The sequence below is a fragment of the Acinetobacter sp. YH12252 genome, assembly GCF_013417365.1.
GTDB classification, from domain to species: Bacteria; Pseudomonadota; Gammaproteobacteria; order Pseudomonadales; family Moraxellaceae; genus Acinetobacter; species Acinetobacter towneri.
Window position 1 is genome coordinate 57,672 of record NZ_VPEA01000004.1, and the last position, 57,671, is coordinate 115,342.

General features: G+C 42.2%; 52 protein-coding genes, 5 tRNA genes and 1 riboswitch (1 of these 58 only partly in view). Of the genes, 41 read left to right on the forward strand and 16 right to left on the reverse strand.

Annotation, left to right across the window (positions count from 1 at the left end; all coding sequences use genetic code 11):
* Positions 1-81: 81 nt before the first annotated feature.
* A complete protein-coding gene (gene murD, locus FTV28_RS05375) occupies positions 82-1,428 on the forward strand; it encodes a UDP-N-acetylmuramoyl-L-alanine--D-glutamate ligase (RefSeq protein ID WP_179989651.1) in 1,347 nt (448 codons plus the stop codon).
* 19 nt (positions 1,429-1,447) lie between these two features.
* On the forward strand, positions 1,448-2,644 hold the full coding sequence (gene ftsW, locus FTV28_RS05380) for a putative lipid II flippase FtsW (protein WP_179989653.1): 1,197 nt from the start codon (positions 1,448-1,450) through the stop codon (positions 2,642-2,644).
* 11 nt (positions 2,645-2,655) lie between these two features.
* Here ftsW and FTV28_RS05385 read toward each other — a convergent pair whose 3' ends face one another.
* From FTV28_RS05385 to FTV28_RS05415, 7 genes are all read right to left on the reverse strand, one after another.
* Complete coding sequence (locus FTV28_RS05385) at positions 2,656-2,895, reverse strand: zinc-ribbon domain-containing protein (RefSeq protein WP_104852920.1); 240 nt, start codon at positions 2,893-2,895, stop codon at positions 2,656-2,658.
* A 52-nt stretch (positions 2,896-2,947) separates the two neighbouring features.
* Positions 2,948-3,880, reverse strand: a complete 933-nt coding sequence (gluQRS, locus tag FTV28_RS05390; protein ID WP_179989655.1) for a tRNA glutamyl-Q(34) synthetase GluQRS — start codon at positions 3,878-3,880, stop codon at positions 2,948-2,950.
* 2 nt (positions 3,881-3,882) lie between these two features.
* Positions 3,883-4,410 (reverse strand): RNA polymerase-binding protein DksA, encoded by a 528-nt coding sequence (gene dksA / locus FTV28_RS05395; RefSeq protein WP_004975725.1) that lies wholly within the window; start codon positions 4,408-4,410, stop codon positions 3,883-3,885.
* Positions 4,411-4,623: 213 nt separating this feature from the next.
* Positions 4,624-5,430, reverse strand: a complete 807-nt coding sequence (gene cpdA, locus FTV28_RS05400) for a 3',5'-cyclic-AMP phosphodiesterase (RefSeq protein ID WP_004975727.1) — start codon at positions 5,428-5,430, stop codon at positions 4,624-4,626.
* Positions 5,431-5,440: 10 nt separating this feature from the next.
* A complete protein-coding gene (locus tag FTV28_RS05405) occupies positions 5,441-6,061 on the reverse strand; it encodes an NUDIX domain-containing protein (RefSeq protein WP_004975729.1) in 621 nt (206 codons plus the stop codon).
* A 77-nt stretch (positions 6,062-6,138) separates the two neighbouring features.
* Positions 6,139-8,034 carry a phosphomethylpyrimidine synthase ThiC gene (thiC, locus tag FTV28_RS05410; protein ID WP_179989657.1) on the reverse strand — a complete coding sequence of 632 codons (1,896 nt, stop codon included), beginning with the start codon at positions 8,032-8,034 and terminating at the stop codon, positions 6,139-6,141.
* Positions 8,035-8,136: 102 nt separating this feature from the next.
* Positions 8,137-8,284: riboswitch (TPP riboswitch) on the reverse strand.
* A gap of 99 nt (positions 8,285-8,383) precedes the next feature.
* The gene (locus tag FTV28_RS05415; RefSeq protein WP_131260985.1) at positions 8,384-9,448 is read right to left on the reverse strand and encodes a hypothetical protein; all 1,065 of its coding nucleotides are present in this window, start codon (positions 9,446-9,448) and stop codon (positions 8,384-8,386) included.
* A gap of 431 nt (positions 9,449-9,879) precedes the next feature.
* Between FTV28_RS05415 and FTV28_RS05420 the strand changes: the two genes are divergently transcribed.
* Both FTV28_RS05420 and phoU read left to right on the forward strand, forming a co-directional pair.
* A complete protein-coding gene (locus FTV28_RS05420; protein ID WP_179989659.1) occupies positions 9,880-11,217 on the forward strand; it encodes a TolC family outer membrane protein in 1,338 nt (445 codons plus the stop codon).
* A gap of 450 nt (positions 11,218-11,667) precedes the next feature.
* Positions 11,668-12,390 carry a phosphate signaling complex protein PhoU gene (phoU, locus tag FTV28_RS05425; RefSeq protein WP_179989661.1) on the forward strand — a complete coding sequence of 241 codons (723 nt, stop codon included), beginning with the start codon at positions 11,668-11,670 and terminating at the stop codon, positions 12,388-12,390.
* 526 nt (positions 12,391-12,916) lie between these two features.
* Here phoU and FTV28_RS05430 read toward each other — a convergent pair.
* Complete coding sequence (locus tag FTV28_RS05430) at positions 12,917-13,189, reverse strand: oxidative damage protection protein (RefSeq protein ID WP_004975738.1); 273 nt, start codon at positions 13,187-13,189, stop codon at positions 12,917-12,919.
* A gap of 14 nt (positions 13,190-13,203) precedes the next feature.
* Positions 13,204-14,634 (reverse strand): argininosuccinate lyase, encoded by a 1,431-nt coding sequence (gene argH / locus FTV28_RS05435; RefSeq protein WP_171458207.1) that lies wholly within the window; start codon positions 14,632-14,634, stop codon positions 13,204-13,206.
* On the opposite strand from argH, the gene FTV28_RS05440 reads away from it, so the two are divergent.
* From FTV28_RS05440 to FTV28_RS05585, 30 genes are all read left to right on the forward strand, one after another.
* Positions 14,625-15,779, forward strand: a complete 1,155-nt coding sequence (locus FTV28_RS05440) for a sensor histidine kinase (protein WP_179989663.1) — start codon at positions 14,625-14,627, stop codon at positions 15,777-15,779. The genes argH and FTV28_RS05440 overlap by 10 nt on opposite strands.
* A 71-nt stretch (positions 15,780-15,850) precedes the next feature.
* Complete coding sequence (locus FTV28_RS05445; protein ID WP_104852924.1) at positions 15,851-16,591, forward strand: LytTR family DNA-binding domain-containing protein; 741 nt, start codon at positions 15,851-15,853, stop codon at positions 16,589-16,591.
* Between the two features lie 122 nt (positions 16,592-16,713).
* A complete protein-coding gene (gene hemC, locus FTV28_RS05450) occupies positions 16,714-17,634 on the forward strand; it encodes a hydroxymethylbilane synthase (RefSeq protein WP_179989750.1) in 921 nt (306 codons plus the stop codon).
* 21 nt (positions 17,635-17,655) lie between these two features.
* Complete coding sequence (locus tag FTV28_RS05455) at positions 17,656-18,435, forward strand: uroporphyrinogen-III synthase (protein ID WP_179989665.1); 780 nt, start codon at positions 17,656-17,658, stop codon at positions 18,433-18,435.
* Positions 18,432-19,268 carry a hypothetical protein gene (locus FTV28_RS05460; RefSeq protein WP_004975747.1) on the forward strand — a complete coding sequence of 279 codons (837 nt, stop codon included), beginning with the start codon at positions 18,432-18,434 and terminating at the stop codon, positions 19,266-19,268. Before FTV28_RS05455 ends, FTV28_RS05460 begins: the two co-directional genes overlap by 4 nt.
* Positions 19,269-20,462, forward strand: a complete 1,194-nt coding sequence (locus tag FTV28_RS05465; RefSeq protein ID WP_178865958.1) for a heme biosynthesis protein HemY — start codon at positions 19,269-19,271, stop codon at positions 20,460-20,462.
* Positions 20,463-20,471: 9 nt separating this feature from the next.
* Entirely contained in the window at positions 20,472-20,903 is a 432-nt protein-coding gene (locus tag FTV28_RS05470; RefSeq protein ID WP_096901909.1) for a thioesterase family protein, read from the forward strand.
* 145 nt (positions 20,904-21,048) lie between these two features.
* On the forward strand, positions 21,049-21,375 hold the full coding sequence (locus FTV28_RS05475) for an H-NS family nucleoid-associated regulatory protein (protein ID WP_004975751.1): 327 nt from the start codon (positions 21,049-21,051) through the stop codon (positions 21,373-21,375).
* 162 nt (positions 21,376-21,537) lie between these two features.
* On the forward strand, positions 21,538-22,278 hold the full coding sequence (gene gspN, locus FTV28_RS05480; protein WP_096901906.1) for a type II secretion system protein N: 741 nt from the start codon (positions 21,538-21,540) through the stop codon (positions 22,276-22,278).
* Positions 22,278-23,117 (forward strand): type II secretion system protein N, encoded by an 840-nt coding sequence (locus FTV28_RS05485; protein WP_167845711.1) that lies wholly within the window; start codon positions 22,278-22,280, stop codon positions 23,115-23,117. Before gspN ends, FTV28_RS05485 begins: the two co-directional genes overlap by 1 nt.
* A 60-nt stretch (positions 23,118-23,177) precedes the next feature.
* The gene (gene gspD, locus FTV28_RS05490; RefSeq protein WP_104852930.1) at positions 23,178-25,433 is read left to right on the forward strand and encodes a type II secretion system secretin GspD; all 2,256 of its coding nucleotides are present in this window, start codon (positions 23,178-23,180) and stop codon (positions 25,431-25,433) included.
* Between the two features lie 69 nt (positions 25,434-25,502).
* A complete protein-coding gene (locus tag FTV28_RS05495; RefSeq protein ID WP_179989667.1) occupies positions 25,503-26,153 on the forward strand; it encodes an FHA domain-containing protein in 651 nt (216 codons plus the stop codon).
* A 61-nt stretch (positions 26,154-26,214) separates the two neighbouring features.
* Positions 26,215-26,886 (forward strand): phosphoglycolate phosphatase, encoded by a 672-nt coding sequence (locus FTV28_RS05500; protein ID WP_004975764.1) that lies wholly within the window; start codon positions 26,215-26,217, stop codon positions 26,884-26,886.
* Positions 26,887-27,046: 160 nt separating this feature from the next.
* Positions 27,047-28,540, forward strand: coding sequence for an anthranilate synthase component I (gene trpE, locus FTV28_RS05505; protein WP_179989670.1), 1,494 nt, complete (start codon positions 27,047-27,049; stop codon positions 28,538-28,540).
* A gap of 98 nt (positions 28,541-28,638) precedes the next feature.
* Positions 28,639-28,714, forward strand: a tRNA-Thr gene (locus FTV28_RS05510).
* 54 nt (positions 28,715-28,768) lie between these two features.
* Positions 28,769-28,852: transfer RNA gene (locus FTV28_RS05515), tRNA-Tyr, on the forward strand.
* 36 nt (positions 28,853-28,888) lie between these two features.
* A tRNA-Gly gene (locus FTV28_RS05520) sits at positions 28,889-28,964 on the forward strand.
* Between the two features lie 14 nt (positions 28,965-28,978).
* Positions 28,979-29,053 (forward strand) — tRNA-Thr (locus FTV28_RS05525).
* A gap of 147 nt (positions 29,054-29,200) precedes the next feature.
* Positions 29,201-30,391, forward strand: coding sequence for an elongation factor Tu (gene tuf / locus FTV28_RS05530; protein WP_179989672.1), 1,191 nt, complete (start codon positions 29,201-29,203; stop codon positions 30,389-30,391).
* A gap of 51 nt (positions 30,392-30,442) precedes the next feature.
* A tRNA-Trp gene (locus tag FTV28_RS05535) sits at positions 30,443-30,518 on the forward strand.
* A gap of 74 nt (positions 30,519-30,592) precedes the next feature.
* Positions 30,593-31,033 (forward strand): preprotein translocase subunit SecE, encoded by a 441-nt coding sequence (secE, locus tag FTV28_RS05540; RefSeq protein ID WP_168417626.1) that lies wholly within the window; start codon positions 30,593-30,595, stop codon positions 31,031-31,033.
* 7 nt (positions 31,034-31,040) lie between these two features.
* Entirely contained in the window at positions 31,041-31,574 is a 534-nt protein-coding gene (gene nusG, locus FTV28_RS05545) for a transcription termination/antitermination protein NusG (protein WP_004975770.1), read from the forward strand.
* Positions 31,575-31,691: 117 nt separating this feature from the next.
* The gene (rplK, locus tag FTV28_RS05550) at positions 31,692-32,120 is read left to right on the forward strand and encodes a 50S ribosomal protein L11 (protein ID WP_168417625.1); all 429 of its coding nucleotides are present in this window, start codon (positions 31,692-31,694) and stop codon (positions 32,118-32,120) included.
* Positions 32,121-32,123: 3 nt separating this feature from the next.
* On the forward strand, positions 32,124-32,819 hold the full coding sequence (gene rplA, locus FTV28_RS05555) for a 50S ribosomal protein L1 (protein ID WP_168461829.1): 696 nt from the start codon (positions 32,124-32,126) through the stop codon (positions 32,817-32,819).
* A 319-nt stretch (positions 32,820-33,138) separates the two neighbouring features.
* Positions 33,139-33,645, forward strand: a complete 507-nt coding sequence (gene rplJ / locus FTV28_RS05560) for a 50S ribosomal protein L10 (protein WP_019836123.1) — start codon at positions 33,139-33,141, stop codon at positions 33,643-33,645.
* A 48-nt stretch (positions 33,646-33,693) separates the two neighbouring features.
* Entirely contained in the window at positions 33,694-34,065 is a 372-nt protein-coding gene (gene rplL, locus FTV28_RS05565; RefSeq protein ID WP_168417622.1) for a 50S ribosomal protein L7/L12, read from the forward strand.
* Positions 34,066-34,372: 307 nt separating this feature from the next.
* Complete coding sequence (gene rpoB, locus FTV28_RS05570) at positions 34,373-38,461, forward strand: DNA-directed RNA polymerase subunit beta (protein ID WP_168417621.1); 4,089 nt, start codon at positions 34,373-34,375, stop codon at positions 38,459-38,461.
* Positions 38,462-38,618: 157 nt separating this feature from the next.
* The gene (gene rpoC, locus FTV28_RS05575) at positions 38,619-42,818 is read left to right on the forward strand and encodes a DNA-directed RNA polymerase subunit beta' (RefSeq protein ID WP_096902331.1); all 4,200 of its coding nucleotides are present in this window, start codon (positions 38,619-38,621) and stop codon (positions 42,816-42,818) included.
* 151 nt (positions 42,819-42,969) lie between these two features.
* Positions 42,970-43,530: a hypothetical protein gene (locus FTV28_RS05580; RefSeq protein ID WP_179989537.1), complete on the forward strand. Its 561-nt coding sequence runs from the start codon at positions 42,970-42,972 to the stop codon at positions 43,528-43,530.
* 111 nt (positions 43,531-43,641) lie between these two features.
* The gene (locus FTV28_RS05585; protein ID WP_004975789.1) at positions 43,642-43,998 is read left to right on the forward strand and encodes a hypothetical protein; all 357 of its coding nucleotides are present in this window, start codon (positions 43,642-43,644) and stop codon (positions 43,996-43,998) included.
* A 102-nt stretch (positions 43,999-44,100) separates the two neighbouring features.
* On the opposite strand, the gene FTV28_RS05590 is transcribed toward FTV28_RS05585, so the two are convergent.
* Entirely contained in the window at positions 44,101-44,952 is an 852-nt protein-coding gene (locus tag FTV28_RS05590; protein WP_179989674.1) for an alpha/beta hydrolase, read from the reverse strand.
* Positions 44,953-45,160: 208 nt separating this feature from the next.
* Complete coding sequence (locus tag FTV28_RS05595) at positions 45,161-45,646, reverse strand: DUF4442 domain-containing protein (RefSeq protein WP_179989676.1); 486 nt, start codon at positions 45,644-45,646, stop codon at positions 45,161-45,163.
* Between the two features lie 120 nt (positions 45,647-45,766).
* Here FTV28_RS05595 and FTV28_RS05600 point away from each other — a divergent pair, with 120 nt between their 5' ends.
* The 5 genes from FTV28_RS05600 (at position 45,767) to htpG (ending at position 51,836) form a co-directional block, all read left to right on the forward strand.
* A complete protein-coding gene (locus tag FTV28_RS05600) occupies positions 45,767-46,657 on the forward strand; it encodes an alpha/beta fold hydrolase (RefSeq protein WP_179989752.1) in 891 nt (296 codons plus the stop codon).
* Between the two features lie 91 nt (positions 46,658-46,748).
* On the forward strand, positions 46,749-48,125 hold the full coding sequence (locus FTV28_RS05605; RefSeq protein ID WP_179988511.1) for a Na+/H+ antiporter family protein: 1,377 nt from the start codon (positions 46,749-46,751) through the stop codon (positions 48,123-48,125).
* A gap of 572 nt (positions 48,126-48,697) precedes the next feature.
* Positions 48,698-49,309 carry an OmpW family protein gene (locus FTV28_RS05610; protein ID WP_179988510.1) on the forward strand — a complete coding sequence of 204 codons (612 nt, stop codon included), beginning with the start codon at positions 48,698-48,700 and terminating at the stop codon, positions 49,307-49,309.
* A gap of 171 nt (positions 49,310-49,480) precedes the next feature.
* Positions 49,481-49,825: a lysozyme inhibitor LprI family protein gene (locus tag FTV28_RS05615; protein ID WP_136144750.1), complete on the forward strand. Its 345-nt coding sequence runs from the start codon at positions 49,481-49,483 to the stop codon at positions 49,823-49,825.
* Positions 49,826-49,919: 94 nt separating this feature from the next.
* Positions 49,920-51,836 carry a molecular chaperone HtpG gene (gene htpG / locus FTV28_RS05620; protein ID WP_004975801.1) on the forward strand — a complete coding sequence of 639 codons (1,917 nt, stop codon included), beginning with the start codon at positions 49,920-49,922 and terminating at the stop codon, positions 51,834-51,836.
* A gap of 140 nt (positions 51,837-51,976) precedes the next feature.
* Here htpG and FTV28_RS05625 read toward each other — a convergent pair whose 3' ends face one another.
* The 4 genes from FTV28_RS05625 to FTV28_RS05640 all read right to left on the reverse strand — a co-directional run bounded on the left by FTV28_RS05625 (position 51,977) and on the right by FTV28_RS05640 (position 55,394).
* On the reverse strand, positions 51,977-53,122 hold the full coding sequence (locus FTV28_RS05625; protein ID WP_179989677.1) for a hypothetical protein: 1,146 nt from the start codon (positions 53,120-53,122) through the stop codon (positions 51,977-51,979).
* Between the two features lie 94 nt (positions 53,123-53,216).
* A complete protein-coding gene (locus tag FTV28_RS05630) occupies positions 53,217-54,713 on the reverse strand; it encodes a hypothetical protein (protein WP_179989679.1) in 1,497 nt (498 codons plus the stop codon).
* A gap of 10 nt (positions 54,714-54,723) precedes the next feature.
* Positions 54,724-54,903, reverse strand: coding sequence for a hypothetical protein (locus tag FTV28_RS05635; RefSeq protein ID WP_104852940.1), 180 nt, complete (start codon positions 54,901-54,903; stop codon positions 54,724-54,726).
* Positions 54,904-55,229: 326 nt separating this feature from the next.
* Positions 55,230-55,394 carry a hypothetical protein gene (locus FTV28_RS05640; protein ID WP_019836107.1) on the reverse strand — a complete coding sequence of 55 codons (165 nt, stop codon included), beginning with the start codon at positions 55,392-55,394 and terminating at the stop codon, positions 55,230-55,232.
* 374 nt (positions 55,395-55,768) lie between these two features.
* Here FTV28_RS05640 and FTV28_RS05645 point away from each other — a divergent pair, with 374 nt between their 5' ends.
* A complete protein-coding gene (locus tag FTV28_RS05645; protein ID WP_004975809.1) occupies positions 55,769-55,969 on the forward strand; it encodes a dodecin family protein in 201 nt (66 codons plus the stop codon).
* Positions 55,970-56,141: 172 nt separating this feature from the next.
* Here FTV28_RS05645 and FTV28_RS05650 read toward each other — a convergent pair whose 3' ends face one another.
* The gene (locus FTV28_RS05650) at positions 56,142-56,843 is read right to left on the reverse strand and encodes a DsbA family protein (protein WP_004975810.1); all 702 of its coding nucleotides are present in this window, start codon (positions 56,841-56,843) and stop codon (positions 56,142-56,144) included.
* A gap of 253 nt (positions 56,844-57,096) precedes the next feature.
* On the opposite strand from FTV28_RS05650, the gene FTV28_RS05655 reads away from it, so the two are divergent.
* Positions 57,097-57,671 carry the 5' portion of a hypothetical protein gene (locus FTV28_RS05655; RefSeq protein ID WP_104852942.1) on the forward strand. 175 nt of this gene lie beyond the right edge of the window, so 575 of the gene's 750 nt are visible here — the first part of the coding sequence; its start codon is at positions 57,097-57,099; its stop codon lies off the right edge, out of view.

Genomic DNA, 57,671 nt, shown 5'->3' on the forward strand with positions numbered 1-57,671 from the left:
CTGCAAACAGAAAAAGCATTCAAAACAGCAAAGTGCTACTATTTTGTCTGTTTCAAAATTAGCGCACAAAATGGGGCAAAAATGTTAATACAACGTGGTGGATTAAAAGTCGTTGCAGGACTTGGTATTTCTGGTGTTGCAGCCGTTAATTTTTTACATCATCAGGGTTACCGCGTTGCTGTGACAGATTCTCGCCCCACACCCCCAGGGCATGACCAAATTCCTGCCGAAGTGGAAACCCGTTTTGGTCAGTTTGATCAGGATTTATTGTTGTCTGCAGAAGAAATTGTGATTAGCCCAGGGCTAGATCCAAAACTCCCTGAAATTCAGGCTGCGATGGCGCAGGGCATTCCTGTGGTGAGTGAAATTCAGATTTTACGTCGTGCGACCGACAAACCTATTGTGGCAATTACAGGGTCTAATGCGAAAAGTACCGTTACCACACTGATTGGTTTAATGGCAGAGCAGGCAGGCAAAAAAGTCGCGGTAGGTGGCAATTTGGGACGCCCTGCGCTGGATCTGATCAAAGATGATCCTGAACTGTATATTTTAGAACTCTCCAGTTTTCAGCTAGAAACCACCTCGAATTTAAATGCAGAAGTGGCGGTAGTGCTGAACATGAGTGAAGACCATTTAGACCGTCATGGCGATATGTTCGGTTATCACACCGCCAAACATCGTATTTTTCAGGGTGTGAAAAAAGTGGTGTTTAACCGTGATGATGCTTTGAGTCGTCCGTTGGTGCCAGATCAGACTCCTATGCAAAGTTTTGGCTTAAATGCGCCTGACCTAAACCAATACGGCTTATTAAAAGATGATGATGGCAGCATGTGGTTGGCACGTGGGCGTGAGCGTTTATTAAAAAGCACCGAGATGTATATTCAAGGCACACACAATATTGCTAATGCATTAGCGTGTTTGGCATTGGGTGAAGCCATTGGTTTATCTATGCACAGCATGCTGGAAACGCTGAAAACCTTTAAAGGTTTGGAGCATCGTTGTGAATTCGTCAAAGAATTATATGGGGTGCGTTATTATAATGACTCCAAAGGAACCAACATCGGTGCAACTTTGGCAGCTTTAGATGGCTTGGGTGCAGCAATTCAGGCACAAGGCGGTAAGGTTGCGATTATTTTAGGTGGGCAAGGCAAAGGGCAGGACTTCACTGCGCTACGCCAATCATTGCAACAATATGCCAAACTGGCAGTGTTGATTGGTGAGGATGCTACGAAAATTGAAACAGCAGTTGCGGGAACAACCCAACTCTTAACTGCAGATACCTTGCAACAAGCAGTTGAAATCTGCCAACAACATACACAAGCGCATGATGTGGTGTTATTGTCACCTGCATGTGCAAGTTTTGATATGTTCTCGGGCTATCCAGAACGTGGTCACAAGTTCGTTGCTTATGTCAACGCACTGGTATAACAACAATAAGGTGTGAGATATGGCTGGCTTTGCTCAGACAACAATCAATAAACTCAATCAGGTCTATGAGCGCTGGTTACCCAAACTGCCAGCGGAAGTGAATGTACGCAATGTACTGATTTTTAGCGTACTGGCGCTGTTATGTATTGGTTCAATCATGGTGACATCGGCTTCTATGCCTTATGCCGAGCGCATGCATGAAAATGCCTTTCACTATGTATTGCGTCATGGCATTTCTATTGTGGTGGCATTAATCGCTGCCGTGATTGCCTATAGAGTGCCGCTGAATACCTGGTTTAACAACACCTTCTTTCTGTGGATTGTGACCATTGCCTTGTTGGCTGCAGTGTTGCTGGTGGGTACTGAAGTCAATGGTTCTAAACGCTGGATTCGGGTCGCAGGTTTTACCCTGCAAGCTTCCGAAGTCGCTAAAGTGATGATGGCCATTTTTACCGCTGACTATGTGGTGCGCCGTGCCGAAGAAGTGCGTAATAACATTAAAGGTCTGATTCGTCTTGCAGTGATTATGGCAGTCACGGTAGGTTTGGTGATTGCAGAGCCTGACTTGGGGGCGACCGTGGTGATTGCCTTGACCATGTTAGGGGTCTTCTTTTTAGCTGGTGCGCCATTAATTCAGTTTGGTATTGCCTTTGGCGCGATTATTGCCGCCTTTGTGTTTTTGGTAGTATTTGAGCCTTATCGTTTTGAGCGTTTAATGTCGTTCTCAAACCCGTGGAATGACCCTTTGGGTGTCGGTTATCAGTTGTCTAACGCCTTAATGGCATTTGGACGCGGTGAATGGGCAGGCGTAGGCTTGGGGCATAGTATCCAGAAAATGTCCTATTTACCTGAAGCACATACGGACTTTATGTTGGCTGTCTTAGGTGAAGAGTTTGGCTTTTTAGGCATTTTTGTGGTGTTGAGCTTGTCTTTTGCTATGCTGATTGCCTGCATTAAAATTGGTCATCGCGCCCTGAAAAACCAGTACTTACGTGCAGGATATTTGGCTTATGGCATCAGCATTATCTTCTTATTACAGATTATGGTGAATGCAGGCATGAATATGGGTATGTTGCCTACCAAAGGTTTGACTCTACCTTTTATTAGTTATGGTGGTTCATCGTTAATTATGTGTGCAGTGATGGTGAGTTTGATTCTGAAAATTGAAGCCAGCACGCATGAGATTAACCCTAGCCGTGAAGAATCCAGCTTCTAGAATTTATCCTTCTATTTCGCTTCTGGCTGAGCATGGTGCAAGACCATGCTTGGCATGACTGTTCCGCAGTGTAAGCACTTGACTGTAGTATTTTTTTGTTTAGACATAGGAAACAAGGGAATAAAAAATAAGGAAAAATATTGTCGTTGCTGTCTGAGTTCATAGCTACTGCGAGTGCGGCAAACGGGGCAGCTAAATTGACTTTTCTCGACCACTTTGGTTTTCGGTCCAACACCAAAAATAAAAAACATGACACAATCTCAAATGATCCATTTCAATTTGAGCATAACTGAATTTTAAATTTTATAAATAATAGCCGTGTAAAGCTGTGCCTGCAGGAATACGTGAAAGATCCCATTGCTGAATGGCTTGCGTAAGCATGCGTGCAGGGGTGTCTAATTCGACAGTGGCTTGATTTAAGGCAGTTAAAGCGGCTTGTAGCAGCTTCGGTGCTTGGGCTAAATCTAAAGCTTGTGCCAAGTTCTGTTTAGACAGTTTTTGCCCTTGTGCATTCATGGCTAAAGGCAGGTGCGTGTAGCTGAGTTTAGGGTAGCCTAACAGTTGCCCCAAATAGATTTGCCGTGCGGTGTTGTCGAGTAAATCTGCGCCGCGAACCACATGGGTAATGCCTTGCAAATAATCATCCACCACCACTGCCAGTTGATAATTGATAATGCCATCACGCCGTTTTAGGACAAAATCGCCCAAGTCCTGCGCAAGGTTGGAACATTGTTTGTCTTGCAGGCGGTCTTGAAAGCAAATCTCTTGGTCTGTGACTTTGACTCGAATCGCTTGATTGGCAAAATCTAAACCTAAATTGCGGCAAGTCCCTGCATAAATATGATTGGAGCCAAGCATTTTGCGGGTGCATTGACAGGCATAGACCAAGTCGCGTTGCTGCAATTGTTGCAACACGGCTGCATAGAGATCGAGGCGATCTTTCTGGAAAATAATTTCGGCATCTGGCTCAAATTGAAAGGCATCAATACAACGCAAGATATGATTTTCACTGCCAGGGTAAATGCGTGGGATGTCAGTATCTTCAATACGTACCAGCCAAGTGCCGTGCTGGGCTTTGGCATCGCAATAACTGGCCACTGCGGTAATGAGTGAGCCAAAATGCAAAGGGCCGGTTGGCGATGGCGCAAACCGACCTATATAGCGAGTGAGCGAAACATCGTTTCGCTGCTGCTCAAGCTCCGAACTGTGTTCGGCTAGGTAATTCTCAACAGTCACGATTAACCGTTGTTTTGCTTCTCTTTGATCTCTGCCAAAGTTTTGCAATCAATACATAACGTTGCAGTTGGACGCGCTTCTAAGCGACGTAAACCGATTTCGATACCGCAAGTTTCACAGAAACCATAGTCATCGTTTTTAATCGCTTCAATAGATTGTTCAATTTTACGAATCAATTTACGTTCACGGTCACGAGTACGCAATTCAATTGCAAACTCTTCTTCTTGAGTCGCACGGTCGTTGACATCTGGCAAGGCTGTATTTTCGTCTTGCATGGTGTTTAAAGTGCGGTCAACTTCTGACATTAACTCTTCTTTCCACGCCATGAGAATTTGACGGAAATGCTCGAGCTGTCCTTCAGACATGTATTCTTCATTTTTTTTAGGCTGATAAGGTGCAATACCAAATAAGCTAGCTGTAGAACCGCCCTCTAAAGCCTTTGGCTTTGCCTTACGCACGCGTTTTGTAGCTTTTTCTTCTACAAGATCTGTTTGTTCGTCCAAGACTTGATTTTGGTTGTCATTCGCCATGTAGGGCATTCCTCATCATATGCGCACGATTGGTACGCGAAAAATATGGTGATATGCAAGTGTTTTTATCCACTCCCAAAGAACAATATTCGATCTTCGGGGGACGTCATCATATAGACTTTTTTTGATTATGGATAGTCTTTGATGTTTGGATGTGTTATCGCATTTTTTCGTTGAAGGCATAAAGTAAAGCAAAAAAAATAAAATGGAAAGTTAATAACCTGAAATTTCAAAATTTATTTGTTGTGTGACATGCTCAACCCGATGCACTTGGGTGCTAAAACTGCCATCTGCATTCAAATGTAACACACGGTAACCCGGTGCCTCAGGCCCAAGCGCAAAGTGCTGGCTATGTGGTTTAAATTGCACGCAGGTCGAAGGCGTAGAGTAAAATTGAATCCCTTGCCATTCATTTAATGAGTCTTGATGCACATGCCCACACAGCACCAATTTGACATTGTTGTGGCGTGCCAATACATCAATTAAGGCTTCGGTATTTTTAAGTTTGTGCTGATCTATCCAGTGCGATTGCATATCAAAAGGATGGTGATGACAGGCAATAATCACCTGCTGCTGCGCATGTTGCTGTAAAAGCTGATCTAACTGCTGTAATTGTGCTGCGTCCATCCAGCCATCAATCCGACCTTTAACCGCAGTATTCAGTAAAATGACACTCCAATTGCCCAACTCAATTGCATGAACTTGATTGGACTGTAAATGGAATGGAAAAACCGCGGCATCATCATGATTGCCCGGAATCTGGAAATGCGGCGTATTCAAAGTCTGCATAAACTGCAAATAACGCTGATAGGTTTCAGCAACAGGGATTTGTGCTAAATCGCCTGTATGGAAAATAGCATCGAGCTGCGGATATTGCTGTTGAATATCGTGCATTACCGCGTGAAAGCTGCGTTCAGGATTCATGTGCACAAACTCTAAATCTTCCTGATTCATGAGGTGCGTATCTGAAATTTGTACAATTGTCCAGCGTTGCTGGTGATTGTTTGAGAATAAAGTCATGCCTGACCCCTTAGACATCCTTCACGGTTTTAATTTGTTGTTGTAACCATTGCAATGCCATGATGACAGGTGCGTTTTTTAGCCGACCATTGGTCAGCAAGTTTGGAATTTCCTGATAATCAAGAATGTGTAATTGAATATTCTCTCCTTCATCTGGCATACCAAACACGCCACCTTCCTGTGGTAACGTGGTGCTCGCACTATATAAGTGGAACAATTCTGCGCATGCACCCGCAGATGGATAAAAACTGAATAAATGTTGTAATTCTTTTAATTCACAGCCCGATTCTTCCAAAGCTTCACGACGAATGCAACTTTCAGGTGATTCATTGCCATCTAGCACGCCTGCAATCACTTCGAGTTGCCAAGGCGAGTCGCAATCATCAATTGCACCAATACGGAATTGTTCAATCAGGGCAAATTTTTGTTGTGGTGCATCATAAATGAGTACCCCAGCCGCTTCAGGGCGTTGAATGAGTTCACGCTGAAGGACTGGGGTATATGTAGTTTGATTAAACAAGCGATGGCTCAGGCTGACTTTTTCAACCTGAATAAAACCACGATACAGGTATTCACGTTGGTGAATCTGTGCATCGTGTTGTCCATAAGTTGCTTGTTGAATAATCTTCATAAATTCTCATCAGGATGAGCAAAGCATAATTTCATCCTAACTGAGATTTGATTGAATACAAACGCTTTTTAAACAAATTAGAGCTTATGGTATAATTTTTGACCATGTTCCTGATAAGCGGTTTTCATGGCTTTGAGACCTGATTCGACCTCTGCATCTACTTGCTCCGTTTTGTTCGCAGCATTTTGATTTTGTGCATAATCTCTCACGTTTTGCGTGATTTTCATCGAACAGAACTTTGGTCCGCACATTGAACAGAAGTGTGCAGATTTATGCGCTTCTTTTGGCATGGTTTCATCATGCATGCTGCGTGCGGTATCTGGGTCAAGGCTCAGGTTAAACTGATCTTCCCAGCGGAATTCAAAACGTGCTTTAGATAAGGCATTGTCACGTGCTTGCGCGCCCGGATGTCCTTTGGCAAGGTCAGCCGCATGTGCTGCAATTTTATAGGTGATGATGCCGTCTTTGACGTCTTTTTTGTTCGGTAAGCCTAAGTGCTCTTTAGGTGTCACATAGCACAACATTGCAGTACCGTACCAACCAATCATCGCTGCACCAATTGCAGAAGTAATATGGTCATAACCTGGTGCAATATCCGTGGTTAATGGGCCGAGTGTATAGAATGGTGCTTCTTTACAGACTTCAAGTTGCAAGTCCATATTTTCTTTGACCATGTGCATTGGTACGTGCCCCGGGCCTTCAATCATCACTTGCACATCATGTTCCCAAGCGCGGTGAGTCAATTCACCCAAAGTTCGCAGTTCGCTGAATTGTGCTTCATCGTTGGCATCTTGAATACAACCCGGACGTAAACCATCACCTAAGCTGAACGATACATCGTAAGCTTTCATGATTTCGCAGATTTCATCAAAGTGTGTGTAAAGGAAGTTTTCTTCATGATGCGCCAAACACCATTGCGCCATGATTGAACCGCCACGCGATACAATACCTGTTAAGCGATTGGCCGTGAGTGGTACATAACGCAATAACACGCCTGCGTGAATGGTGAAGTAATCCACACCTTGTTCAGCCTGTTCAATCAGCGTGTCTTTAAAGATTTCCCAAGTGAGGTCTTCGGCAATGCCGTTTACTTTTTCTAGTGCCTGATAAATAGGTACAGTACCAATTGGCACAGGCGAGTTGCGGATAATCCATTCACGGGTTTCATGGATGTTTTTACCTGTCGATAAATCCATGATGGTATCTGCGCCCCAACGGGTCGCCCAAGTCATTTTCGCGACTTCTTCATCAATACTTGAACCCAGTGCCGAGTTACCAATATTGGCATTGATTTTGACCAAGAAGTTGCGACCAATAATCATTGGCTCACATTCTGGGTGGTTAATGTTGGCAGGAATAATTGCACGACCTTCAGCCACTTCCTGACGTACAAATTCAGGCGTGATTTCAGTTAGATTTTTAGCTCCAAAGTTTTGCCCCGAATGCTGACGCATATCGACACCTTCGCGTTGGCGTTGGTTTTCACGAATGGCGATATATTCCATTTCAGGGGTGATGATGCCTTGTTTGGCATAGTGCATTTGGGTGACGTTTTTACCCGCTTTGGCACGACGCGGCTTTTGAATATGGGCAAAACGAATCTCTGCAGTACGAATATCGCGTAAACGCTCTTGACCAAAGGCTGAGCTGAGGGTTTCTAGTTTTTCGGTGTCTTGGCGCTCTTCAATCCAGCTGTCGCGGATGTTCGGCAAGCCTTTGTTCAGATTAATTTCAACATTTGGATCGGTATATACACCTGAAGTGTCATACACCATGAGCGGTGGATTGTGCTCACCGCCTAAACCTGTTGGAGTGTCGGTCAGTTCAATTTCACGCATTGGCACCTGAATGTCTGGGCGTGAGCCTTGAATATAGACTTTTTTCGATGCAGGCAAAATGCGGGTTAAATCTTTGGCATCTTGCTCGTGTTGAGCAGAAATGTCAGCAGGGGATAGATTCGTTAATTGGTTCATTGCAATGATCCTGAAGAATGAAATCAACGAATCAAGCACGACCAAAAACATTGCAATTGAGTTGTTGAGACTTTAATAGTTCAACATTAACCGTGTGGCTGGGTTTTTAGGTGGCTTGATTCCTACGCAGGTTTTAACCTGATCAGGTTCAACGGTACTTGGGTTTACAGCTTGGTTTGCAGATTTTAGGCTACAAACTCAGCATGGACACAATCTCAGCGAGGAATTACTCGCGCTCCGTCAAGCTGTATAAATAGTAGCACGTTGTTGGTATAAAAGCAGGCTTCGCGCGGCTTTTATTCTTTGATGCCTAATGACAAGTATTTGAGCTTTAAGCGACTTTGGATAATTAGCGAGTAATACAAACGGCATCACTAAAACAATCGCGTTTTGCATGGATGGAGATGTTCTTTAAATTTAAATATTGATGCAACTGTGCATGTACTAAAGCATCATCGCCATATTCACGCTGTTCACGTGCAGTGGGCTGTGCTGCAATTTCAGTGAGTCGTTGTTCACTGCTCATGTGTAAAAAGGCAAGGAATTTACGCGCTTGCTGTGCTAAGGGAGATTTTTGCAACTTTGCCAGTTTTTTAATTTCAAATAATACGGCAGGTTGGATACTGTATTCATCGACATAATCCTGAGAAACAGGACTGTTGACTGTGCCTTTAAACAGCAGCAAGGCATACACTTCGGCTAGATAACGTGCATCCCGTATAAAGTGACTTTTAGGATAACGCTGCACGTAATCTTCCCAAAATAAGGCGCGTTCTGCCAAATCGGCAGCATCAAGGGTGAGTCCACCATCACGCAAGCTGTGCTGCATATTGTCATTGGCCATTCTTTCAATAAAAATCTGCTCGGCATCGGGCATGTAAGGCGCAAAAATAATGGCTAAGTATTGTGGGCTACGACGATAAACCAACTGTGCTTCACCTGCATCGTATAGCTCTAAATAGGCTTGTCCCTTATGTTTCAATAAATATTGATCACGCAAGGCAAAGTTTTCAAAATGACTTTGCTGAATGGTTGGATGCTGCGCCATATCAAAAGCATGTTGATCAAAAGCGGCTTGTTCTGCAGCGCTGCGTTCTACATGCAAAAAGCGTTGATACATTTGGGTCGAAAGATTGAGTAAATTTAATTGCTCATTTAAAGGTAGCAACGGTAGGCAAACTTTTAAATCCTGATTAATTTGTTCTAGCGCAAACGTGGTGCGGGTATTGTCAATTTGCTGCATATTGTGCTGAATGTTTTCACACATTTGGGTCAAATCTACAGGTTCGCTGGCACTGGCCTGTACCTTTGGTGGTTCAGCTACGGGAGGCGTATCTGAATTTTGGCAGGCGAGCAAACACAGACAACTGCCAAGCAGTAGGGCAAGTTTACTGGTGCGAAGAAATTTAACCATTACAGCAATTCAACATGAGTATTCATTCATCATCTAGTGCCTTCATTTAGGCACTATGGATTCCAAAAATTCAAAATGAGTCATTCATACCAAAATTCTAAATTTAAAATATCCGCTGTGAGACACACGGTTTTAGAAGCTTGGGTCGAAGGACAAAGGGAGAGCTTGCATTGTAAAGTCAAAGCCGCGGAGTAAATTGTAGTATTCTGCTAGAGTTTGGTTACATGCCTGTGAGTAAGTGCCACTTTATGCAGTGATTGTTAGCACGTGTATGGCTTTGCTTAAGTATTGCAATGAATTGAAATAATATGAAAAATTATCAAAATTAATGAAAGTCATACGAAAAAAATGCAAATTCGCTTTAGTATGGGCAGTGTAAAATACATTGCAGTAGGATTGGCGAAATTACAGAGTGGGTTGATCGAAAAATAATGAAAAAAATGATGTTAGTGACATGCTTATGTTGGATGAGTTCAAGTGCTTTTGCTTTGGATTTAATGCAAGCCTATCAGCGTGCTCAAAATAGCGATCCGACTTGGCGCGCACAGCAATTACAATATCAGGCCGATCAATTAAATTTAGGGCTTGCGCAAGGCAATTTACTGCCAACTGTGACTCTGTCGGGCAATATCACCCGTAAAAGTCAGGAAATGAGTCGAGTCAATATTGCCAGTTCCTCGCCAGAGCTTTTAAGCAGTTCATCTTCAACTTCACGTCAAGTCGCGTTAACAGCACGTCAGCCTTTATTTCGTTGGGATGCTTGGCAAGCCCTGAAACAAGTCAAAACCTCGTTAAGCCTGAGTGAAGTCACCTTACGTTTACAACAACAGCAACATATTTTGAATGTATCAGAAGCGTATTTTAATGTGCTGAGACAGCAGTCTTTAACAACAGCATATTTACAAGAAGAAAAAGCTTTGTTGGAACAGCTCAATATGATGAATGCCAAACTGCGTGAAGGTTTGGTGGCTAAAAGTGAAGTCAGTGAAGCCAATGCGCAATATCAAAATGCACGAGCGAACAGGATTGGAACACATGTGCAGTTGGTTTTGGCACAAGAGCAGTTGGCACAATTGATTGGGCCATATCAAGAAAGTTTGGCAGTTTTGCGAGATGACTTTCAATTTCAAAAACCTGTGCCTGAAAGTTTAGAGGCATGGTCGCAATTGGCACAAACTCAAAATTTGGCTATTCAACAGGCACATTTGCAGCGACAATATGCCGAAGATGCACGTCGGGTTGAACAAGCAGCACGTTATCCGCAGGTAGAAGCTGTGGGCAGTTATGGTTATGCCAAACAAAGCCCTGAAAGTATCATGTCGCCCGATGGTCAGTTCGACCAGGTCGGGATTGAAATGAACTGGAATGTGTTTAGCGGTGGGCGGGTCAATAAAAATGTGCAAAAAGCAGTGGTTTTGGTACAAAAATCTGAAGCCGAGCTAGATGCAGCAATCCGTAAAGCCAATACCGATGTGAAACAGGCATATTTACAAGTCGAAACTGATCAAGCCAAATTGCAGGCGCGACAGGCTGCAATGAATTCAGCAGATTTAGTGGCACGAGCATCCAAAGCGCAATATCAGGAAGGTTTAAAAACCATGGTGGATGTACTGTTGGCACAGCGTAACGCCTTTTCTGCCAAGCAGGATTATCTCAATGCACAGTATGACTATTTGAAGCATGTGTTACAGTTGAAAGCAGCCGTTGGGCAATTGACTGAACAAGATGTGCAGGAAATGAATGCTTGGTTGATTCGGAAAGCCATATAGGGTCTGTTGACATTTCATAAATAGCTTGCGCTGTAGGCTAAAACTGAGCAGATCAGGCATGAAACGCAGGGAATAGCGAGACTATTGCCAAGTTTCATAACGCAATCTGAGAAAGTTTTAGCCACATGAGCAAGAACAAAGCGTTGCTTTGTTTGCTGCGCAAGGGGGCGAGCATATTTTTGCTACTATTGCTTTATGAGTCAGTCATTTAGAATGACTAAATTTCCTGTCCCATGCCTTATATCAGCTAAAAAATATGCGTTGCCGCAAACATAGACGAAATGTCAACAGACCCAAGTCATTTTGTCATCTGAATGGCTTATGCTGTTTAAAGACAGAAACGATCAGACTTGAGAGTTTGGTGAGAAAATGTCATAAAAACGTCATCATTGCTGTGCTTTAATATTCAATCATTGCGTCAGTCTATCCTTTTGTTGTGGAGTGTATTCCTTGAGTACGAATAATCCTGTGTTAAGTCACCATATTTCTTCTCAGTTCAATGAAGATTTGCAGGATGTAAATACCAAATTTATGGCCATGGGTGGTTTGGTAGAGCAGCAGGTTGCCAACTCGATTCACGCACTCTTGGATACCGATGCAGCCTTGGCGGTAGAAGTTCAGTTCCAAGACAACGTTGTCAATCGCATGGAAACCGAAATTGATGAAGCCTTAACGTTGATTTTGGCGCGTCGTCATCCAGCCGCAATTGATTTGCGTATGGTGATTGCCATGTCTAAAGCCAATACTGACTTAGAGCGTATTGGTGATGAAGCTGCAAAAATTGCCCGTATTGCCCAAAACTTATGTGAAGAAGGTAGTTCGCCACGCGGCTATATGGAAACACGTCATATTGGTAACCAAGTGCGTGTCATGATTCACGATGCACTGGATGCTTTTGCACGTTTAGATGTCGATCAAGCACTGCGTGTTTTACTTGCCGATGCCGATATTGACCGTGAATATCAATCTGCAACACGTACTCTAATGACGTATATGATTGAAGATCCGCGTCATATTTCACGTGTGATTAATGTGATGTGGGTGTTACGTTCATTAGAGCGTATTGGTGACCACGCACGAAATATTTCAGAACAAGTGATTTATATGGTCAAAGGTTTTGACGTACGTCATACCAGCGTCAAAGAAATTGAAGAAAAAGTACAGGAACGCTAAGTTCAGCTTTTTTGAATATTCAGCCTCATCTAATGATGGGGCTTTTTTTATGGCTTGAAACAGCCGAAATTTTGGATAAAAAAAATCTCAGACTTTGGGGGAAATCTGAGATTGAAATCGGGGATATTTATTATAGTGAGAGATAATTGCTTATCTCCTTGAAAATAAGTATAGGAAAATCACACTCAAGAATCATGTGGTTTATTGTAGTGGAATGTAGCGTTTTATATACAAATGTATTTTTAAATTACATTATTTTTAGTGTGATTATTTTTAAAACTATTGTCTTTAAAATCAATAATTAATATATTTTTGAGTGCTTTACTGTGACTATAAAATATACGCTTCAATCGAGAAATAAAAATAGGAAATTAGCTTAATTTTTTGAATCTATTTTCATTTATTTAAAACATTGTTGCGGCAACTCATAATCACAAATGGCATAAAAAAGAGCCTTCATAAAGACTCTTTTAATTGTAAAATAAACAAGGTTTGAATTTTCCAAAATGAAAAAACAGTACTTGGATTAGTTTTGAGGTTTTAAGCCTTCTGCGACTTCCAAACTGGCATCATTGTTGAGAAACTTCTCACGTTGTTCTTCCAAAAACTTTTTCGCTTCAGGTTCAAACACATTTAAACGCTTTTCATTAATGAGCGTAGTTTGGTGTTTGAGCCATTCCTGCCAAGCCTGTTTAGATACCGTTTCAAGTAATTCTTGACCTTTGGCACCCGGAAAAGGAGCGAAATCCATCGCTTCCATGTCGGTTTGATATTTACGACAAAATACTTGTTTAGACATCTCTCACTTCCTGATTATGCATAAAGTTGAGCAAGACGTGTTTGAGCACGTTCAATTGCCGCTGCAACTTGTGCAGGCGCTGTACCGCCAATATGATCACGTGCATTTACAGAGGCTTCAAGGGTCAGTGCTTTTTCAAATACATCAGCTTGAATTAAATCTGAGAATTGCTGTAATTGTTCTAGGCTAAGTTCAGACAAGTCTTTGCCTTCTTGTACGCCCAATGCTACGGCTTTACCTACAATTTCATGTGCATCGCGGAATGCCACGCCATTTTTTACTAAGTAATCTGCAAGGTCAGTTGCCGTAGAGAAACCACGTAATGCAGCTTCACGCATTTCTGCAATGTTTGGTACTAAAGCAGGAATCATATCGGCAAATGCCATGAGCGAGCCGCGCACGGTATCAATGGCATCAAACAAAGGTTCTTTGTCTTCTTGGTTGTCTTTGTTGTAGGCAAGCGGTTGACCTTTCATCAGGGTCAACAGACTCATTAAATCGCCATAAACACGACCTGTTTTACCGCGCACCAATTCTGGTACGTCTGGGTTTTTCTTCTGCGGCATAATGGATGAGCCAGTGCAGAAACGGTCTGGAATATTCACAAATTTGAACTGTGCCGATGTCCATAAAATCAGTTCTTCAGACATACGCGACAAGTGCATCATAATTAAAGATGCGGCAGCGTTAAACTCAATCCCGAAATCACGGTCTGATACAGCATCTAACGAGTTTTCAGATACAGCTTCAAAGCCCAACAATTCTGCGGTAAAAGCACGGTCAATTGGGTAAGTGGTACCTGCCAAAGCAGCAGAACCCAAAGGCATACGATTAACACGTTTGCGGCAGTCAATTAAACGCTCAGAGTCACGTACCAACATTTCGAACCATGCCATAAGATGATGACCAAAAGTCACAGGCTGTGCGGTTTGCAAATGGGTAAAACCAGGCATAATGGTGTGGGTGTTTTTGGCTGCCAAGCTCAAAATGCCGTGTTGTAATTTTTTTAATAATTCTAAAATAGCATCAATTTCGTCACGGACATATAAACGAATATCGGTTGCCACCTGGTCGTTACGGCTACGACCTGTATGTAATTTTTTACCTGTAATGCCAATACGTTGAGTAAGGCGTGATTCGATGTTCATGTGGACATCTTCAAGGTCAATACGCCATTCAAATTGACCTGCTTCAATTTCAGCCTGAATGGTATTTAAACCTTGAATAATATCGTCACGCTCTTCAGTCGTAAGTACGCCTACTTTGGCAAGCATCGTTGCATGCGCAATTGAGCCAGCAATATCTTGTTTATAAAAGCGTTGGTCAAATTGAACAGATGCTGTAAATTCAGCAACAAAAGCATCAGTCGCTTCAGAGAAACGACCGCCCCACATACCCGAAGTTTGGGCTTGTGACGGATTTGAGGAATTAGAAGATGTGGTCATATCGGCTCAATAAAGTAAAAAGCGGTGATTTGGACAAGAGTATAACAAATTCAGATTCACTTGCCGAAGAACAAGCCAATCAAACTTATGCTGATACGCAGGCAGAACAACATGAGCTGTATTTTTTTACGAAAATAGGACGTTGGCAATATCTAATTGAATTATTTATTGGCAGTAATGCCTTGGCAATGGTTTTGGCACTGGCTGAAGCACAAGGTTGGCACGGCTTAAGTTTTGCTCGGGTGCTGCAATACGTACTCTATATCAATTGGGTGGTGTTGTGTTTTGCGGCCTTGGTGGGGTTTTTTCAGGCGCGTTTTTTACGCATGGGCTTGAGTTTATCTTTTTTGGTCAGTTTTTTGCTGCTGCAAGGCATCGTGTTGCTGACCACACTCAGTTTAAATACCTTGTTGCATTTTGGGCAAAACTTTCATCTACAGCAATTTGGTATAGATGATCTGTTACATGGCGTTGGACTGCATTTGAGTTATGGCGTGTTATTGGGCGCATTTTGCTTTCGTTATATTTATGTACGTGAACAGGCGATTCAGCAACGGCATAGTGAATTACAAGCGCGGGTACATGCCATGCAGGCGCGTATTCACCCACATTTTTTATTCAACAGCCTCAATAATGTGATTAGTCTCATTGCCATAGATCCCGATAAAGCCGAGCAAATGTTGCTCAATTTGTCGCGTTTATTTCGTGCCAGTTTGCAAGAATTAAAACTGGTAAGCCTGAAAGATGAGATTGAACTTTGCCAGCGATATTTAGAGATTGAACAAATTCGTTTGGGTGATCGGTTGGCGGTAGAATGGAAAATTGAACAACCGCAACTGCTCAGTCAGGTACAAATTCCGTTATTAACTTTACAACCCTTGCTAGAAAATAGTATTTTTCATGGAGTTGAAAAAGTTTTAGCAAAGAGTACGATAAGTATATTGATCGAAATATTGCAAAACCAAGTCAATATTGTCATTACAAATCCGTATGTCAGCGATAAAATAAATTTAAGATCTGGACATGGGATTGCACTGCAAAACGTGGAACAGCGCTTAAAAGCGTATTATGGGCGCAGTGTTACTTTCAAAAATTATGCGGGGAATGGTATGTACACCACGGTGCTGCAATACCGTTATAAATAAAATAAGCTGTGATTGCTCTGATTTTTCTAGACTTGATAAAAATAAAGTTATTGACTTAAAAAGGAGGAAAAATGGACATCCTAATTTGTGATGATGAGCCTCTAGCTAGAGAGCGATTATCACGTTTGGTCACTCAACTGGGGCATCATGTGGTGGCAACGGCAGCTCATGGGCAACAGGCGATTGAACTGGCGGATGAACATCAGCCGGATGTCATATTATTAGATATTCAAATGCCGGGAATGGATGGTCTAAGTTGTGCTCAACATTTGCGTGAGCTTGACCCTATGCCAGCCATTGTGTTTTGTACCGCTTATGATGAACACGCACTTGATGCGTTTAAATCCAATGCGGAAGGCTATTTGTTAAAACCGATAATGCAACAGGAATTGCAACAGGTTTTAGATCATTTAACAAAACTCACGCAAGCGCAGATGAGTCATTTAAAACAAAAAGAAAATATGGACGAATTAAAAATAAAACGTCACCAAATCGCGGCGAAAACCTATCGCGGTGTAGAATTGGTGCCAATAGAAAATATCTACTATTTTTTAGCTGATCAGAAATATGTCACTGTGCGTCATAAAAATGGCAGTGTCCTGATTGATGAAACGCTGAAAGATTTAGAAACCGAGTTTGGTGATCAGTTTATTCGGATTCACCGAAATGCCTTGGTCTCGATTCAGTTTTTGGAGGGGCTAGAAGTGGTCAATTCAGGACAGTATCAGGTACGTTGCCGTGAGCTAGATGAGCGTTTGGCTGTTAGCCGACGACATTTGCCTTTATTGCGAGAACGCATCCAAAAACTCTAATTTGTCAGCATCATCGCAGATGAATACGCAACAGATTGATAAATCGGTAAAGAAATAGACTTGCATTTTTAGGGGATCAGGTTAAGTTTAGATGAACTTATTTATCTTGCTTAGCCACTATGATGAAAACCCTGAAAATTGCAACTCGACAAAGCCCGCTTGCGTTATGGCAGGCTGAACACATTCGTGCCCGCTTAGAGGCGATGCATGCCGATTTAACTGTTGAGTTGGTGACCTTTGTCACGCAGGGCGATAAAATTTTAGATACCCCATTGGCAAAAATTGGGGGGAAGGGCTTATTTGTCAAAGAATTAGAAGCCGCCTTAATGGATGGTCGTGCCGATTTAGCCGTACACTCTATGAAAGATGTACCCATGGCATTGCCTGAAGGTTTGAGCTTGGCGGTCATTTGTGAGCGTGAAGACCCGCTTGATGCCTTTGTATCGAATCACTATGCCAGTTTTGCAGATTTACCACAGGGCGCTAAAGTTGGAACTTCAAGCTTGCGCCGTAAATGCCAAATTTTGAAAGCGCGCCCAGATATAGAAATTATAGATTTACGTGGCAATGTGGGTACGCGCTTGTCTAAGCTAGATGATGGTCAGTATGACGCGATTATTTTAGCCAGTGCAGGATTAAAGCGTTTGGGCTTGGCAGAGCGTATTCGTCATACCATTCAGCCTGATGTGAGCTTACCTGCCGTTGGGCAAGGGGCTTTGGGTCTGGAATGTCGTAGCCAAGATCAGGCGGTGTTGGATTTAATTTTGCCGTTAATGCATGCCGAAACCAATGTCTGTGTACGTGCCGAACGTGCTTTTAATGCCTACTTGGAAGGCGGTTGTCAGGTGCCAATTGCAGGCTACGCAACTTTGCAGAATGGTCAGTTGCAGATTGAAGGTCGTGTTGGTAGTGTCGATGGGCAAACCATTCTTAAAGCTGTGCAATATGGCGCACCTGAACAGGCTGAAATGCTAGGTGAAGAATTGGCAAAAGCTTTATTGGCACAGGGTGCGGGCGAATTACTCAAAGCCCTGTATCAATAATTCATATTGCACCAGAAGCCCATGCTCTTCATTAATACCCGACCTCAAGATCGTGCAGAGGCCTTAACTCAGGCTTTGCAACAACAGCATATTGAGGTCATTGATTTGCCCTTGTTGCAGCTTTCTGCACAGCCGTGGTCGGAGCAACTGGCTAATTTATATGCCCAGTTGCCTCACACGCATATTATTGTGGTGGTTAGTCCGACTGCTGTCGATATTGGGATGCAATATTTAGCCCGAAGCCAAATATCATTGCAGGATTTGCAGCATATACGTTGGGTGGCTGTGGGCGAAAAAACTGCAGAAGTTTTAAGTGGATATGGTCTTTACAGTGAAGTCCCACAGGTTGAAACTTCCGAAGGGATGCTGAGTTTGCCGTGTTTGCAAAATTTGAAAGTCGGCACACACATTGCCTTTTGGCGTGGTGTGGGCGGTCGGCAATTTATGATGCAAACACTACTTGATCAGGGGATGCAGATCCATAATTTTGTGTTGTATCGACGGGAGTGTCCTGCCAGTTCTATTGAAAAAATGCAGGCAGTACGCGCGCGTTTAATACAATCTTCAGAATTTATCATGATGATTAGCAGTGAAGCCAGTTGGTTAAACTGGCTGAGCTTGATTCAGCAGGATTTCGATCTACTGAACAAAGGTTATTATTGGGTATTGGGTGATCGTTTAGAGAAAATTTTGCTCGATTATCAAACGCAGCATCATACAAAATATAACGTATTCAAGTTGACCCATTTAAAAACAGAATTAATATTGCAGCAAATGATGCGCATGCAAGGAAAACTATGAAAAAACTGGTTGTGATAGTGGTGTTGATCGCTTTGGTCTGGATCGTCAAATTAAGTTTTGATGTGATGCAAATTTCAGCGCAACAACAGCAACTCAGTCAAAGTTTGCATCTTGCAGAAAAAACCAATGCCAATTTAAATGATCAGTTGGTGGCTTTGCAGCGCCGTAATTATACCCAAGATGCGCCAGAACAGTCCGCAGTATCCAGCGCTGTGCAGCAAGAAGATGCGATTCAACCAGTAGATATGGTGGCGCAGCAATTGGACTTGGTGGAATTTTCCTTACAACAACAACAGTTTCACTATGCGACTGAAAAGCTAGCTCATTTAGACCGTGAGTTAAACGAATATGCTTTAGCTCCTGCTTTGAAACAAAGTTTGCACCAAGTTGTTCAGCAAGATCAGAAACAAATTCAACAATTTATAACAACACGTGATGCGCAATATCAACAAGTAAGTCAGTTATTGCAGCAATTAGATCAACAATTAAAACAGCAAGCTCAACAACCTGAGCTGAACCCTGCCGATGTCGATGATCGTTATTTTTGGCAAAAATGGCTGAGTATTGAATCTGCCAAGCAACCTGCGACACAGTTGATGCAGCGCCAGATTATTTTAAAAGAAGCACAATTGCGTCTATTGCTGGCTCGACAAATCTTTATACAAGGTCAATATGTGCAATATCAACAAGAAGTGAATGACATTATTCAGTTATTACAACAATTGCCTGATCAGAAAGCACAGCAACTGGTTCAGCAATTAGAAAAAATTAAAAATTTAAATATCGTTCCAACGCCAAGTTTAAAAACACGTGCTTTATTGGGGGCGGTATAAATGAAACAGATTTTACTCGCCTATGTGGTGGTCAGTATTGTACTGGTCGCTTTGCTGAGCGTACTGAGTTATGGGCATGGTTCAGGCTATGTTTATGTGTATTGGCGCGAATGGCAATTGCAAACCAATATTTGGTTGTTGTTGTTCTTTTTCTTGTCGATTAGTGTTTCGCTACAAATTTTATGGTTGTTGTTAAAGCGCTATTTTAGCCGTGAACAGCGTAAGGTTGAAACAGTATTTAACTTTAAAAATCTGCATCCATATGAGCAATTGGCGGTCATTTGGTTGCTAGATGCTGCAGAAGATCAACACCAGTTTATTCGACAGGTGTTTGCCCAGTCAGGTTTGCTCAAAGGAGTGATGGAAGCACGTATGCACTCCATCCAACAGCAATATCCGCAAGCGTTGGCTGCCTTAAATCAAAGCAGTGCCATGGCGTTTGAGTTGGCAGAAATACAGCGTATTGAAATTTATTTAGCGCAGCAACAACCTGAACAAGCTTTGACGCATTTAGAGTTTTTGAATCAGCACGAATTATCGCCGTGGTTATTTAAAGTCAAAACGGCTTATCAAAAGCGTCTAATTGCCTTGTGGGGCGAATTTGCCACGCAATATCCTTGGCATTATTTACGTTCGACCAAATACGGGCATTTAGATGCAGACACCAAGCAAAAGTGGCTGACTGAGTTATTAACCCAATTTGAGCAGGCTGATGCAGAAAATTTACAGGCTTTGCAGCAGCGTTATAGTGATTTAAGTGAGCAGATTTTCAGTCAGTCTTATGCCATTCAGGTGTTGTGGTTGAAGTTATTGTCGCGTCTGCCTGATTTGGCCGCACAACATGAACGTCTTGCGGTACAGATGTTGAGTGAACAGTTTAATCAGGAAGTGTTTTATTTATGGTTCCAACAGCAGTTGTTAAAACAACAACCTGATTATGCCAAAATTGAAAAGCAAATAAATCTGTGGGAACAGAAATACCCTGCATTACCTGTATTTAGTTTTGCCAAATGGCATATTTTTACAGCAACAGCGCGTTATTCAGAAGCCGAGCAATTACTGGATTTATATCCTGAACACGTATTAATGAGTTATTTAAGAGTTAAATCTAATTTAAAAGATCAGCCTGAATTATTAAAACAGTTAAATTTAATCTTTGAAAATAATTCTAATTTTGTCGAAATTAAAATTTAAGGGTGAGTTGTGTTAACACTAGCAGATTATCCAATTGTTTTTGAGCAGCGTGTTGCATGGGGAGATATGGATGCTTTTGGGCATGTCAATAATGTGATCTATTACCGTTATATTGAAAGTGCGCGTTTATATTATTTAGACCATTTAAAAATTTTACAGCAAGATGTTTTGACTGTGATTGCCTCAAATCAGTGCAAATATATACGTCCTGTGGTTTATCCTGATATTTTAAAAATTGGCGTTCGGGTAGAAGAATTGCGTAATAGTGCCATGCGTATGCATTATTTAATCCACAGTGAAGCACAGCAAATGGTGGTGGCAGAGGCAGATGCGGTGATTGTATGTGTAGATCGCGTCAATATGCAAAAAACCTTAATCCCTGAAAATGTACGCGCGGGTATTCATAAAATAGAAAAAACCGTACAGCATATTCTTGATTAAATCTTAATAATCAGTTCATAATATGTCCGACTGTTATTTATATGTAGAGTAGTAGATTTTTTATTGACGCTTCAGTTTGATAAAAATAGAATGAATCTGCTTAATTTAATAACTGAATATAAAAAGCATAGTTTTTGGAGTAAGTATGATGCCTGATATTAGCAATTTGTCTGTAGAACAGTTAAAGCGTTTACAAGCTGAAGCGGAAGCATTAATTGCCACGAAAAAAGATCAAGCAATTGAAGATGCCTATAATCAAATTTTAGCGATTGCAGACAATTTGGGTTTAAGCATTGAGCAGATTTTGGAAGTTGGCGAAAGCAAGCGTAAGAAAAGCCCACGTAAAACTGTAGCGCCACGTTATCGTAGCAAAATCAATTCTACAGATACTTGGACTGGTCGTGGTAAAAAACCACGCTGGTTAGTCGCTGAATTAGAAAAAGGCGCAAAACTTGAAGATTTTCTAATCTAAGCTTCATCAATTTGTCATTGATTTGACTTAGAGTTCAAAAACCAAGCAATACGGCTTGGTTTTTTTATCTGTATCAATTGGCGACGCCGAAAAAGTGTGCATAATGTGTGAGTGTTATAAAAAGTCATTCATAGAAAAATTAGTAAGGTTGGTCGTGGTGGCATGATAAAGAAACCCAAATACATCACGTGGTGGATTTTCGCCCTCATTGCATTTTTGTTTTTTGTGTTATTACAAATTCCAGCAGCGTGGTTAATTTCAAAATTTTATAAAAATAATCAGACCTTACATAATGTGAGTGGCAATATCTGGAAGGGGCAAGCCGATTGGCATAAGGGACAGTTACGTGGTTCTTTAAGTTGGAATACACGTCCTTTAGATTTAGTTTTATTGCGTGTCGCTGCCGATGTTGAAGTGCATAGTGGCAATACTAAACTCGAAGGCATTGTTGGCTATCGTTTTGGTAGCGTCTTGGTGCAATCTTTAGATGGGCAAGTTGCGCCAGAAACCTTAAAAAGTATTGTGGATTGGCAGTGGCCAAGTAATGCGATTCAACTCAAAGACATTCATTTGAATTTTAAAAAACAGCAAGGCTTCACCAAAGCCAAAGGACAACTGCAGTGGGCGGGTGGTGAATTGCTGTATCGTTTTGCTCAGCGCCAAGACCGTATGAATATCCCCGCGTTAAAAGGCAGTTTGTCCGATGAAAATGGCAAACTGTTATTTGATATTCGCGATCAACGTGAACAAAAAATGCTGAATATTGCGCTTGATCAAAGCTTGATGCTAGATGTGCAACTCACGCAACGCTTATTGATGAATATCGCCTCTTATGAAGGCAAAGCGGGCTTAGATACCTATGTGATCAGCACTCGCCAACCTCTATTAAAAGGAGGTTTCTAATGCGTACACTCTCTGAACGATTAGGGAATTTGCACTGGAAGCAGTTTGATCGTGCTGCGCCAGTATTTTTAGCTTTTTTGATTTTGTATCTGTGTTGGAAACTGGCGAGTTTATTTTGGTGGGTTGTTGCGCCGCCCCAAGTCATGCAAATTGATCGGGTGGAGTTGGGTTCACAGCAACCACAAATCCCGAATATTACCTCCTTTGCATTGTTTCAAGAACTTGGGCGCAGCAACACTGCCGATGATCAATTAAATATGACTTTGCAAGGTGTAGTGGTTGGGCAGCCGAGTCAGTTTTCTTCTGCGGTCATTAAAGTGAATGAGGTGGCAGAGCGTTACCGTGTGGGTGATGTGATTGATTTGAGTCAGTACCAATTGGCAGAAGTCTACTGGGATCGGGTGATTTTACGTCATAGCAGTGGCGCGACGCGTGAAGTATTGTTTAAAGGTATTGAAAATGGTTTAAATCAACCTATCGCACCTTTAATTCCAAGTGGTAATCAAGCTCCTGTAACTGCACCTACGCAGTCCGCACAACCGAATAATGCCATTGGACAGGCAGTGCAGCGCATACAGGAAGATCGCGAACAATACTTAAAAGAGATGGGTGTTGAAGCAAATACGGGCAATGGTTATGAAGTCACTACACGTACGCCTGCCGCTTTAAGAAATAAACTGGGTTTACAGCCAGGTGACCGTATTTTGTCTTTAAATGGTCAAAACGTTGGGCAAGGGCAAAGCGATGCACAATTGCTTGAACAGGCACGTCGTGAAGGTCAAGTGAGATTAGAAATAAAACGTGGTGATCAAGTGATGACCATACAACAAAATTTTTAAATGGATCGGCATCGTAACCACATGCAGAGACATATTTAGGGTTAGGAAACACAGTAGATTATGGCTTTATTGAATCATGAGCGTCCATTTTGGGCATTACTGGCTGCTGCACCGCTTGTTGCAATGGTGAGTACTGCAAGTCATGCGCAAACCTGGAAAATTAATTTACGTGATGCGGACTTAACTGCATTTATTAATGAAGTGGCCGATATTACGGGCAAGAACTTTGCAGTCGATCCGCGTGTGCGTGGCAATGTCACGGTGATTTCCAACAAAGCCCTGAATAAAAATGAAGTCTATGACCTGTTTTTAGGCGTATTGAATGTGAATGGTGTGGTGGCAATACCATCAGGCAATACCATTCGCCTTGTACCTGACAGCAATGTAAAAAGCTCAGGCATTCCCTATGATGGTCGTCAAAATGCGCGTGGTGACCAAATTGTAACGCGAGTGATTTGGCTAGAAAATACCAATGCCAATGACCTGATTCCTGCTTTACGTCCGCTCATGCCTCAGTTTGCGCATTTGTCTGCGGTCGGGGGCACCAATGCTCTAATCGTGTCTGATCGTGCCAGTAACATTTATCAGTTAGAAAGCATTATTCGTAACCTAGATGGTACGGGGCAAAATGACATTGAAGCGATTAGCCTGCAATCCAGTCAAGCCGAAGAAGTCATTGGCTTGCTTGAGTCGATGAGTTCGACAGGGGCAGCGAAAGATGTTAAAGGTTCGCGTGTGCGTATTGTGGCGGACAACCGTACCAATCGTATTATCATCAAAGGCGATACCGCAACACGTAAACGCATTCGTCAAATGATTGAAATGATGGATGTGCCTGCGGCAGATCGTTTGGGTGGTTTGAAGGTTTTTCGCTTGAAATATGCCAGTGCACAGAATTTAGCAGAAATATTGCAAGGTCTGGTTTCAGGACAGGCGGTGAGCAGCAGCTCTAATGCAAATAGCAACAGTAACAACAACAGTGCTAGTAATTTAAGCAGCACCAATAACAACACAGGTAATTCATCGACTATTTCCACCCCAAGTATTAATTTGGGTGGCAGCTCGAATAGCAACAATCAAAACAACATCACCAGTTTTAATGGTAATGGTGTCAGTATTATTGCCGATGGCTCGCAAAATGCTTTGGTGGTCAAAGCCGATCCGCAGTTGATGCGTGAAATTGAATCGGCCATTCAGCAACTAGATACCCGTCGTCAACAAGTGTTGATTGAAGCTGCGATTATAGAAGTGGAAGGTACCGATGCCGACCAATTGGGTGTGCAGTGGGCATTGGGCGATTTAAGCAGCGGTATCGGTCTAATTAATTTTGACAATATTGGTGCAAGTTTAAAAAATGTTGCTGCAGGCTATTTAACTGGTGGTGCAGCAGGCGCAGGCAGTGCGATTGGTGCAGGTACGTCATTGGTGTTGGGTGATTATCGTGAAGGTCGTGATGGTTCACGCAAGCTATATGGTGCGATGATTCAGGCCTTGAAGGAAAAAACCAAATCCAATTTATTGTCTACGCCATCTATTGTGACCATGGACAATGAAGAAGCCTATATTGTGGTTGGTGAAAACGTTCCTTTTGTAACAGGTTCATTATCTACCAATGGTGGTGTGGCAAATCCGTATACCACTATTGAACGTAAAGATGTCGGGGTTACTTTAAAAGTCGTGCCACATATTGGTGAAGGCGGAACACTACGCTTGGAAGTTGAACAAGAAGTGTCAGATGTCAAAGCCAATAAAGGTCAGGCGCAGGATTTAGTCACCAGCAAACGCGCAATTAAAACTTCTATTTTGGCCGAGCACGGACAAACCATTGTCTTAGGTGGCTTAATTTCTGATAACTCGGTTTATAGTCGTCAGGCTGTGCCAGGTTTGGGTGCTATTCCAGGGTTGGGGCGTTTATTCCGTTCCGATGGTCAATCTAATCAAAAACGTAATTTATTGATTTTTATTCACCCAACCATTGTGGGAGATAGTCAGGATATTCGCCGTATTTCGCAGCAGCGTTATAGCCAATTGTATAGCCTTCAGTTGGCAATGGATGCCGATGGTAGCTTTGCTAAACTGCCTGAGAATGTTAGCGATGTTTATCAGCAGCGTTTGCCTGTATCTCGAGTTGCGCCGCAAACAGGAACTTATCAAACCTTACCATCAGCAGTGTCTGCAAACCGCACAGCAACGGTGGTGAGCACCCCTGTTGCGATTGAGCCTGCGGTACAGCGCCAAAACGTAGTTTTGCCGCAGCAGGAAGTCAGCAAAACTAAAAATACAGTCACTACGACCACAATTCGCGCTACACCTTAATCGTATCCTGCGCAGATTGTGGTTAAGGGCATGTTATGATGTCGCCAAATCACACGAGAGAAGTTATTTATGACTTGGAAAATACAAGCAATTAGCGGTGAATTTACTGGCCAAGAAATTAGTATCGACCGTGATATGTTGGTGGGGCGTCATCAAAGTGCAGATTTGGTGCTGCAATCGGCAGAAATTTCACGTAAACATGCGGCTTTTTTACTTAAAGAACAAGCGCTGTATGTGCAAGATTTAAATTCTTCCAACGGCACTTTTGTAAATGATTTACGCATTGCCGATGAAACCTTACTTAAAGAAGGTGATATCGTCCAATTTGCTAGCTTAAAGTTTTCGGTACTTGCGCCTGCGGTTGAGTTAGAGCATGCGGTTGATGTTGCTGAAACTGCAGAAAAAGTCACAGCGCAAACAGAAAAAACACCTGCACAGCAAATGAATGAGCAGGGAATGCCTGAATTGAATCAACGTGACAGTTCTGTTCAATTAAACCGAGATGGTATGCCGCAAGGCGTGGCAGTGCCGAAACCAGCACCTATTCCAGAAGGTGTGGATATTCATGCAGCTCAAGCAGAGCCAAAACCTGTGCCTGTCGAGCAGCCTGTTTCTCGTGTGGAACAAGAGAAAGAACAGCAAAAAAATGCTTCTGTTGGCTTGATTTCACTGATTGTCTTGGTGATTTTGGCAGTTTTGGCTTGGCTATTGTTTAAATAAGCAGCCTTTGCTTTACAATCAAGGCATGCGATCGCATGCCTTTGTTCATTTAGGGGGAAGAATGTCTATTGCTCAGCTTGATACACGTCAAGTCATTTTATTTGATTTAGATGGCACTTTGGTCGATTCTGCGACAGATTTATACCGCGCCATGAACATGAGTTTAAATGCACTGCAACTGCCTTTGGTAACACTGGAACAAGTGCGAACTTGGGTGGGGAAGGGAACTGCGGTATTTTGCAATAGTGTCTTATCGCACTTAATGGGCGAAGTTCATCCTGAACAGCAACAACAGCTACTGAACACCTTCTTAGAAATTTATAATGCCGATCCGTGTATCGACACACAACCATTCCCGGGCATTATTGAATTTTTGGACTGGGCAAAAGCACAACAAAAAACCTTAGTTTGTGTGACCAATAAACCTGAACTACCTGCTCGTGCCATTGTTGAAGCATTAGAGATGCAACACTATTTTGCTGATGTGATTGGTGGAGATCGCTTTGAGGAGCGTAAACCACACCCGCGTCAATTGCTGCATTGTGTTGAACATTATCAAGTGGAGAAGTCTCAAGTCTTGATGATTGGTGATTCTTCTAATGATGTTGAAGCCGCGCGTCGAGCGGGGATTGATTGTATTGTGGTCAGCTACGGCTATAATCATGGTGAGCCGATTGCCAATTGTCAGCCGCAACAAATTGTGGATAATTTAACTGAATTGTTAAATATTTAAGATTCAAAAATCAAATAATTTTACGCTAATTGCTATAAAGGATATCAATATGAGTCAGGCTGTAATGCCCATATTTCGATGGCGACGCTAGTCAATCTACAACCGTCCTTCACTTCGTCTTATCGAAAACATTGCTACATCGAAATATAGAGAGCTTCACATGACCACTCTGACTCAATTTGAACAACTTAAAGCAGCAGGCTACAACCTCATTCCTGTATATCGCCAGCGTTTGGCCGATACCGAAACTCCATTGTCGGTATTTGCACGTTTGAAGCAGCATCAACAAGCCTATTTGTTTGAGTCTGTAGAAGGTGGTGAAAACTGGGCACGTTATTCAATTATTGGTTTGGGTGAATCTACAGTTTTCTCCTGTAATGCGGGTGAACTCACCATCCAACATGCTGACGGTTCAATCGAAAAACAAACTTGTGCACAGCCGTTTCAGTATATCCGCGATTTTCAAGCGCAATTTAAAGTGCCTACGCAAGCTGACTTGCCTGAATTGCCAAGCTTTACAGGTGGTTTGGTGGGTTATTTTGGTTACGATGCAGTGCGTTATATCGAACCGCGTTTAAAAAACGTGCCTGCAGCAGATCCAGTCGGTTTGCCTGATATTTGGATGATGTTGTCTAAAACAGTCATCGTGTTTGATAACTTAAAAGATACCTTGTTCTTAATTGTGCATGCCGATGCAGCGCAGGCAGATGCTTATGACAATGCACAACAACAACTCGATGCACTAGAAGAAATTTTAGCAACCCCGATTAGTCTAAAAGCAGAAAAACATACGCCACCACATTTTGAATCGCTTACAGGCAAAGAAAAATTCTTGGCGACCATTGATACCGTCAAAGAATACATTCGTGCAGGCGATGTTATGCAAGTGGTGCCTGGACATCGCATGGTGTCAGATTTTGATGGTGAGCCGTTACAGGTTTATCGTGCTTTGCGCCATCTCAACCCATCGCCGTACTTATTCTTGGTACAAGGCAAAACTTTGGGCGATGATCAGCCATTTCATATTGTCGGCTCATCACCTGAAATTTTATCGCGTTTGGAAAATGGTATTGCCACTGTGCGTCCTTTAGCAGGTACACGCCCGCGCGGTAAAACCAAAGAAGAAGATTTGGCACTTGAGCAAGATTTGTTGTCGGATGAAAAAGAAATTGCCGAACACTTAATGCTGATTGACTTGGGGCGTAATGATGTCGGGCGTATCGCCAAAATTGGTAAAGTACAAGTGACTGATCAAATGGTGATCGAGCGTTATTCGCATGTCATGCATATTGTGTCCAATGTGCAAGGTGAAGTGCGTGACGATGTCGATGCTTTGGATGTTTTTCAGGCAACTTTCCCTGCAGGGACACTTTCGGGTGCACCAAAAATTCGTGCCATGGAAATTATTGATGAAGTTGAGCCTGTAAAACGTGGTGTTTTTGGTGGTGCTGTTGGTTATTTAGGCTGGCATGGCGAAATGGATATGTCGATTGCCATTCGTACCTGTGTAATTCGTGAAAATAAGGTCTATGTGCAGGCAGGCGCAGGTCTAGTTGCGGACTCAAATCCTGAATCTGAATGGAATGAAACCCAAATAAAAGCTCGCGCAGTGATCAAAGCGGTTGAATTATCATCAAATGGATTGATTTTATGAGTTTTTAGCGTTTTTTTTGAAAAAAACACTTGCACGGATTTCAAGTTTTGCTAAACTGCAAACCGTTCCGATACGAAACGTACGAAACACTAAGAAACGCCGGCATAGCTCAGTTGGTAGAGCAACTGACTTGTAATCAGTAGGTCCACAGTTCGAATCCGTGTGCCGGCACCATCTTAGAGAGTTTAAATCGTGAAGTAAAGAACGAACACTGAGTAAGTGTGAAATGGTGGGATTCCCGAGCGGTCAAAGGGAGCAGACTGTAACTCTGCCGCGTAAGCTTCGAAGGTTCGAATCCTTCTCCCACCACCATTAACTTCGATAGAAGTGGTAATTACCAACATAGATGCGGGAGTAGCTCAGTTGGTAGAGCGGCAGCCTTCCAAGCTGCATGTCGCGAGTTCGATCCTCGTCTCCCGCTCCATCGAAGGATTTATCGCTCTTATAGCTCAGTGGTAGAGCACTCCCTTGGTAAGGGAGAGGTCTCGAGTTCAAATCTCGATAAGAGCTCCAGATACAGTTTAGCGATTATTCGCAAAATTTTTTAAAAAGCAGGCTTATTAGTCTGCTTTTCAAGTATTAGGTGTCTAGATTTTTAGGCGATATGTCGGGGCAGAGTTTTACTCAGCATTGTGTTCGACGTAAACGAGGAAGATGAACATGGCTAAGGCTAAGTTTGAACGTAATAAGCCACACGTTAACGTGGGCACAATCGGTCACGTTGACCATGGTAAAACAACTTTAACAGCTGCAATTGCAACTGTATGTGCGAAAAAATTCGGTGGTGAAGCGAAAGACTACGCTGCAATCGACTCTGCACCAGAAGAAAAAGCACGTGGTATTACAATTAATACTTCTCACGTAGAATACGACTCTCCAACTCGTCACTACGCGCACGTAGACTGCCCAGGCCACGCCGACTATGTTAAAAACATGATCACTGGTGCTGCTCAGATGGACGGTGCGATCCTTGTTTGTTCAGCGACTGATGGTCCAATGCCACAAACTCGTGAACACATCCTTCTTTCTCGTCAGGTAGGTGTACCTTACATCATCGTATTCTTAAACAAATGCGATATCGTAGACGACGAAGAGTTAATCGAATTAGTTGAAATGGAAGTTCGTGAACTTCTTTCTACTTACGACTTCCCAGGCGACGACACTCCAGTAATCCGTGGTTCTGCTCTTGCAGCACTTAACGGTGAATCAGGTCAATATGGCGAAGACGCTGTTGTAGCTCTTGTTGAAGCGCTTGACACTTACATTCCAGAGCCAGTACGTGCAATCGACCAAGCATTCTTAATGCCAATCGAAGACGTATTCTCAATTTCTGGTCGTGGTACAGTAGTAACTGGCCGTGTTGAAACTGGTATCGTGAAAGTAGGCGAAGAAGTTGAAATCGTTGGTATCAAAGACACAGTTAAAACAACTGTAACTGGCGTAGAAATGTTCCGTAAACTTCTAGACGAAGGTCGTGCGGGCGAGAACTGTGGTGTTCTTTTACGTGGTACTAAGCGTGAAGACGTACAACGTGGTCAAGTACTTGCTAAACCAGGTACAATCAAGCCACACACTAAATTCGATGCGGAAGTATACGTACTTTCTAAAGAAGAAGGTGGTCGTCACACTCCATTCCTTAACGGTTACCGTCCACAATTCTATTTCCGTACAACTGACGTAACTGGTGCAATCCAGTTGAAAGAAGGCGTTGAAATGGTAATGCCAGGTGACAACGTAGAAATGTCAGTAGAATTAATCCACCCAATCGCAATGGACGCTGGTTTACGCTTCGCGATCCGTGAAGGTGGTCGTACTGTAGGTGCGGGTGTTGTTGCTAAAGTAACAGCATAATTATAGAATGTGTAAAACAGGTCGGGAGCTTTGGCTCTCGATCTGTGCTGTAGGTCAGTAGTTCAATTGGTAGAGCGTCGGTCTCCAAAACCGAATGTTGGGGGTTCGAGTCCCTCCTGGCCTGCCACTTTTTTTAAAAGAAGCTTGATGTCGGCTAATCTAGTCATATAATAAGTCGCGAATTCTACGACGAGTACAAAAATGTCGAATGATAAATCGCGTGACGCATTAAGCGACGCGCCAATCCCTCAAAGAAATAATTCTGCTGAAGTTGTTCAATCAGGTTCTCCATTAGACTATGTGCTATGGGGTGTTGCCTTGGTTTTATTCATCGCAGCGATGATGGTAAATCAACATCTTCCGGCATATTGGGCACCAGCAAATGATATTTGGGTGCGTGTTGGGGTAATTTTGACTTGTATCGTTGTGGCATTAGGTTTATTATACGCCACCCATCAAGGCAAAGGCTTTGTTCGTTTGCTTAAAGATTCGCGCATTGAATTGCGTCGAGTCACTTGGCCTACTAAGCAAGAAACAGTAACCACATCGTGGCAAGTGCTCGTGGTTGTTGTGGTCACCTCAATTGTGTTGTGGTGTTTTGACTATCTGTTAGGCTGGGCAATCAAGTTTATTATCGGGTAAAAGAGCTATGAAACGTTGGTACATTATTCATGCCTATTCAGGTTATGAAAAACAAGTGATGCGTTCGCTTAATGATCGAATCCAGCGTAGCGCTGTTGCCGATAGCTTTGGTGAAGTTCTTGTTCCTACCGAAGAAGTGGTAGAAATGAAGGATGGTAAGAAACGTAAGTCAGAGCGTAAGTTCTTTCCAGGCTATGTATTGGTCGAAATGGAAATGAACGATGAAACTTGGCACATTGTTAAAGAATGTCCAAAAGTTTTAGGTTTCATTGGTGGTACAGCGGAAAAACCTGCACCAATTACGCAAAAAGAAGCTGATGCGATTCTTGCACGTGTACGCAATACTGGTGAGGCACCTCGTCCAAAAACGATGTTTGAACCAGGCGAAGAATTACTTGTTATTGACGGTCCATTCACAGACTTTAAAGGTGTGGTGGAAGAAGTTCAATATGAGAAGTCACGTTTAACGTTGACGATTAATGTATTTAACCGACCTACACAGGTTGAGCTGGAATTTCGCCAAGTCGAAAAATCAGTTTAATTTAGGTTGGTTGTAAAACGCCCGATTTATTATGAGTCGGGCATTGTTGTTGTAACGGTATCGTTACTTGAAAATATTGGGGAGCCTAGCGGCGTTTGTACCCAGAGGTAATTTGAAATGGCTAAGAAGATTGACGGCTATATCAAGCTGCAAGTTCCAGCTGGTAAAGCGAATCCATCTCCACCTATTGGTCCTGCACTAGGTCAACGTGGTGTTAACATCATGGCATTCTGTAAAGAATTCAATGCTGCTACACAAAAAGTTGAACCAGGTTTGCCAATTCCTGTAGTGATCACTGTGTACAACGACAAGTCGTTCACATTCATCATGAAAACTCCTCCTGCTGCTATTCTTCTTAAGAAAGCTGCAGGCATTCAAAAGGGTTCAGCTGTACCTAACAAAAACAAAGTTGGTAAGTTGACTCGTGCTCAGTTAGAAGAAATCGCGACTACTAAAGAGCCAGATTTAACTGGTGCTGATTTAGACGCGCGTGTGCGTACCATTGCTGGTTCTGCACGTTCTATGGGCTTGGATGTGGAGCTATAAGACATGGCAAAGTTAACTAAGCGTCAAAAAGCTATTGCAGCTGCAGTAGAAGCGAACAAAGTTTACACTTTGGAAGAAGCGGTTGAAGTATTAAACAGCCTTCCTGCTGCAAAATTCAAAGAATCTTTGGATGTTGCTGTAAACCTAGGTGTTGACCCACGTAAATCTGACCAGGTTGTTCGCGGTGCGACGACTCTTCCTGCAGGTACTGGTAAAACTGTACGTGTAGCTGTTTTCGCTCAAGGTGCTGCAGCAGAAGCGGCTAAAGCTGAAGGCGCAGACGTAGTTGGTTTCGATGATCTAGCTGAAAGCATCCAAGCGGGTAATCTTGACTTTGACGTTGTAATTGCTGCTCCAGATGCAATGCGCGTTGTAGGTAAGTTAGGTACGATTCTTGGTCCACGTGGCTTAATGCCAAACCCTAAAGTGGGTACTGTAACTCCTGACGTTGCAACTGCAGTTAAAAATGCAAAAGCAGGTCAAGCACGTTACCGTGTAGACAAAGCGGGTATCATCCACGCTGCGATTGGCCAAGTAGGTTTTACTGCTGAAGCTGTTCGTTCAAACGTTGAAACTTTAGTTGCTGACTTGAAAAAGTTAAAGCCTGCAACTTCTAAAGGTGTTTACATCAAAAAGATCACTTTAAGCTCAACTATGGGCCCTGGTCTTACTATTGATGTACAAAACGTTTCTAACTAAGTCTGACTTAGCAAGAATTTTAAAGTCCTGAAAAGTCTCCTTCTTCCTCTGGGAGAAGGTTGGGATGAGAGTTAAACATCTCCCTAGCCTCTCCTAGCAGGAGAGGGGATATTCAGGCGGACTTTGAATTGGTAAATGAGAATTTATCAGCGTCAAAGACCTCAGGCGAAAGTGGTTTTATGCTGCTTTCTTAATATCCCAGCCTGGGTAGACGCGGTGGTGTGATTTATTCATCCTCCGCGTGTAAATTCAGTTTTGAATTTACGAATTGGGAGTGTACTTCGTGTAAGTACATAAATCACCGTTAGGAGGTTTTACAATGGCTCTTCTTATCGAAGACAAAAAACAGATCGTAGCAGAAGTAAACGAAGTTGCTTCTAAAGCGTTCTCAGCTGTTGTTGCTGACTATCAGGGTTTAAGCGTTGAGCAATTAACGGCTCTACGTGTTGAAGCGCGTAAATTAGGCGTTACTACACGTGTTGTACGTAATACTTTGGCAAAACGCGCTCTTCAAGATACGCAATTCACGATCTTGAACGACAACCTTGTTGGCCCAACAATTTTAGCTTTCTCGACTTCTGAAGACGACATGGGTGCAGCTGCACGCTTGTTCGAAGAATTCGCTAAAACAAACAAAGCATTTGAACTTAAAGCTGCTGCATTTGACGGCAAACTTTACCAAGGTGCTGAAGTTAGCGTAATTGCGAATCTTCCGAACCAAGAAAAAGCGCTTACTATGCTTGCAAACGTTCTTCAAGCTCCTATTTCGAAATTGGGTCGCCTTATTACTGCGCTCAAAGAGAAAAACGAGTCAGAAGCTGCATAAGCTGAAATTTATTTCCACACCATTCAATTTCCATTTGGAGTTATTCTCATGGCTTTAACTAACGAAGAAATCTTAAACGCAGTTGCTGAAAAAACTGTTCTTGAACTTGTTGAACTTATCTCTGCTTTTGAAGAGAAATTCAATGTATCAGCTGCTGCTGTAGCTGTTGCTGCTGCTCCTGGCGCTGCTGCTGGTGCTGCAGAAGAGCAATCAGAATTCAACGTTGAGTTGACTTCTTTCGGTGCGAACAAAGTTGCTGTAATTAAAGCAGTTCGTGAAGCTACTGGCCTTGGTCTTAAAGAAGCTAAAGACATCGTTGAAGGCGCTCCTTCAGTGATCAAAGAAGCTGTTTCTAAAGAAGAAGGTGAAGAGCTTAAGAAGAAACTTGAAGAAGCTGGTGCTACAGTTACTCTTAAGTAATTTCTTAAGGGAGTCGATTTTTTATAATCGGCTCCAAAAATTGGCTGATGGCTCTTGGGTCATCAGCCTTTTTGCGTTACAATTATCGGCTCGATTTTTGTTTGAATGATGGGAAAACCATCAAAAAGAATATAAATCAATATAATCAAACGCTTACCAATATTTTTCCACATTTGAAAATATTGTTAAGCGTTTTAATACCACTAAAAATTGCAGCATTTGTAAAGAGTGGTGGCCATATCGGCCTGCGTAATTCCTTCTAAACCCGTTCTGCAGGCGGGTTTAGTTTACTTTCCGAGGACTCCAGATGGCATACTCATATACCGAAAAGAAACGGATCCGTAAGAATTTTGGTAAATTGCCCCAAGTGATGGATGCACCGTACTTGCTTTCGATTCAAGTCGACTCGTACCGTACATTTCTACAAGATGGCAAAACTCCAAAAAGCCGCGAAGATATCGGTCTCCAAGCCGCATTTCGTTCAGTTTTTCCTATAGAAAGTTATTCTGGCAATGCTGCTTTAGAATTTGTTGAGTATAGTCTTGGTAAGCCTGAGTTTGACGTGCGTGAGTGTATTCTCCGCGGCTCAACTTATGCGGCACCAATGCGCGTAAAAATTCGTTTGATCATTAAAGATCGCGAAACAAAATCAATCAAAGATGTGCGTGAACAAGAAGTCTATATGGGCGAAATGCCTTTAATGACGGATAACGGTACTTTCGTAATTAACGGTACCGAGCGTGTGATCGTATCTCAATTACACCGTTCACCAGGTGTGTTCTTTGACCACGATAAAGGTAAAACCCACTCGAGCGGTAAAGTGTTGTATTCAGCACGTATCATTCCTTACCGTGGCTCATGGTTAGACTTTGAATTCGATGCCAAAGACTTGGTGTATGTACGTATTGACCGTCGTCGTAAATTATTAGCGACTGTGGTATTGCGTGCATTAGGTTATAGCAACGAACAAATCCTAGACTTGTTCTTTGAGAAAGTACCTGTCTACTTAGACATGGGTAGCTACCAGATTGACCTTGTACCAGAACGCTTACGTGGCGAAATGGCGCAATTCGACATCACTGATGCTGACGGTAAAGTGATTGTTGAACAAGGTAAACGTATTAATGCGCGTCACGTACGTCAAATGGAAGCTGCTGGCCTAGAAAAACTTTCAGTTCCAGATGAATACTTGTACGAACGCATCACGGCAGAAGACATTGCTTTACGTGATGGCGAAGTGATCGCTGCAAACACGCTGTTAAGCCATGAAGTCATGGTTAAAATTGCTGAAGGCGGCGTAAAACAGTTCAATATTCTGTTCACCAATGACATCGACCGTGGTTCTTTCATTGCCGATACTTTACGTGCAGATACTACAACGGGTCGTGAAGATGCGCTTGTAGAAATCTACAAAGTGATGCGTCCAGGTGAGCCACCAACGAAAGAAGCAGCTGAAAATCTGTTCAATAACTTGTTCTTCTCTTCTGAGCGTTATGATTTATCGCCAGTTGGTCGTATGAAGTTTAACCGTCGTTTGGGTCGTCCTTACGAAGTGGGTACAGATCAGAAGTCGCGTGAAGTTGAAGGTATTTTGTCAAATGAAGACATTACCGACGTACTGAAAACCTTAATTGAAATCCGTAACGGTAAAGGTGAAGTCGACGACATCGACCACTTAGGTAACCGTCGCGTGCGTTCAGTAGGTGAGATGACAGAAAACCAATTCCGTGTTGGTTTAGTGCGTGTAGAACGTGCTGTTAAAGAGCGTTTGTCTCAAGCTGAAACAGACAACTTGTCTCCGCAAGATTTAATCAACGCGAAGCCAGTGGCTGCTGCAATCAAAGAATTCTTTGGTTCAAGCCAATTGTCTCAGTTCATGGACCAAAACAACCCATTGTCTGAAATCACCCATAAGCGTCGTGTATCCGCGCTTGGTCCAGGTGGTTTGACACGTGAACGTGCAGGCTTTGAGGTGCGTGACGTACACCAAACTCACTATGGTCGTGTATGTCCAATTGAAACGCCTGAAGGTCCAAATATTGGTTTGATTAACTCACTTTCTGTGTATGCCAAAGCCAACAATTTTGGTTTCTTGGAAACACCATACCGTAAAGTCGTTGAAGGCCGTGTGACTGAAGAAGTTGAATACTTATCTGCAATTGAAGAAGTCGGCACAATTATTGCGCAAGCGGATTCAAGCGTAGACCAAGATGGCAACTTAACAGAAGAATTCGTATCTGTACGTCACCAAGGTGATTTCGTGCGTATGCCACCAGAGCGTGTAACGCACATGGACGTATCTGCACAACAGGTTGTTTCTGTTGCAGCATCACTGATTCCATTCCTTGAGCACGATGACGCCAACCGTGCCTTGATGGGTTCGAACATGCAACGTCAAGCGGTTCCAACTTTAATTGCCGACAAGCCACTTGTTGGTACAGGTATGGAAGCCAACGTAGCGCATGACTCAGGTGTATGTGTGATCGCGAAACGTGGTGGTCGTATTGAATATGTTGATGCGTCACGTGTGGTGATTCGTGTTAACGAAGAAGAAATGATCGCAGGTGAAGCAGGTGTGGATATCTACAACCTGATCAAATACACGCGTTCGAACCAGAACACTTGTATTAACCAAAAAGTTTTGGTGAAGATGGGTGATAAGGTTGGTCGTGGTGATGTATTGGCTGACGGCCCATCGACTGATGGCGGTGAGCTTGCGCTTGGTCAGAACATGCGCGTTGCGTTCATGACTTGGAATGGTTACAACTACGAAGACTCGATCTTGCTTTCTGAGCGTGTACTTCAAGAAGACCGTCTAACGTCGATTCACATTCAAGAATTGTCATGTGTTGCACGTGATACCAAATTAGGTGCTGAAGAAATCACAGCTGATATTCCAAACGTAGGCGAAGCTGCACTGTCTAAATTAGACGAGTCAGGTATTGTTTATATTGGTGCTGAAGTGACTGCGGGCGATATCCTTGTAGGTAAAGTAACACCTAAAGGTGAAACGCAATTAACACCTGAAGAAAAATTGCTTCGTGCAATCTTTGGTGAAAAAGCGGCTGACGTTAAAGATTCATCGCTTCGCGTGCCATCAGGTACTAAAGGTACAGTGATTGACGTTCAAGTGTTTACCCGCGATGGTCTTGAAAAAGACGAACGTGCGCAAGCAATTGAAAAAGCACAGTTAGATGCATATCGCAAAGACTTGAAAGAAGAATACAAAATCTTTGAAGAAGCTGCACGTGAACGTATCATCCGTTTATTGAAAGGCCAAGAGTCTAACGGTGGCGGTACAACCAAACGTGGCGACAAGCTTTCTGAAGATATGTTGTCAGGCTTGGCTTTAGTGGATTTACTTGAAATTCAACCAAGTGATGAAGCGATTGCTGAACGCTTAACGCAAATTCAAACCTTCTTGAAAGAGAAGAGCTTTGAAATTGATGAGAAATTTGCTGAGAAGAAACGTAAACTTTCTACAGGCGATGAGCTCACTACAGGCGTGTTGAAAGTTGTTAAGGTGTACTTGGCTGTTAAACGTCGCATCCAACCGGGTGATAAGATGGCGGGTCGTCACGGTAACAAAGGTGTTGTATCTAACATCTTGCCAGTAGAAGACATGCCGCACGATGCTAACGGTGTACCTGTTGACATCGTATTGAACCCACTAGGTGTACCATCTCGTATGAACGTGGGTCAGATTCTTGAAACACACTTGGGTATGGCAGCCAAAGGTTTGGGTGAGCAAATTGACAAGATGCTCAAACAACAACGTGAGATTGCTGAACTACGTGCGTTCCTAGACAAGATTTATAACAAAGTGGGTGGCGAGCAAGAAGATCTTGACAGCTTAACTGATGATGAAATCTTGGTATTGGCTGGCAACTTACGTGCAGGTGTTCCATTGGCTACTCCTGTATTTGATGGTGCAGAAGAAGGTCAAATTAAAGAATTACTTGAACTGGCTGAATTACCACGTTCAGGTCAAACCGTGTTGTACGATGGTCGTACAGGCGAGAAATTCGACCGTCCAGTGACTGTAGGTTATATGTACATGCTCAAACTCAACCACTTGGTGGATGACAAGATGCACGCGCGTTCTACAGGTTCTTACTCACTTGTAACGCAACAGCCGTTGGGTGGTAAGGCACAATTCGGTGGTCAGCGTTTCGGTGAGATGGAAGTCTGGGCACTTGAAGCATACGGTGCTGCATACACACTTCAAGAAATGCTCACTGTGAAGTCGGATGACGTTGAAGGTCGTACCCGTATCTATAAGAACATTGTAGATGGTAACCATTATATGGACCCAGGTATGCCTGAATCGTTTAACGTATTGACCAAAGAGATCCGTTCTTTAGGTATCAACATTGAACTGAAAAATGGTGACTAAGCATCTCCATTAAATCTCCCTAAATCCCTCTTTATAAAAGAGGGACTTTTCCCCCTTTGAAAAAGGGGGATTAAGGGGGATTAAAACTCAGTTAAAAAACAATATTTGTGACCCAGTTGGGATGTGAAAACAGCCTCCCAGCACACGGAGAAAAAAATTGAAAGACTTGCTCGATATCATGCGCAAAAAGACGGATTCAGACGGTCATGCTCCAGTAGAGTTTGACCGCATCCGTATTGGTCTTGCGTCACCAGAAATGATTAAGTCATGGTCTCACGGTGAAGTTAAAAAGCCAGAAACCATTAACTATCGTACGTTTAAGCCTGAACGTGATGGTTTATTCTGTGCCAAAATTTTTGGTCCAGTAAAAGATTACGAATGCTTGTGTGGTAAATACAAGCGTATGAAATACAAAGGCGTCATTTGTGAAAAATGTGGCGTTGAAGTAACGACTGCAAAAGTTCGTCGTGAGCGTATGGGTCACATCGAACTCGCTTCTCCAGTTGCACACATTTGGTTCTTGAAATCATTACCAAGCCGTATTGGTTTATTACTTGATATGACTTTACGTGATATCGAGCGCGTATTGTATTTCGAATCTTATGTGGTTACTGACCCAGGTATGACGCCATTTGAGAAATATCAACTTCTCAATGACGAAGAATACTTCAATGCTCTAGAAGAGCATGGTGATGAATTCACTGCGAAAATGGGTGCTGAAGCAGTTCAAGACTTGTTGAAAGACATCGATCTTGAAGCTGAAATTGCTCGTTTACGTGAAGAAATTCCACAAACAACTTCAGAAACTAAGCTGAAAAAAGCGTCTAAGCGTTTGAAGTTGATGGAAGCGTTCAAAGAGTCGAACAACAAGCCAGAATGGATGGTGATGAATGTACTGCCTGTACTTCCACCAGATCTTCGTCCGTTGGTTCCACTTGAAGGTGGTCGTTTTGCGACGTCTGACTTGAACGATCTTTATCGTCGTGTGATTAACCGTAACAACCGTTTGAAGCGTCTTCTTGACCTTGCAGCGCCAGACATCATCGTACGTAACGAAAAACGTATGTTACAAGAGTCTGTTGATGCCTTGTTAGATAACGGTCGTCGTGGTCGTGCAATCACAGGTTCAAACAAGCGTCCGCTTAAATCTTTGGCAGATATGATCAAAGGTAAGCAAGGTCGTTTCCGTCAAAACTTACTTGGTAAGCGTGTTGACTATTCAGGTCGTTCGGTGATTACCGTTGGTCCAAACCTACGTTTACACCAGTGCGGTCTTCCGAAGAAAATGGCACTTGAACTGTTCAAGCCATTCATCTTTGCGAAACTACAAGCTTCAGGTCAAGCTACCACCATTAAAGCTGCGAAGAAAATGGTTGAGCGCGAAACCCCAGAAGTTTGGGACGTACTTGCCTCTGTGATTCGTCAACACCCAGTGATGTTGAACCGTGCGCCTACACTTCACCGTTTGGGTCTTCAAGCATTTGAACCGATCCTGATTGAAGGTAAAGCCATCCGTCTACACCCACTCGTTTGTGCTGCGTTTAACGCCGACTTCGACGGTGACCAAATGGCGGTACACGTACCATTAACGCTTGAAGCGCAATTAGAAGCGCGTGCTTTAATGATGTCCACCAACAACATCTTGTCTCCTGCGAACGGTGAACCAATCATCGTACCATCTCAGGACGTGGTGTTGGGCTTGTATTACATCACGCGTGATGCAATCAATGCCAAAGGTGAAGGCATGGTGTTTGCAGATACGCACGAAGTAAACCGTGCACTTGCAACGGGTCAAGTTGACTTACACGCTCGCGTAAAAGCACGTGTACACCAAACCGTAATCAATGAAAATGGTGAGCGTGAGCAACAAACTATTGTTGTAGATACGACACCAGGTCGCTGCTTGCTTTGGGAAGTTGTGCCTGAAGGTTTAAGCTTCGAGCAAATTAACCTAGAGATGAACAAAAAGAACATCTCAAAGTTAATCAACTCTTGCTACCGTAAATTAGGTCTAAAAGACACGGTTATTTTTGCAGACCAATTGATGTACTTGGGCTTCCGTCAAGCGACACGTTCAGGTGTTTCTGTGGGTATGGAAGACATGGTTATTCCACCACAAAAACAAGCAATTATTGAAAAAGCAGAAACTGAAGTTCGTGAAATTGAACAACAGTTCGAGCAAGGCTTCGTAACTGCGGGTGAGCGTTATAACAAAGTGGTCGATATTTGGGCACGTACCAACGACCAAGTTGCTAAAGCGATGATGGACAACTTGTCATTCACAACTGTGAAAAACAAACAGGGTGAAGACGAGAAGCAAAAATCATTCAACTCGATCTACATGATGTCGGATTCAGGTGCGCGTGGTAGTGCGGCACAGATTCGTCAGTTGGCGGGTATGCGTGGTTTGATGGCGAAACCAGATGGTTCGATCATTGAAACGCCAATTAAAGCGAACTTCCGTGAAGGTTTGACGGTACTTCAGTACTTCATTTCAACTCACGGTGCGCGTAAAGGTTTGGCCGATACCGCATTGAAAACAGCGAACTCAGGTTACTTGACACGTCGTTTGGTTGACGTTGCACAAGACTTGGTAATTACTGAGCCAGATTGCGGTACTTATGGCGGTTTAGTGATGACACCATTCATTCAAGGTGGTGATGTCATTGAAAACCTTGGTACGCGTGTATTAGGTCGTGTAACTGCAGAAGATGTGAAGAAAGCGGGTTCAGACGAAGTTATTCTGCCACGTAACACACTCATTGATGAAAAACTTGCTAACTTCTTAGAAGAGCAAGGTGTCGATGAAGTAAAAGTACGTTCAGTGGTATCTTGTGAATCGACCTTTGGTGTATGTGCGAAGTGTTATGGTCGTGACCTAGCACGTGGTCACTTGGTGAATCCAGGTGAATCTGTGGGTGTAATGGCTGCTCAATCGATTGGTGAGCCAGGTACACAGTTAACCATGCGTACATTCCACGTGGGTGGTGCGGCAAGCCGAACTTCTGCAGCCAATAGCGTACAAGTGCGTAACAAAGGTTCAGTACGTTTCCATAACGTGAAAACTGTACAACACGCTAAAGGTCACTTGGTATCTGTTTCACGTTCAGGTGAAATTGGTATTGCCGATGAGTTAGGTCGTGAGCGTGAGCGTTATAAACTGCCATACGGTGCGTCAATCTTGCTCAAAGATGGCGAAGCGGTAGAAGCTGGCGGTATTGTGGCGACTTGGGATCCACACACGCATCCACTTGTGACCGAAGTTGCGGGTAAAATCCGTTTCAGCCAAATTGCTGATGGCGTGACTGCAACCTCGAAAACTGATGATGCAACAGGTATGACCACAGTTGAAATCTTGCCAGTGACTTCACGTCCTGCGTCAGGTAAAGACTTACGTCCTGCTGTGGTATTAGACACTGTGGATGGTGGCGAACAGTTCTACTTCTTGCCACAGAACACGATTCTTTCTGTCCGTGATGGCGAAAATATCGGTGTGGGTGACGTTATTGGTCGTGTACCACAAGAATCTTCACGTACTCGTGATATTACCGGTGGTTTACCACGCGTTGCAGACTTATTTGAAGCACGTAAACCAAAAGAGCATGCGATTCTTGCAGAAGTGTCAGGTATCGTGAGCTTTGGTAAAGAAACCAAAGGTAAGAACCGTTTAGTGATTACACCAGATGATGGCTCTGAGATTTACGAAGAGTTGATTCCAAAATGGCGTAACATCAACGTGTTTGAAGGTGAGCATGTGAACCGTGGTGAAACCATTTCTGATGGTCCACAAAACCCACATGACATCTTACGCTTGAAAGGTGAAGTGGCATTAACCAACTACATCGTGAACGAAGTTCAAGACGTTTACCGCTTACAAGGTGTAAAAATTAACGATAAGCACATTGAAGTCATCGTGCGTCAAATGTTGCGTAAAGTTGAAATCACCGATGGTGGCGATACGAGCTTCATCAAAGGCGAACAAGTGGATTACATTCGCGTGGTACAAGAAAACCAAGCTGTACTTGCACAAAACAAGTTCCCAGCGAAGTTTGAACGTCAATTGATGGGTATCACCAAAGCATCGCTTTCAACAGACTCGTTCATTTCTGCTGCATCGTTCCAGGAAACTACACGTGTGTTAACTGAAGCGGCTGTAACAGGTAAAGAAGATGATTTACGTGGCTTGAAAGAGAACGTTGTTGTGGGTCGTTTGATCCCAGCAGGTACGGGTCTTGCTTACCACTTAGAGCGTCGTCGTCAAGAAGCTGAAGCTGCTGAATTGGCATTAGTGAATGATTTCTCTGATGTAGATCAAGCATTAAGCCAAGCATTTAGCGATGAATTTAACGATCTCTAATTCGTTTTAAAGCATCATTTAAAGACGCCTTTCGAGGCGTCTTTTTTTTGCCAACGTTTTAGTTGCATATTTTGCTTTAATAAAGCCGCAATATTGCATATAGTGAATTAAGAACAATTTAAAAATATCAAGAAAACTAAGGGGATAGCTTATGCAATTTAGAGGACTGACACTGTGTTTATCGGCAATGCTACTGAGTGTGTCTGTTTCGGCTGCACCAATGCCAAACAGCATTGTGGTGAAAGACAAAGCCATTGTGCCTATTCTAAAAACTGAAGTGATTCGTACAGTGACAGGTGAAAAGCCTATACGCCATGTAGAAGCCACGATTTTTGAAGTGAGCAATCAGGGTAAAGATATTGTGGCAAAGGAAGTTGTTTTTGATGATGATCAAGCACAGTTTTCAGAGAAACAATTGGGTATTCCTGTGATTCAAAAAGGTGGGGTGATTGTACCAACCTCAAAAATTGAGTTGAATAAAACCCTAAAGCAGGATGGTAAAGTCATTTCTGAAGTGAAAACGATTGATGCAGAAGGCATGGAATATAAGCAGGGGCAGGCGCCAATTCATCGCACATTAAAACTGGATCGGGTCAAAACGCCTGAAAGCAAAGAAACAGTTTCTCATGCTGTGTTTACTGAAGATGGACAAACCACAAGAGATGTCGTGCTTTTGGAAGAAGATGTTGCTGAATCATCTATTCAGCCTTAAGTCTTTTACAGAAATACCTTCATCTTGCTGTGCTTGGTAACAGTTTTTTCAAAGTTGTTACCGCAATATGCACTAAGCTGAGAGCGAATAGACCGAGGGGGAGTGATCACCATGAAAAAAGTATTGAGTGTATTGGCAATTGCCACAGTATCGACCATGTTAATGGCGGGTTGTGAAAGCATGAGTTCAAATGACCAACGTATTGGTGCAGCAGCATTAGGCGGTGCCGTTGGTGGCGCAGCGGGTAACAGCGTAGGTGGTAGTGTTGGTGCAGCAGCAGGCGCAGGTGCAGGTGCAGCAGTTGGAAGTAAAACCCAAGATGGTTCTAACCGTAACGCAACCTATAGTGGAATTGGCGGTGCGATTGGTTCAATTTTAGGTAAAGAAGTGATAGGTGGTAATGCAGGCGCTGCAATCGGTGGTGCTGTTGGTGGTGGTGCTGGTGCAGCCATCGAGCAAAAGCGTTAATCTGAATACGAACAGCCATGCCATCCTACTGAAGTATTTATATTTCAGTACATCCAACGCAGAGTCTTATGATTCTGCGTTTTTTATGCGCTAGCTGAAAAATTAATGCGTTTGGATAAATTGATTGACTGCTTGAGTATAAGCATTATTTTGTCCCAATGACTTGTTGATTTCAGCATGTGAAAGTCGGACAGGCAATAACTGGGTTTGAGTTCCGAATTTCTGTGCTTGTTGAATAAATTGTCGAGCTTGAGTACAGGGTTGATCTGCACGGATGGTTGAGCACACCGCGAGAAATGCAGGTAAAGCTTGATGTAGCTGAGCTATCGGAGAAAGGGCTTTCCAGTTGGAAGGTTGATCACCAAAGGCTTGATCATAAAAACGTGCATGACGTGTTTGCATTATCTTTTCTATATCATAAGCCGCGCTATCTAAAGCAACTGTAGCACGCCAAGGCTGTGGCTGGGGTGCCAGCCAATGGGGGCGAACGGTTAATAGACTGACCAGGTGTGCGCCCGCAGAATGTCCCATCAGCACCAAGCGTTTTGAGTCAGCATGCCAATGCGGTGCCTGATTTTGGATATAAATAAGCGCTTGGGCGATATCCTGAGTTTGCTGCTGTACGGTCACATCTGGAACTAATCTATAGTTGATAGACACAAAAATCCAGTTTTGCTTGGTCCAGTAACTCAGCTTATTTTTGACCACAGCAGCATGATTTTTATCACCCATTTTCCAAGCACCGCCATGGACCATCATCATGAGCGGGGCTGGTGTTTGATCTGTGAGTACTTTGGCAGGGAAATAGACATCCATCACTTGTTGAGGATGAGATCCATAAGCCACATTTTTCAAAGTCTGGACTTTGGTAAATGTATTCGGCACCAAAGCATGGAGGGATGTCGATGAATAGAAAAAAAGTAGGGAAAAGATTGGCACAAGATTTTTTTTCATTTTAATGATCCTTTAATTTTAAATACTATCAATGTTTATAATTTTTATGATCCACTGATGTATCAACAGTAATACGTTAATTAATTCATACCTGCTCAAAAAGAGTAGAGAAGTTTGTCGGTGACATTGATCTTTTTGTCTTTTGATTAAAATAATATTACCAACAACGCAGAATCATTAGATTCTGCGTTTTTATGTGAGCTAAAAATTACGTTGCTACGGCTTTGGGCTTTTTACGTCGGATATATAACGTTTTATGCACTTCTGCGATTCGTACGCCTGATTCATCGACAATATTGAGCGTATATTGACGTGTAACAGGCGCATAGTCTTCTGCGAGTTGTTTAATTTCTTCGACTTCAGCGGCACTCAGGCGAATATCGGCATAGACTGTACTGCGCCCAGGGGCTAGGAAATGAATCGTCGCAGCTTTATCCCAAACAATATATTTTGAACCCAAGTGATGCATCAGAATTAACATATAAAAGGGATCGACCATGGAATAGAGGCTGCCGCCAAAATGCACCCCGACAATATTTTGATTTTTGCGGGTGAGTGGCATTTTGACACGGACATGGTGGTTGGCTAAATCGATTTGATCAATTTCAATACCTGCACCGCGATAGGGTGGATAGCGATTTAAAAAGTATTTGGAAACGATAGGAAGTTGCTGCAATTTTTTGATGAGGTTCATGGGAAATTTTATAGAGCCTTAAGTAGATTTTTCTTATATTAGTATGAAATTTGAGCAAGCCAATGGCATATTTTGTTATTCTCAAGAGCAATCATGTCAACAATAAACAACAGGATGTTTATGCAAGCACAAACGCAATGGGTTGAAACCTCAGATTGTCAACAGCTTTATGTCAAAACTTGGGGTGAAAAAACGGCACCTGCATTGATTTTGCTGCATGGCTATCCAGATAACCAAGAAGTCTGGGAACGAGTGATTGCCGTGTTGGTGCAAGATTTTTATGTGGTGAGTTACGATGTGCGCGGTGCGGGACAATCCTCCATTCCCAAATCCATTCGTGCCTATAGCTTGGCTCAATTGACAGCAGATTTAATGGCTGTTGCTAATGCCGTGTTGGGGCAGCGTGCATTTCACTTGGCAGCTCATGACTGGGGTTCAATTCAGTCTTGGGAATCAGTGACGGATCCAGATTTAAAGGGACGAATTTTATCGTATAGTAGTATTTCAGGCCCATGTTTGGATCATGCAGCGTTCTGGATGCGTAAGCAGTTTTCTGAAAATAAAATTAAATTTTTCAAACAAATGCGTAAATCTTGGTATATTGCCGCCTTTCAACTTCCTGCACTTACACCTACAGTTTGGCAGTTTTTTCAACCTGAACAATGGCGTCAGGTGGTGATACGTTTAGAACGTGATCAAGATATTGCGATCAATCCTAATATCCGCAAAGATGGGCGCTATGGCGTCAATTTATATCGTGCCAATTTTATCCCACGTTTATTAAAGCCGCGTCAACGTTATGCAATTTGTCCTGTGCAAGCTATTGTCTTGAAATATGATCAATTTGTGGGTGCTGAATTGATTGATGAAATGTCGCATTGGGTAGATGATTTTCAACGTGTGGAGTTGGCAGCTAATCACTGGGCGATTCTTAGTCAGCCGCAAGCGGTTGCTACTGCCATCCGTGATTTTGCCTTAGGTCATTCAAATTCACATGCTGCAGTAATTTAAATCAGAAACGCTTGTCGGAGTTGAATGTTTGGTCAACTCCAATCTGCATAATCTCTGATAAAATAGCTTCTTTTTTGAATTTTCATCTCTTATGTTCGCAATTCTTGCTGCCATTGCAATCATGTTCGGATTGTCGTTGGCTCGTGTGCCTGTGGTTTTTGCCTTGGTTATTGGTGCAGTTTCAGGTGGTTTACTGGCTGGTTTAGGCTTACAAGGCACTTTAGATGCGTTTAATAATGGCTTAGGTGGTGGTGCAAAAATTGCCCTTGCTTACGGTATTTTAGGTGCATTTGCTTTGGCTTTGGCACGTTCAGGTTTGCCTGACTTATTGGCCTACAAACTGATTCGCACTTTAACAGGTAGCAGTAATACTAAGGTACAGAACCGCGTTAAATATCTGATTTATTTTACTGTGGCTTTGGCAGCGGTATTTTCACAGAACTTAATCCCTGTACACATTGCATTTATTCCTGTATTGATTCCACCTTTATTAAGTGTTTTCAATCATTTAAACCTAGACCGTCGTGCAGTGGTTTGTTTGCTGACTTTTGGTTTGGTTGCCACCTATATGTTTGTTCCTGTGGGTTTCGGTGCAATCTTTCTGAATGATATTTTGGCGCACAATATCAACACCTTTGGTGCTCCGTATGGTTTTGCCATTCAAAATGAAGATATTCCTGCTGCCATGTTTATTCCTGTGTTTGGGATGTTTATTGGGCTATTGATCGCGTTGTTTGTGAGCTATCGTAAGCCTCGACATTATCAAGATGTGCAGGTAGAGCGTACCCAAAGCATTTCGAGTGAACTCAATGCAGACACAACAGGGTCAAGCTTACAAGCACCACAAATTGCTAAATTTACGCTGTGGATGGCAGTGTTTGCGATTATTGCAACCTTGGCGGTGCAATTGTATTCAGATTCGATGATTCTGGCAGGTTTGGTCGGTGTTGCCATTTTAAGCTGTGCGGGAATTTTCAAATGGAAAGAAGCAGATGATGTGATCATTACAGGTATGCGTATGATGGCACTCATCGGCTTTATTATGATTGCTGCACAAGGTTTCGCTTCAGTGATTGAAGCTACTAATCAAGTGCCTGCTTTGGTAGAAGCGTCGGTGGAATGGATTGGCAATAGCAAAGCTTTGGCTGCATTTTTAATGTTATTGATTGGTTTGTTAATCACCTTGGGGATTGGCTCATCTTTCTCTACCGTGCCTATTTTAGCGATTATTTATGTGCCTTTATGTTTGCAGTTCGGTTTTAGCCCTGCAGCAACCATTGCGATTATTGGTACAGCAGCAGCCTTAGGAGATGCGGGTTCTCCAGCATCGGATTCAACCTTGGGGCCAACTTCGGGTTTAAATATGGATGGGCAGCACGACCACATGAAGGACAGTGTGGTACCGACTTTTATTCACTTTAATATTCCATTGATGATTTTTGGCTGGATTGCAGCGATGGTGCTGTAAATTATCACCAAAATTTTTAAGCGCACGTGTTCAGAATAGACTGGGCACGTTGCAGCATCGTGCTAAAACGACAAGAAGAATCTTCCTCAAGTTCATCCTTACATCTGCCGATTGAAACCCAATACAAAATTCAAACTCTCTAACAAAATGATCCATTTTTCGTTGTCATCAACTTCTAATATTAGAATGAAGATGATTTTAATTCTCTTTATTTAATTTGGATAATTTTATTGATTTTCTATGATTTAAAAATAGAAAGTCTGAGTGAATTAATCTATTTAAAATAAATTTGTGTTAGTTTTTAATTAAATATAAGATGTATTTTAAATAAATCTTTTAATATATTTTTAAAATAAAATTGAGTAATATAGTCGGGAAATAATAATATAAACTCTATTAATTAACTCGGATTTTAAAACCAAGTAATTTGGTCTATTTAAAATAAATTTATATAATAATGAATAGCTTATAAAATAATTAAAATATTATGTTTAATATGTGTTGCATATTAATAGTGGTCATGTTTAATATTAATTAAGCGTTAAGATTTTTATTCTAAAGGTGGTTTTGAAATGTTAAAGCATGTTGCTCTAATTGCATTAATGGGAATGTCTGCTTCTGCTATGGCAGGTCAATGGCAAGTTAAAGTTGGTGGTTCTGTAATTTCTCCAACTCAAGATACTACAGATCCAGATCTTGGTCATTTTGAAGCAGATCATGAATATGCATTTACACCTTCAGTAGAATATTTCTTTAATGACAATATCTCTGCTGAGTTATTGTTGGCGACACCAATTAGCCATGATGTAGCTCACGAGGGTGAGAATAAAATTAAAATTAAGCATTTACCACCAACGTTAACTGCTAAATATCACTTTAAAAATTCAACCCGTTTTACACCATACATTGGTGTAGGTGGTACGGCATTTGTTGCTTGGGATGAAAAAACATCAGGTAATTTAGCTGATTTAGATGTAAAAGTGAAAGAGGATTTTGGTTTTGCAGGTCAAATCGGTTTTAACTTCCAGCCAGCCGATGCAAAAAACTGGGGCGTATTCTTTGATGCTCGTTATGCACAATTGAGTCCTGAAGTGACTGTTAAAGCGGGTGGCACTACAGTTAAAAAAATCGATTTAGACATCGATCCAATGGTGTACACCATCGGTTATAGCTACAAATTCTAATTATAAATGTAGCTCTTTATAATAATAAAAATCAGCGCAACCCCATCTTTATGATGGGGTTTTTTATTGCAAAAAATAACAAATGTATCGAATGAAAAAATTGAGTGCATGTGCCATGTTCATTTACAGTCTGAACGATAAAGTAAAGAATGATAAAGAAGGAATTGATTCATGTTGATAAAATACGGTTGGCTTGTGGGTGTTGGTTTAATGCTGAGTGTCGCGGGGCATGCGGCGAGTTTTTCTTGTGAGAAAGCCAAAACACAAACGGAGTATGCCATTTGTGAACATCGTGCGGTTAATGATGCCGATGTGAAAATGGCAACCACCTATCGTATCGTCAGCCGTTTGGTCGCCATGGGGACGCGTTCACAAATTCGTGATGAACAATTTCGCTGGTTAGAGTTGCGTGATCGTTGTGGCGCTTCCGTCGATTGTTTAACCCAAGTGTATAATTTGCGTCAGCAGAAATTAGAGGATCATTTAAATCAGGTCTATCAACGTGCACCTTTTTAAATTTTTCTGGGTTTAGGCTTGAAAAATTAGGCAATCACTCCAATTCATTAACACATCCAACAATAACCATGTTTATGAATTTAAGGAGTGATGAATGAGCGAGCACAGCCAAAAACACAGTTTCCAAGCCGAAGTGGCGCAGTTATTACATTTGGTGACCCATTCTCTTTATTCCAACCCTGAAATTTTCTTGCGTGAACTGATTTCTAACGCATCGGATGCCTGCGACAAATTACGTTTTGAAGGCATCAACCATCCTGAATATTATGAAAATGATCCAGATTTACGTGTGCGTATCCGCTTAGATCAAGACAAGAAAACCCTGACCATTTCAGACAATGGCATTGGTTTAAGTCAGCAGGATGCGATTGAGCATTTGGGTACCATTGCCAAATCGGGCACCAAAGACTTTATGTCAAAATTGACGGGCGATCAAAAAGCCGATGCGCAATTGATTGGTCAATTTGGTGTGGGTTTCTATTCAGGTTTTATCGTGGCAGATAAAATTACTGTGGAATCACGCCGTGCAGGATTGGCTGCAGATGAAGCCGTGCGTTGGAGCAGTGCGGGTACTGGCGAGTTTGATGTCGAGCAAATTCACAAAGCAGAACGGGGTACCGATATTATTCTGCACTTGCGTGAAGATGCGCTGGATTATTTAGAAAGCTACAAAGTTAAGCAGATCATCAATAAATACTCTGATCACATCAGTTTGCCAATTCAAATGCAGAAAGAAGTATGGCAGCAAGAAGAAGCAGCTGAAGGTGAAACACCGAAAGCAGGTCAGTATGTGAAAACTGATGAATGGGAAGCAATTAACTCGGCCAGTGCGTTGTGGACGCGCAATAAAAACGAAATTAGTGCAGAACAGTACATTGAGTTTTATAAAAACCTCAGTCATGATTTTGACGCACCATTGGCATGGGCGCATAACCGTGTTGAAGGCAGTACTGAATACACTCAGTTGTTGTATGTGCCAAGTAAAGCACCGCACAACATTTTTACTCGTGAAGCCAAAGCGGGGATTAAATTGTATGTGAAGCGCGTATTTATTATGGATGAGGCAGACAACCTGATCCCGAACTATCTACGTTTTGTACAAGGTGTGGTGGACAGCGCCGATTTGCCATTGAACGTGAGCCGTGAGTTATTGCAAGAAAGCCGTGATGTGAAAACCATCCGCGAAGGCAATACCCGTCGTGTGTTGACCATGTTGGACAATTTAGCCAAGTCTGAAGATGAAAAAGACCAAGAAAAATTTAAGCAATTCTATCAAGAATTTGGTTCAGTTTTAAAAGAAGGCTTAGGCGAAGACTTTGGCAACCGTGAACGTATCCTGAAATTATTACGCTACGCTACTTCAAGTAATGATGACATCAGTACCTCATTGGCGGACTATAAAGCGCGAATGAAAGAAGGTCAGAAAGCCATTTACTACGTTACGGCAGACAACTTGAACGCAGCAAAGCATTCTCCACAGTTGGAGTTGTTTAAGAAAAAAGGCATTGAAGTGTTGTTGATGGCAGAACGCGTAGACGAGTGGGCGATGAACTTTGTGCAGGAGTTTGATGGCACGCCAATGCAAAACGTATCTAAAGGTGCGGTTGATTTAGGCGATCTACAAGATGCTGAAGAGAAGAAAGCTTTAGACGCGGCTGCAGAACAATTTAAACCTGTGGTTGAGCAATTGTCTGCATCTTTAAGCGGTAAAACCAAAGAAGTGCGTGTGACTACACGTTTGGTTGATTCCCCTGCTTGTTTGGTAACAGGTGAAGGTGAACTGTCACCACAATTGATTCGTATGTTGAAGGATGCAGGGCAAGCTGTACCTGATATGAAGCCAATTTTGGAAATCAACCCAGAGCATCCTTTGGTGAAAAAATTACAGGACTCCAATCAATTTGATGATTTGGCGCATGTGATTTTTGATCAAGCTGTGATTGCTGAAGGTGGCTTGCCTGAAGACCCAGCGGAATATGTGAAACGTATTAATAGCTTACTGTTAAAGTAAGTCTGCTTTCGCATGAACATGATCGATGATGCGTTGTACAAATAATGCATCGTCATCTTGCAAGATCATCTTGCAAAAAAACCAAGTCCTGTTCGCAAGACTTGGTTTTTTAATTTGGCTTGATTGTAGATGTTACCTGTTTAGAAAATGGCTTCTAAACGCACTAAAGCACCGAGATAATGATTACGATCTGCGCGATCATCATTTAAATAATTGACATCGCCCTGAATAAAGAACCATTCACGTAAAAATGGTTGACGCCAAGAGACAAATGGCCCCCAACGATTTAAACGTAAGTCATCATCGTGATAATAACCGCCTGTATAAATGCCATAGTTAAAGCGGTTGCCTGCAAAGAATTGATGTTGTCTAAAGGTGTAGTTGTCCCAAACCAAATCATCATCTTGTTCATCGGCATAGGTCAGGCTAAATTGATTGGACAAGAAAGCCTGATTGGGGCGTGCGTGCGTGAGCTCCAAGTTGGTTCTGAGATAATTTTCACTGTCGATGCCATAACGATAAATTTGTTCGGCATGAAAAGAGAAATCATTTTCCAAAGTCCAGTCTTTAGAGGCTTTTAAACGCAGATAAATATCATCGCCAGAACGTACCCCTAAATCGACATCTGTTTCAAAAGGTAGACGCTCGGCAAAGTTCGACCAACGTAATGCCAGAGAACTGTTGTCTTCACGGCTACGTTTGCTGTCTACGGTTTTGTCTGCGTCATGCGCTGGGTTTTCGTTGGTAATGGCGACGTTATTTTGCAATTCGTTATCGAGCGAGTCATCACCAAATACCACACTGAGTTTATTTTCAAGCGCAGGCAGTTTGATTTTGCCACGAATACGAGGTTTGACTTCATATTCATTATGCTTATCCCAACTGCTATCGACAAAAACCCGCAAAGTGGCTGAGGCAGGCTGTTCAGGACTTGGTTCACCAAACCAGTTATCCAGTTTATGTGCTGTTTTATCTGCCCAATTGCGAATATTTTTTTGACGTTGATCGAACCAAGTTAAATGTTCCGTTTCTGCGGTGGGAGGTACAATGGATTCATTGGATTGTTCGGGTAACACCGTCGGTGTGGCATCAATCCAACGTGGAATCGTGTAATAAAAACCGTTTTTATCTGCTGCACTTGGCGGAGCGACAGGCAATTCATAAGGTGGCAGTGACGTATGGGCTTGATCCACTGCTTGAGTTGATTCTTGTGCAAAAGTGATGCCTGCGACCCCACTTAAGAGACAGCTTAATATAAAAGGCGATGTGTGCTTTATTCTTGACATTATTTACTGATCTTTAAGCCATTTTTGTTAGTGTTGAAAATCTATGAGATAAAAGCAAGACTTGGCTACAAAATCATAATATAAACGGCAGTTTTTAGGCAGAAACCTCTTTTTCTTGATACATTTGAAGTGCTTGGCATAACTGCAAAGCATCAATCGGTTGCTGTAATTGGGAGATGACTTTTTGAATCATTTGCCAACTAATACCTTGTTGTCGATCTAATAAAATGTGCGGTATAGCTTGTTCAGTACGGGACAGTTGTAAGCGCTTTTGACCATGAATCACACGAATTTTTTGTCGTTCTTTCAGTAAAATCAAAGGGGTATGACTCTGTGCTTCACTTTCTTCAAACTGAATAAACTTAGTAGTTTGAATGTGCTGTATCGGAATGAAAGGAAAATAATGCTCTTGCTGCCACACGATTTGAGCATCATGACTATAGCATTGAAAAAGCTGATCGAAATCAAATAAATGTTCTTGTAATTTTTCCCAAGAAATTTCACGTATTGCTGCAATTTCATGTTCAAACTGTTGGCAAAAGTTTTGAGTCAAACGAATCGCTTGCATTTGATCTAATGCGCCAAGCAGTACCACATATTTAATAAAGCGTCCTTGCGTATTGGTTTGTTCTGCCAAATATACCGCACGCGCCAACACCTGTTGCTGATCTTCTTCGGGATCAGACAAATGCACCAATACATCGGCATATTGCGTGACTTCTGGCGCTTCAGGCAAAAAGACCCGATACAACTGTGCTGACTCATTTTGGCTAAGATTGAGCGCAGAAATGGGGCAACTATATTGGCTTAACAATAGATTATAAGCTGGGTTGACGCTTGGTTTTTGCGTGCCAGCCGTCATCTGGGCAGTATCTATTGTCGTTGCATCAGGCTGAGTTATATCCAATGTTGCATTGGAAATGATCGTTTGGTCTGCTGTCGGTTCAATTGTAAGTTCATCTTTAGCCACGTCCAAAACTTGAGTATCAGACGAGGCAACTTCTTCTGTAGCGATGTGGTCTCTAATAAAGTCAAATTGAATTGGCGAATCTACAGCTTTATTTTCTTCCAAGTCTGCAGTGACAAAGACTGGCTGAGTTTGAGCAGCTTCTAGCACAGCAGCTTGCTTGAGTTCTGCATCGGTTTGAAGGCAGTGATATTGTTGCTGCTGTTCCAACATCCAGCGATAGACCTGCTCTAAATCTTGAAACTCACTTAGTAAAGCAGTGCGGTCAGCAGCAGGAATTAACCAAATTTGCCAACCTGCTCTCGGTTGATACAAAATCGCCCAACCTGCTTCAGGCTGTTGATAAAGTACTGTTTCAAGTGCTTCAAGTTGTGTAAATACGCCACGAAAAGATTGTGCATATAAACTTTGTTCTGCAAAAGTTACCGCAGTTTGAATTGGATTTTGTGAGGCTTTAAATGTGAGCAACTGTTTTTGAAAAATCGGTTTATCGCACAGCATAAAAATTTCTTTAATGCGTGCTTTGGCTTTGGCTGTTTCATACAGACTGAGTCTTTTATGCGTTAAAGCATCAATCAAGTCGTGTAATTCTTTAATCAACAGTGATTTTTCTAGTGTATTCATTGATGCATACTTAAATATGTTGTTGTGCTTTTTCCAAATAATCTGCCAAGACAATATTCAGAGCCAATTCAATCAATTTATATTCTGCCGATTGTGGTTGAGGATAGTGTTTGGCTAATTCTATTAAATGGTTGACCTCAATCGCTTGAGGTGGAATTTTTCTTTGTATAAGTGCTTGAAGTTGTTGCATAGGCATCTGCTATAGCAATGAAAAAAATCACTTTAATTATATGGATTTAATTAAAAAATACATGCTAAAAATTGTCAGCTTTTGTGCTTTTTTAGACATTATTGACAAAAAATGCGCTTTTTATATGAAAAATAATCAAAAAAATTTAAATCGCAGTGCCAAAAAAGTATTAGCAATTGGGTAGAACACAGTTTTTAGATGTTGCATGGACGATTTAAAGCAAATTTAGCATTAGAAAAACAAACAGCAGCCTGCTTTAGACTGCTGTTTGGGGAGAGAAATGGGAGAGATTAATACAGCTAAAATTAGTGGATAAAACGCGTAACTTAAGCTGCCTTTTGCGAAGTTGGTTCATTTACAACAGCTTCAGATGCAGCCGATTCTGTATTCACTTTTTGAGTTGGAAAATCAGGTACATGCACAATTTGAGCAGATACATTTGCAGCAATTGCTAAAAGTGAAACCATCAAAACAGATTTAAACATATTCATGGGAATATCCATCCAAAGTGTTAATGTCTAGGCAGAAGAATAGACATCGTAGGGAGATCAAACGAAATAAAAAATTCACATGAATCATAACAAAGTTTAAAATTTACAAAATGATCATTTCGGCAATTATTTTAAAAATAGCAATATAAAACAATATATTAGAGTTTTAGCTCTAGTTTTTTGTGTAGGCTTAAATGGTTGAGATGTCTGCAAAATTTGTATTTAGATAAGTCTGAAATGCGGGTGAATGGTGACAGTTTTTGACAGTGTGAAATCATGTAATGTTTTGGCTGTGATTGGTTAAACAGTCTAAAAATGCGGTTTTTTTAATCTATGATAGAATTCCAATAACGATAAAGGACAGTGAGAAAATCATGGCAATTGCAAAAGTAGTTGAAGTTAATTCAAGCAGTACAAAAAGTTTTGAAGACGCGATTCAGACTGGAATCGCTAAAGTGACAGAAACAATTAAAAATGTCCAAGGGGCGTGGATTAACGAACAAAAAGTGGTGGTTAAAGACAATCAAATCACGGAGTATCGGGTCAATTTAAAAATCAGCTTCTTGGTTGAATAACACCTCGCTTCATTAACGAAGCATAGTAAGATGACAACTAACCGAAGCATGGTTGCGGGGCAAAGCTGGAACTTTGACCCATTTTAAAAGCACAAAAAAATCCCGTAATGGGATTTTTTTGTGCGTCTAATCAGCCGGAAGAACACTATTCAGCCTTGTCTGTATTTCAATCTTAAGCTTTAGGTTCAGATACATCGCATTGTTCTGCATCGCAGCTTGCTGCATCTTCAAGCTCTAGCTCGCTTGCTGTTTCAAGGGCTTTTTGCAGAACTTGCACAAAAACTTCGCGTGGCTGCGCACCTGCTAAAGCAATACGCTGATCAAATACGAAGAACGGTACGCCAGTGACGTTTAATTGTTCACGTGCAACTTCTTGGTCAAATTTTACAAAGTCGGCATATTCGTCAGAATCCAAAACATCATCCACTTCTACAGGGTTCAGCCCAATACGTGATGCAACATCTTCCAGTGTTTCACGCTCGCCAATTGCCAAACCTTGAGTCATATAGCTATAGAAAAAAGCTTCTTTGGCTTCGCTGCCCAAGCCTTTACTTTGCGCCAAATGCACCAAACGATGGGCATTAAAGGTATTGCCTGAATTGGCATTTTCCCATTGAAAGTCAATGCCTTCAGCTTTTGCCATTTCGGCAATATTACGCTGCATGTCTTCTACTTCGGCAAGGCTGCGCCCATATTTTTGTGCCAAACGCTCTGAATTGGACACTTCCTGACGCGGTGGCGCATCTGGATCGAGTTCAAAACTGTGCCAATGCACTTCTAATTCTACACCTGCTTCTTCAGCAGCAGCCTCTAAACGTTTTTTGCCGATATAGCAAAACGGGCAAACAATATCTGACCAAATATCAACGCGCATGAACAATCTCAAATTCTGTTTTTTACTAAGATGGGGATGTTACATAAAATTTAAAGCATAAAGCGATGCTAAACTTATTTTTGAGCATCTGGTCAAATAGCGTCATGGATACAGAATCATATAAAGGTATAAATGAATTGATTTATTTCACTATATTCTAATGGCTGCATTAGAAAATAAGCATAAAATGCTATACAAATGTGACAGGCTTCACGCTAAGATATTGCAAATACTAAAAAATAAGAGGGCACGCATGCGACGTATAGTGCTAATTATAGGATGTGCAACGCTGCTGATTTTTGGCGGGATGTTTTATCAATATCAACAGCAGCAAAAACAAGTCACTCAATTGCATGCTTATCAAAATGTGATTTATGAAAAAGCCGAACAAATTTTTGTACAGGCACAGGATTGGTCTAAGCCGATTCAAATTGACTTAAAAGATAATCGTTTAGATGGCGACTATCAAATTATGGCGAGTTTTGTCTTGAGTCACATGGTGCAAAGTGCCGAAGCGCGCAATAGCTATTTACGTGAATTAAAAGCCTTGAATTGGGATCAGTTTTTAGATCCTCAACGACTTGCTGCAGATAAAAAACAAGACTATGCCGATACCGAAGCCATGTTGGTGCAAGTACGTGCCATGGTAGAGCTGTATCAGGAACATTTAGAACAGCATGAAGCGATGGCTTTGGAGCAGATTGAGAATCTTGAAATCAATCATAATTTGCGCCGTCATTTAGCAGAATCTTTGCTAGAAAGCCGCCATAATGACCAAGGACACGCATTATTTGAATTGGAAAAGAAAAATTTGGGTAAGGCGTATGT

What these genes read in the sequence shown, in the direction of transcription:
- murD (WP_179989651.1), top strand. Translation starts at nt 82, where the DNA reads ATGTTAATACAACGTGGTGGATTAAAAGTCGTTGCAGGACTTGGTATT.
- ftsW (WP_179989653.1), top strand. Translation starts at nt 1,448, where the DNA reads ATGGCTGGCTTTGCTCAGACAACAATCAATAAACTCAATCAGGTCTAT.
- FTV28_RS05385 (WP_104852920.1), bottom strand. Translation starts at nt 2,895, where the DNA reads ATGTTTTTTATTTTTGGTGTTGGACCGAAAACCAAAGTGGTCGAGAAA.
- dksA (WP_004975725.1), bottom strand. Translation starts at nt 4,410, where the DNA reads ATGGCGAATGACAACCAAAATCAAGTCTTGGACGAACAAACAGATCTT.
- cpdA (WP_004975727.1), bottom strand. Translation starts at nt 5,430, where the DNA reads ATGACTTTATTCTCAAACAATCACCAGCAACGCTGGACAATTGTACAA.
- FTV28_RS05405 (WP_004975729.1), bottom strand. Translation starts at nt 6,061, where the DNA reads ATGAAGATTATTCAACAAGCAACTTATGGACAACACGATGCACAGATT.
- thiC (WP_179989657.1), bottom strand. Translation starts at nt 8,034, where the DNA reads ATGAACCAATTAACGAATCTATCCCCTGCTGACATTTCTGCTCAACAC.
- FTV28_RS05415 (WP_131260985.1), bottom strand. Translation starts at nt 9,448, where the DNA reads ATGGTTAAATTTCTTCGCACCAGTAAACTTGCCCTACTGCTTGGCAGT.
- FTV28_RS05420 (WP_179989659.1), top strand. Translation starts at nt 9,880, where the DNA reads ATGAAAAAAATGATGTTAGTGACATGCTTATGTTGGATGAGTTCAAGT.
- FTV28_RS05430 (WP_004975738.1), bottom strand. Translation starts at nt 13,189, where the DNA reads ATGTCTAAACAAGTATTTTGTCGTAAATATCAAACCGACATGGAAGCG.
- FTV28_RS05440 (WP_179989663.1), top strand. Translation starts at nt 14,625, where the DNA reads ATGTGGTCATATCGGCTCAATAAAGTAAAAAGCGGTGATTTGGACAAG.
- argH (WP_171458207.1), bottom strand. Translation starts at nt 14,634, where the DNA reads ATGACCACATCTTCTAATTCCTCAAATCCGTCACAAGCCCAAACTTCG.
- FTV28_RS05445 (WP_104852924.1), top strand. Translation starts at nt 15,851, where the DNA reads ATGGACATCCTAATTTGTGATGATGAGCCTCTAGCTAGAGAGCGATTA.
- hemC (WP_179989750.1), top strand. Translation starts at nt 16,714, where the DNA reads ATGAAAACCCTGAAAATTGCAACTCGACAAAGCCCGCTTGCGTTATGG.
- FTV28_RS05455 (WP_179989665.1), top strand. Translation starts at nt 17,656, where the DNA reads ATGCTCTTCATTAATACCCGACCTCAAGATCGTGCAGAGGCCTTAACT.
- FTV28_RS05460 (WP_004975747.1), top strand. Translation starts at nt 18,432, where the DNA reads ATGAAAAAACTGGTTGTGATAGTGGTGTTGATCGCTTTGGTCTGGATC.
- FTV28_RS05465 (WP_178865958.1), top strand. Translation starts at nt 19,269, where the DNA reads ATGAAACAGATTTTACTCGCCTATGTGGTGGTCAGTATTGTACTGGTC.
- FTV28_RS05475 (WP_004975751.1), top strand. Translation starts at nt 21,049, where the DNA reads ATGATGCCTGATATTAGCAATTTGTCTGTAGAACAGTTAAAGCGTTTA.
- gspN (WP_096901906.1), top strand. Translation starts at nt 21,538, where the DNA reads ATGATAAAGAAACCCAAATACATCACGTGGTGGATTTTCGCCCTCATT.
- FTV28_RS05485 (WP_167845711.1), top strand. Translation starts at nt 22,278, where the DNA reads ATGCGTACACTCTCTGAACGATTAGGGAATTTGCACTGGAAGCAGTTT.
- gspD (WP_104852930.1), top strand. Translation starts at nt 23,178, where the DNA reads ATGGCTTTATTGAATCATGAGCGTCCATTTTGGGCATTACTGGCTGCT.
- FTV28_RS05495 (WP_179989667.1), top strand. Translation starts at nt 25,503, where the DNA reads ATGACTTGGAAAATACAAGCAATTAGCGGTGAATTTACTGGCCAAGAA.
- FTV28_RS05500 (WP_004975764.1), top strand. Translation starts at nt 26,215, where the DNA reads ATGTCTATTGCTCAGCTTGATACACGTCAAGTCATTTTATTTGATTTA.
- trpE (WP_179989670.1), top strand. Translation starts at nt 27,047, where the DNA reads ATGACCACTCTGACTCAATTTGAACAACTTAAAGCAGCAGGCTACAAC.
- tuf (WP_179989672.1), top strand. Translation starts at nt 29,201, where the DNA reads ATGGCTAAGGCTAAGTTTGAACGTAATAAGCCACACGTTAACGTGGGC.
- secE (WP_168417626.1), top strand. Translation starts at nt 30,593, where the DNA reads ATGTCGAATGATAAATCGCGTGACGCATTAAGCGACGCGCCAATCCCT.
- nusG (WP_004975770.1), top strand. Translation starts at nt 31,041, where the DNA reads ATGAAACGTTGGTACATTATTCATGCCTATTCAGGTTATGAAAAACAA.
- rplK (WP_168417625.1), top strand. Translation starts at nt 31,692, where the DNA reads ATGGCTAAGAAGATTGACGGCTATATCAAGCTGCAAGTTCCAGCTGGT.
- rplA (WP_168461829.1), top strand. Translation starts at nt 32,124, where the DNA reads ATGGCAAAGTTAACTAAGCGTCAAAAAGCTATTGCAGCTGCAGTAGAA.
- rplJ (WP_019836123.1), top strand. Translation starts at nt 33,139, where the DNA reads ATGGCTCTTCTTATCGAAGACAAAAAACAGATCGTAGCAGAAGTAAAC.
- rplL (WP_168417622.1), top strand. Translation starts at nt 33,694, where the DNA reads ATGGCTTTAACTAACGAAGAAATCTTAAACGCAGTTGCTGAAAAAACT.
- rpoB (WP_168417621.1), top strand. Translation starts at nt 34,373, where the DNA reads ATGGCATACTCATATACCGAAAAGAAACGGATCCGTAAGAATTTTGGT.
- FTV28_RS05580 (WP_179989537.1), top strand. Translation starts at nt 42,970, where the DNA reads ATGCAATTTAGAGGACTGACACTGTGTTTATCGGCAATGCTACTGAGT.
- FTV28_RS05585 (WP_004975789.1), top strand. Translation starts at nt 43,642, where the DNA reads ATGAAAAAAGTATTGAGTGTATTGGCAATTGCCACAGTATCGACCATG.
- FTV28_RS05590 (WP_179989674.1), bottom strand. Translation starts at nt 44,952, where the DNA reads ATGAAAAAAAATCTTGTGCCAATCTTTTCCCTACTTTTTTTCTATTCA.
- FTV28_RS05595 (WP_179989676.1), bottom strand. Translation starts at nt 45,646, where the DNA reads ATGAACCTCATCAAAAAATTGCAGCAACTTCCTATCGTTTCCAAATAC.
- FTV28_RS05600 (WP_179989752.1), top strand. Translation starts at nt 45,767, where the DNA reads ATGCAAGCACAAACGCAATGGGTTGAAACCTCAGATTGTCAACAGCTT.
- FTV28_RS05605 (WP_179988511.1), top strand. Translation starts at nt 46,749, where the DNA reads ATGTTCGCAATTCTTGCTGCCATTGCAATCATGTTCGGATTGTCGTTG.
- FTV28_RS05610 (WP_179988510.1), top strand. Translation starts at nt 48,698, where the DNA reads ATGTTAAAGCATGTTGCTCTAATTGCATTAATGGGAATGTCTGCTTCT.
- FTV28_RS05615 (WP_136144750.1), top strand. Translation starts at nt 49,481, where the DNA reads ATGTTGATAAAATACGGTTGGCTTGTGGGTGTTGGTTTAATGCTGAGT.
- htpG (WP_004975801.1), top strand. Translation starts at nt 49,920, where the DNA reads ATGAGCGAGCACAGCCAAAAACACAGTTTCCAAGCCGAAGTGGCGCAG.
- FTV28_RS05625 (WP_179989677.1), bottom strand. Translation starts at nt 53,122, where the DNA reads ATGTCAAGAATAAAGCACACATCGCCTTTTATATTAAGCTGTCTCTTA.
- FTV28_RS05630 (WP_179989679.1), bottom strand. Translation starts at nt 54,713, where the DNA reads ATGAATACACTAGAAAAATCACTGTTGATTAAAGAATTACACGACTTG.
- FTV28_RS05635 (WP_104852940.1), bottom strand. Translation starts at nt 54,903, where the DNA reads ATGCAACAACTTCAAGCACTTATACAAAGAAAAATTCCACCTCAAGCG.
- FTV28_RS05640 (WP_019836107.1), bottom strand. Translation starts at nt 55,394, where the DNA reads ATGAATATGTTTAAATCTGTTTTGATGGTTTCACTTTTAGCAATTGCT.
- FTV28_RS05645 (WP_004975809.1), top strand. Translation starts at nt 55,769, where the DNA reads ATGGCAATTGCAAAAGTAGTTGAAGTTAATTCAAGCAGTACAAAAAGT.
- FTV28_RS05650 (WP_004975810.1), bottom strand. Translation starts at nt 56,843, where the DNA reads ATGCGCGTTGATATTTGGTCAGATATTGTTTGCCCGTTTTGCTATATC.